This window comes from Micromonospora sp. R311 (genome assembly GCF_056780015.1).
On the sequence record NZ_JBSWCE010000016.1, the window covers coordinates 1 to 57,671 of the forward strand.

Annotated in this window: 44 protein-coding genes and 1 pseudogene (1 of these 45 running past the window's edge); 26 read left to right on the forward strand and 19 right to left on the reverse strand. The window is 73.6% G+C overall.

All coding sequences use genetic code 11. The annotated features are described in order from the left end of the window. Nucleotides 1-260: 260 nt before the first annotated feature. Nucleotides 261-878, reverse strand: coding sequence for a DUF4126 domain-containing protein (locus AC1WTP_RS15290; protein ID WP_481649920.1), 618 nt, complete (start codon nucleotides 876-878; stop codon nucleotides 261-263). 71 nt (nucleotides 879-949) lie between these two features. On the opposite strand from AC1WTP_RS15290, the gene nucS reads away from it, so the two are divergent. Beyond that, entirely contained in the window at nucleotides 950-1,609 is a 660-nt protein-coding gene (nucS, locus tag AC1WTP_RS15295; RefSeq protein ID WP_447139883.1) for an endonuclease NucS, read from the forward strand. A 59-nt stretch (nucleotides 1,610-1,668) separates the two neighbouring features. Here nucS and AC1WTP_RS15300 read toward each other — a convergent pair whose 3' ends face one another. Continuing rightward, complete coding sequence (locus AC1WTP_RS15300) at nucleotides 1,669-3,165, reverse strand: aldehyde dehydrogenase family protein (protein ID WP_481649921.1); 1,497 nt, start codon at nucleotides 3,163-3,165, stop codon at nucleotides 1,669-1,671. Between the two features lie 276 nt (nucleotides 3,166-3,441). Between AC1WTP_RS15300 and AC1WTP_RS15305 the strand changes: the two genes are divergently transcribed. The 5 genes from AC1WTP_RS15305 (at nucleotide 3,442) to AC1WTP_RS15325 (ending at nucleotide 8,505) form a co-directional block, all read left to right on the forward strand. Further along, nucleotides 3,442-3,975 carry an FHA domain-containing protein gene (locus AC1WTP_RS15305; RefSeq protein WP_481649922.1) on the forward strand — a complete coding sequence of 178 codons (534 nt, stop codon included), beginning with the start codon at nucleotides 3,442-3,444 and terminating at the stop codon, nucleotides 3,973-3,975. Nucleotides 3,976-4,179: 204 nt separating this feature from the next. Next, nucleotides 4,180-5,241, forward strand: a complete 1,062-nt coding sequence (locus AC1WTP_RS15310) for an alpha/beta hydrolase (RefSeq protein WP_481649923.1) — start codon at nucleotides 4,180-4,182, stop codon at nucleotides 5,239-5,241. A 173-nt stretch (nucleotides 5,242-5,414) separates the two neighbouring features. Continuing rightward, nucleotides 5,415-7,205: a 3-hydroxyacyl-CoA dehydrogenase family protein gene (locus tag AC1WTP_RS15315; protein ID WP_481649924.1), complete on the forward strand. Its 1,791-nt coding sequence runs from the start codon at nucleotides 5,415-5,417 to the stop codon at nucleotides 7,203-7,205. 97 nt (nucleotides 7,206-7,302) lie between these two features. Further along, on the forward strand, nucleotides 7,303-7,629 hold the full coding sequence (locus AC1WTP_RS15320; RefSeq protein WP_481649925.1) for a hypothetical protein: 327 nt from the start codon (nucleotides 7,303-7,305) through the stop codon (nucleotides 7,627-7,629). A gap of 66 nt (nucleotides 7,630-7,695) precedes the next feature. Further along, complete coding sequence (locus AC1WTP_RS15325) at nucleotides 7,696-8,505, forward strand: alpha/beta hydrolase (protein ID WP_481649926.1); 810 nt, start codon at nucleotides 7,696-7,698, stop codon at nucleotides 8,503-8,505. Nucleotides 8,506-8,512: 7 nt separating this feature from the next. On the opposite strand, the gene AC1WTP_RS15330 is transcribed toward AC1WTP_RS15325, so the two are convergent. From AC1WTP_RS15330 to mce, 5 genes are all read right to left on the reverse strand, one after another. Further along, on the reverse strand, nucleotides 8,513-9,565 hold the full coding sequence (locus tag AC1WTP_RS15330; protein WP_481650041.1) for an AI-2E family transporter: 1,053 nt from the start codon (nucleotides 9,563-9,565) through the stop codon (nucleotides 8,513-8,515). A gap of 381 nt (nucleotides 9,566-9,946) precedes the next feature. Further along, the gene (locus AC1WTP_RS15335) at nucleotides 9,947-12,142 is read right to left on the reverse strand and encodes a coiled-coil domain-containing protein (protein ID WP_481649927.1); all 2,196 of its coding nucleotides are present in this window, start codon (nucleotides 12,140-12,142) and stop codon (nucleotides 9,947-9,949) included. A 173-nt stretch (nucleotides 12,143-12,315) separates the two neighbouring features. Continuing rightward, entirely contained in the window at nucleotides 12,316-13,578 is a 1,263-nt protein-coding gene (locus tag AC1WTP_RS15340) for a DivIVA domain-containing protein (protein ID WP_481649928.1), read from the reverse strand. Between the two features lie 285 nt (nucleotides 13,579-13,863). Further along, a complete protein-coding gene (ccrA, locus tag AC1WTP_RS15345; RefSeq protein ID WP_481650042.1) occupies nucleotides 13,864-15,219 on the reverse strand; it encodes a crotonyl-CoA carboxylase/reductase in 1,356 nt (451 codons plus the stop codon). A gap of 364 nt (nucleotides 15,220-15,583) precedes the next feature. After that, a complete protein-coding gene (gene mce / locus AC1WTP_RS15350; RefSeq protein ID WP_481649929.1) occupies nucleotides 15,584-16,054 on the reverse strand; it encodes a methylmalonyl-CoA epimerase in 471 nt (156 codons plus the stop codon). Nucleotides 16,055-16,116: 62 nt separating this feature from the next. Here mce and AC1WTP_RS15355 point away from each other — a divergent pair, with 62 nt between their 5' ends. Both AC1WTP_RS15355 and meaB read left to right on the forward strand, forming a co-directional pair. Then, nucleotides 16,117-17,316 (forward strand): acetyl-CoA C-acetyltransferase, encoded by a 1,200-nt coding sequence (locus AC1WTP_RS15355; protein WP_481649930.1) that lies wholly within the window; start codon nucleotides 16,117-16,119, stop codon nucleotides 17,314-17,316. A gap of 80 nt (nucleotides 17,317-17,396) precedes the next feature. Further along, nucleotides 17,397-18,332: a methylmalonyl Co-A mutase-associated GTPase MeaB gene (meaB, locus tag AC1WTP_RS15360; RefSeq protein ID WP_481650043.1), complete on the forward strand. Its 936-nt coding sequence runs from the start codon at nucleotides 17,397-17,399 to the stop codon at nucleotides 18,330-18,332. A 141-nt stretch (nucleotides 18,333-18,473) separates the two neighbouring features. On the opposite strand, the gene AC1WTP_RS15365 is transcribed toward meaB, so the two are convergent. The 3 genes from AC1WTP_RS15365 to AC1WTP_RS15375 all read right to left on the reverse strand — a co-directional run bounded on the left by AC1WTP_RS15365 (nucleotide 18,474) and on the right by AC1WTP_RS15375 (nucleotide 20,083). After that, a complete protein-coding gene (locus AC1WTP_RS15365) occupies nucleotides 18,474-19,259 on the reverse strand; it encodes a DUF899 domain-containing protein (protein WP_481649931.1) in 786 nt (261 codons plus the stop codon). A 73-nt stretch (nucleotides 19,260-19,332) separates the two neighbouring features. Further along, nucleotides 19,333-19,662 (reverse strand): ArsR/SmtB family transcription factor, encoded by a 330-nt coding sequence (locus tag AC1WTP_RS15370; protein WP_481649932.1) that lies wholly within the window; start codon nucleotides 19,660-19,662, stop codon nucleotides 19,333-19,335. Further along, complete coding sequence (locus AC1WTP_RS15375) at nucleotides 19,649-20,083, reverse strand: SRPBCC domain-containing protein (RefSeq protein WP_481649933.1); 435 nt, start codon at nucleotides 20,081-20,083, stop codon at nucleotides 19,649-19,651. The genes AC1WTP_RS15370 and AC1WTP_RS15375 overlap by 14 nt, the downstream gene beginning before the upstream one ends. 262 nt (nucleotides 20,084-20,345) lie before the next feature. Here AC1WTP_RS15375 and AC1WTP_RS15380 point away from each other — a divergent pair, with 262 nt between their 5' ends. The 4 genes and pseudogenes from AC1WTP_RS15380 to AC1WTP_RS15395 all read left to right on the forward strand — a co-directional run. Next, nucleotides 20,346-20,759 (forward strand): Asp23/Gls24 family envelope stress response protein, encoded by a 414-nt coding sequence (locus AC1WTP_RS15380; RefSeq protein ID WP_481649934.1) that lies wholly within the window; start codon nucleotides 20,346-20,348, stop codon nucleotides 20,757-20,759. Nucleotides 20,760-20,868: 109 nt separating this feature from the next. Then, nucleotides 20,869-22,557, forward strand: coding sequence for a coenzyme B12-dependent isobutyryl-CoA mutase large subunit (gene icmA, locus AC1WTP_RS15385; protein WP_481649935.1), 1,689 nt, complete (start codon nucleotides 20,869-20,871; stop codon nucleotides 22,555-22,557). 190 nt (nucleotides 22,558-22,747) lie between these two features. Next, nucleotides 22,748-23,656 carry a tetratricopeptide repeat protein gene (locus tag AC1WTP_RS15390; protein ID WP_481649936.1) on the forward strand — a complete coding sequence of 303 codons (909 nt, stop codon included), beginning with the start codon at nucleotides 22,748-22,750 and terminating at the stop codon, nucleotides 23,654-23,656. Between the two features lie 66 nt (nucleotides 23,657-23,722). Beyond that, a pseudogene (locus tag AC1WTP_RS15395) lies at nucleotides 23,723-24,859 on the forward strand (arginase family protein); the annotation flags it as partial. A gap of 480 nt (nucleotides 24,860-25,339) precedes the next feature. Here AC1WTP_RS15395 and AC1WTP_RS15400 read toward each other — a convergent pair. Continuing rightward, nucleotides 25,340-27,286 carry a penicillin-binding transpeptidase domain-containing protein gene (locus AC1WTP_RS15400; protein ID WP_481649937.1) on the reverse strand — a complete coding sequence of 649 codons (1,947 nt, stop codon included), beginning with the start codon at nucleotides 27,284-27,286 and terminating at the stop codon, nucleotides 25,340-25,342. Between the two features lie 289 nt (nucleotides 27,287-27,575). Here AC1WTP_RS15400 and AC1WTP_RS15405 point away from each other — a divergent pair, with 289 nt between their 5' ends. Further along, nucleotides 27,576-32,633: an NAD-glutamate dehydrogenase gene (locus tag AC1WTP_RS15405; protein WP_481649938.1), complete on the forward strand. Its 5,058-nt coding sequence runs from the start codon at nucleotides 27,576-27,578 to the stop codon at nucleotides 32,631-32,633. A 59-nt stretch (nucleotides 32,634-32,692) separates the two neighbouring features. Here the strand turns inward: AC1WTP_RS15405 and AC1WTP_RS15410 are convergent, their stop codons facing one another. Further along, nucleotides 32,693-33,379: a class F sortase gene (locus AC1WTP_RS15410; RefSeq protein WP_481649939.1), complete on the reverse strand. Its 687-nt coding sequence runs from the start codon at nucleotides 33,377-33,379 to the stop codon at nucleotides 32,693-32,695. Between the two features lies 1 nt (nucleotide 33,380). Beyond that, nucleotides 33,381-34,427 (reverse strand): hypothetical protein, encoded by a 1,047-nt coding sequence (locus AC1WTP_RS15415; protein WP_481649940.1) that lies wholly within the window; start codon nucleotides 34,425-34,427, stop codon nucleotides 33,381-33,383. Between the two features lie 593 nt (nucleotides 34,428-35,020). Between AC1WTP_RS15415 and AC1WTP_RS15420 the strand changes: the two genes are divergently transcribed. Then, nucleotides 35,021-36,799 (forward strand): glycoside hydrolase family 6 protein, encoded by a 1,779-nt coding sequence (locus AC1WTP_RS15420; protein WP_481649941.1) that lies wholly within the window; start codon nucleotides 35,021-35,023, stop codon nucleotides 36,797-36,799. A gap of 123 nt (nucleotides 36,800-36,922) precedes the next feature. Here the strand turns inward: AC1WTP_RS15420 and AC1WTP_RS15425 are convergent, their stop codons facing one another. From AC1WTP_RS15425 to AC1WTP_RS15435, 3 genes are all read right to left on the reverse strand, one after another. After that, nucleotides 36,923-37,303, reverse strand: a complete 381-nt coding sequence (locus tag AC1WTP_RS15425) for a hypothetical protein (RefSeq protein ID WP_481649942.1) — start codon at nucleotides 37,301-37,303, stop codon at nucleotides 36,923-36,925. A gap of 172 nt (nucleotides 37,304-37,475) precedes the next feature. Continuing rightward, complete coding sequence (locus AC1WTP_RS15430; protein WP_481649943.1) at nucleotides 37,476-38,417, reverse strand: hypothetical protein; 942 nt, start codon at nucleotides 38,415-38,417, stop codon at nucleotides 37,476-37,478. 10 nt (nucleotides 38,418-38,427) lie between these two features. After that, nucleotides 38,428-39,021, reverse strand: coding sequence for a hypothetical protein (locus AC1WTP_RS15435; RefSeq protein ID WP_481649944.1), 594 nt, complete (start codon nucleotides 39,019-39,021; stop codon nucleotides 38,428-38,430). A 299-nt stretch (nucleotides 39,022-39,320) separates the two neighbouring features. Here AC1WTP_RS15435 and AC1WTP_RS15440 point away from each other — a divergent pair, with 299 nt between their 5' ends. The 8 genes from AC1WTP_RS15440 to AC1WTP_RS15475 all read left to right on the forward strand — a co-directional run bounded on the left by AC1WTP_RS15440 (nucleotide 39,321) and on the right by AC1WTP_RS15475 (nucleotide 49,930). Then, nucleotides 39,321-40,811, forward strand: coding sequence for a catalase (locus AC1WTP_RS15440; protein WP_481649945.1), 1,491 nt, complete (start codon nucleotides 39,321-39,323; stop codon nucleotides 40,809-40,811). Between the two features lie 217 nt (nucleotides 40,812-41,028). Continuing rightward, on the forward strand, nucleotides 41,029-43,785 hold the full coding sequence (locus tag AC1WTP_RS15445) for a sensor histidine kinase (protein WP_481649946.1): 2,757 nt from the start codon (nucleotides 41,029-41,031) through the stop codon (nucleotides 43,783-43,785). After that, nucleotides 43,782-44,207, forward strand: a complete 426-nt coding sequence (locus AC1WTP_RS15450) for a roadblock/LC7 domain-containing protein (protein ID WP_481650044.1) — start codon at nucleotides 43,782-43,784, stop codon at nucleotides 44,205-44,207. The genes AC1WTP_RS15445 and AC1WTP_RS15450 overlap by 4 nt, the downstream gene beginning before the upstream one ends. Next, nucleotides 44,197-44,589: a DUF742 domain-containing protein gene (locus tag AC1WTP_RS15455; RefSeq protein WP_481649947.1), complete on the forward strand. Its 393-nt coding sequence runs from the start codon at nucleotides 44,197-44,199 to the stop codon at nucleotides 44,587-44,589. Before AC1WTP_RS15450 ends, AC1WTP_RS15455 begins: the two co-directional genes overlap by 11 nt. After that, the gene (locus AC1WTP_RS15460; protein WP_447137867.1) at nucleotides 44,570-45,166 is read left to right on the forward strand and encodes a GTP-binding protein; all 597 of its coding nucleotides are present in this window, start codon (nucleotides 44,570-44,572) and stop codon (nucleotides 45,164-45,166) included. The genes AC1WTP_RS15455 and AC1WTP_RS15460 overlap by 20 nt, the downstream gene beginning before the upstream one ends. Nucleotides 45,167-45,291: 125 nt before the next feature. Continuing rightward, nucleotides 45,292-46,326: a lactonase family protein gene (locus AC1WTP_RS15465; RefSeq protein ID WP_481649948.1), complete on the forward strand. Its 1,035-nt coding sequence runs from the start codon at nucleotides 45,292-45,294 to the stop codon at nucleotides 46,324-46,326. Between the two features lie 142 nt (nucleotides 46,327-46,468). Beyond that, nucleotides 46,469-48,226, forward strand: a complete 1,758-nt coding sequence (locus AC1WTP_RS15470; protein ID WP_481649949.1) for a VWA domain-containing protein — start codon at nucleotides 46,469-46,471, stop codon at nucleotides 48,224-48,226. Nucleotides 48,227-48,445: 219 nt separating this feature from the next. Then, nucleotides 48,446-49,930: a sugar transferase gene (locus tag AC1WTP_RS15475; protein WP_481649950.1), complete on the forward strand. Its 1,485-nt coding sequence runs from the start codon at nucleotides 48,446-48,448 to the stop codon at nucleotides 49,928-49,930. Nucleotides 49,931-49,946: 16 nt separating this feature from the next. On the opposite strand, the gene AC1WTP_RS15480 is transcribed toward AC1WTP_RS15475, so the two are convergent. Next, complete coding sequence (locus tag AC1WTP_RS15480; RefSeq protein ID WP_481649951.1) at nucleotides 49,947-51,077, reverse strand: PP2C family protein-serine/threonine phosphatase; 1,131 nt, start codon at nucleotides 51,075-51,077, stop codon at nucleotides 49,947-49,949. Nucleotides 51,078-51,173: 96 nt separating this feature from the next. Here AC1WTP_RS15480 and AC1WTP_RS15485 point away from each other — a divergent pair, with 96 nt between their 5' ends. Continuing rightward, the gene (locus AC1WTP_RS15485) at nucleotides 51,174-51,710 is read left to right on the forward strand and encodes a MarR family winged helix-turn-helix transcriptional regulator (protein WP_481649952.1); all 537 of its coding nucleotides are present in this window, start codon (nucleotides 51,174-51,176) and stop codon (nucleotides 51,708-51,710) included. A gap of 121 nt (nucleotides 51,711-51,831) precedes the next feature. Here AC1WTP_RS15485 and AC1WTP_RS15490 read toward each other — a convergent pair whose 3' ends face one another. Then, complete coding sequence (locus AC1WTP_RS15490; protein WP_481649953.1) at nucleotides 51,832-53,097, reverse strand: ROK family protein; 1,266 nt, start codon at nucleotides 53,095-53,097, stop codon at nucleotides 51,832-51,834. 48 nt (nucleotides 53,098-53,145) lie between these two features. Here AC1WTP_RS15490 and xylA point away from each other — a divergent pair, with 48 nt between their 5' ends. The 3 genes from xylA to AC1WTP_RS15505 are packed head-to-tail and all read left to right on the forward strand — an operon-like array spanning nucleotide 53,146 to nucleotide 57,332. Next, nucleotides 53,146-54,333: a xylose isomerase gene (gene xylA, locus AC1WTP_RS15495; protein ID WP_481649954.1), complete on the forward strand. Its 1,188-nt coding sequence runs from the start codon at nucleotides 53,146-53,148 to the stop codon at nucleotides 54,331-54,333. A gap of 11 nt (nucleotides 54,334-54,344) precedes the next feature. Further along, nucleotides 54,345-55,850: a xylulokinase gene (locus tag AC1WTP_RS15500; RefSeq protein WP_481649955.1), complete on the forward strand. Its 1,506-nt coding sequence runs from the start codon at nucleotides 54,345-54,347 to the stop codon at nucleotides 55,848-55,850. 57 nt (nucleotides 55,851-55,907) lie between these two features. Beyond that, on the forward strand, nucleotides 55,908-57,332 hold the full coding sequence (locus AC1WTP_RS15505) for an MFS transporter (RefSeq protein ID WP_481649956.1): 1,425 nt from the start codon (nucleotides 55,908-55,910) through the stop codon (nucleotides 57,330-57,332). A gap of 78 nt (nucleotides 57,333-57,410) precedes the next feature. On the opposite strand, the gene AC1WTP_RS15510 is transcribed toward AC1WTP_RS15505, so the two are convergent. Beyond that, a protein-coding gene (locus AC1WTP_RS15510) for a glycoside hydrolase family 13 protein (protein WP_481650045.1) crosses the window boundary here: on the reverse strand, nucleotides 57,411-57,671 show its 3' portion. Its footprint extends 1,404 nt past the window's final position; the window shows 261 of its 1,665 coding nt (coding positions 1,405-1,665); the start codon falls outside the window, past its right edge — the gene reads right to left on this strand; it ends in the stop codon at nucleotides 57,411-57,413.

Below are 57,671 nucleotides of genomic sequence, written 5' to 3' on the forward strand. Positions count from 1 at the left end.
GAGTACTCGACCACGGCGTTCCTGAAGGGTCTGAAGCAGGTCGACGGGTGGCAGGACATGCCGCTGACCAAGGCCGCGCAGACCGTGCAGGTGTCGGCCTACCCGTTCCACTACGCCCAGTGGGAGCAGCAGGCCGCCGACCTGGTCGCCACGTACTGGAACAGCTGACCAGCACTGGAACAGTTGACCGACAGACATTCCTGACAGGGGGACTGCTGGCCGGCACCCGACACGGGTGCCGGCCAGCAGCACATCCACCGTCAGACGCGGTAGCCGGCGGCGCGGGCGGCCCGGCGTTGCCGGCGGCGGTCGGACCTGCGGCGGAGGAACCAGAAGAGGAAGAGCACCAGGCCGGCCAGGAACACCAGCACCAGCACCGGCAGGACGATCGCCACCACGGACATCACCACGCTGGTCGCGTCCTCGGCGGTGCTCGCCACGGGCGCGCCCACGCCGGCGGTGGTCGCGTTGATGACCGGCCGGGCGGCGGACTTGAGCAGGTGCACGCCGAGCGCGATCAGCACCCCGGTCACCACCGGAACCCACTCGCTGGAGGTGAAGAAGCTGCCCGGGTCGCTCACCGTGACCGTCTCCGAGCTTGCTCCGGCGCCGAACGCCAGGCCGCCGGCGGTCGGGCGGACCACGGTCTGCACCACGTCGTTGACGTGGTCGACCACCGGCACCTTGTCGGCGACCACCTCGACGGCGAGCAGCACCGCGAGGATCAGGATCACCCAGTCGTTGCCGAGCCACTGCCAGCCGCTGGGCAGGTCGATGAGGTCGGTGTAGCGGGCCAGCAGCCCCATGGTGAGCAGGGGGATGTAGGCGTTCAGGCCCGCCGAGGCGGCGAGGCCGGTGCCGGTGAGGACTTCGAACACCGTCTCAGCATCGCACCGGCACGCCAGTGGCGCTCGGTGGCGACGGCCGGGGTCTCCGCTACCCTCGTCGGGTGCGGTTGGTGATTGCGAAGTGCTCGGTGGACTACGTCGGACGGCTCTCGGCTCACCTGCCGCCGGCCACCCGGTTGCTCATGGTGAAGGCGGACGGGTCGGTGTCCATCCACGCCGACGACCGGGCGTACAAGCCGCTCAACTGGATGAGCCCGCCGTGCCGGCTGGAGGAGGCCCCGGGCGTCTGGCGGGTGGTCAACAAGGCCGGCGAGGAACTGCGGATCACCCTGGAGGAGATCTTCCAGGACACCTCGTACGAGCTGGGCGTCGATCCCGGCCTGCGCAAGGACGGGGTGGAGGCGCACCTGCAGGAACTGCTGGCGGCCAACCCGACGGCCCTGGGCGAGGGGTTCACGCTGATCCGGCGGGAGTACATGACCGCGATCGGCCCGGTCGACCTGCTCTGCCGGGACGGGCAGGCCGCCACGGTCGCCGTCGAGGTGAAGCGCCGGGGCGAGATCGACGGCGTCGAGCAGCTCACCCGCTACCTCGAACTGCTCAACCGCGACCCGCTGCTCGCCCCGGTGACCGGGGTCTTCGCGGCGCAGGAGATCAAGCCGCAGGCCCGGGTGCTCGCCACCGACCGGGGGATCCGCTGCGTGGTGGTGGACTACGACAAGCTGCGCGGCATCGAGCGGGACGAGCTGACCCTCTTCTGACCGCCGGCGGGGCGACCGGCGGCGGTCGCCCGCACCGCGATCCGGCGCACCGGCGCCGGTCAGCGGCCGTACATCACCTTGATGGCCTTGACCAGCCGGGCCACGTCGGCGGGCGTCCGCTCGAAGGTGGTCGACGGCAGCAGCGAGCGGGCCCGGCGGCGGGTGATCGCCTTGGCCCGGCCGAACTCGCGCAACCCGTCCTCGCCGTGGATCCGGCCGAAGCCCGAGTCGCCGACGCCGCCGAACGGCAGGGTGGACATCCCGGCGAAGGTCAGGGTGGAGTTGACCGAGGCCATGCCCGAGCGCAGCCGGCGGGCGATCGCCACCGCGCGCCGCCGCCCGAAGACCGAACCGCCCAGGCCGTACGGCAGGGCGTTGGCCCGGGTGACCGCCTCCTCGGCGTCGCGGACCCGGTTGATGGTCAGGGTCGGGCCGAAGGTCTCCTCGCGGACCGCGGCCGAGTCCTCGGGCACGTCGACCAGCACGGTCGGCCGCACGTACGGCGGCTGCACCGCGTCCGCGCCGCCGAGCACCGCGCGGCCGCCCCGGGCGAGCGCGTCGTCGATGTGCCGCCGGATCACGTCGAGCTGGCTCGGCATGGTGATCGGCCCGATGTCGGCGCCGTCCACGCCGACGGTCAGCCGGCCGGCCCGCTCGACCACCTTGCCGACGAAGGCGTCGAAGACCGGCTCGACGGCGTACACCCGCTCGATGCCGATGCAGGTCTGGCCGGCGTTGGTGAGCGCGCCCCAGACGCACGCCTCGGCGGCGGCGTCCAGGTCGGCGTCCGCATCGACGATCATCGCGTCCTTGCCGCCGGCCTCCAGCAGCACCGGGGTCAGCGACTCGGCGCAGGCCGCCATCACCTTCTTCGCGGTCGCTGTCGAGCCGGTGAACGCGAGCTTGCCGACCCCGGACCGGCAGAGCGCGGCGCCGACGTCGCCGAACCCGTGCACCGCGGTGAGCACCGGGTGCTCCGGCACCACCTCGGCGAAGCTGTCGACCAGCCACTGCCCGACCGCGGGCGTGTACTCGCTGGGCTTGAAGACCACGGCGTTCCCGGCGGCCAGCGCGTACGCGGTGGAGCCGATCGGGGTGAAGACCGGGTAGTTCCACGGGCCGATCACGCCGACCACCCCGTACGGCTGGTATTCGAGGTGGGCGGAGAACTCGGCGAGCACGAGCCGTGAGCGCACCCGGCGCGGGCCGAGCACCCGGCGTGCGTTGCGGGCCGCCCAGTCGATGTGCTCGACGGCGGTGACGAGTTCGACGACGGCGTCGGCGACCGGCTTGCCGCCCTCGGTGTGGATCAGCTCGGCGAGCTGCTCGATCCGCTGGGCGAGCAGGGCGCGCCAGCGCAGCAGCCGTTGCCGGCGCCCGGTGAAACCGAGCCCGGCCCACCAGTCGGCGGCGGCACGGGCCCGCTCGACCGCCCGGGTCACGTCGTCCGCGGTGGCGACCGGATAGCGCCCGACCTCGGCGCCGGTCGCGGGGCTGGTCGAGACCAGCCGGCCATCCTCGATGCGGGGGGCGCCCGGGACCTGCACTGCCGTCATGGCGGAAGTCTAGACCCGAGGATTACTCGCCGGTAGGGGTAGTGGTCGGGGCTGCCACCCGGTTGCCGGCCGCCGCGCGCCCGGTGAACCGGTCGGGTCGCCAGCTTCGTTGAACGGGCGGAGGGGCCGTCCGGCACACGGGCCGCGCGTGCCGTTCCGGCGAACAGAAGGTGGCCGGCCGGAAAGCGGAGATGACCGCGCGGGCGGTGAAGGCAACTACTGTCTGATGGCAGGCTGACGCGCGGGGTGACCGTGCGGGTGGAGGGCTGACTGTCCATGGAGGAACATCCGGAGCTGTTACCGGTCCTGACGGTGGCCGGCGGGCCGATGCGCGGGGCGAGTTTCCGCGTCCGCCCGGCCCCGCTGGTGATCGGCCGCGCCCCGACCGCGGACGTGATGGTGCACGACCTGCATCTGAGTCGACGACACGCCCAGGTGTGGCTCACCCCCGAGGGAGTGTCGCTGGCGGACCTCGGTTCGACCAACGGCACCTGGTTGAACGACCGGCGGATCACCGGCGTGGAGCGGCTCAGCGACGGGGACGTGATCCGGATCGGCCGTACCGAACTGCGGTTCTTCGATCCGGGGGTGGCCCGCACCGACCCGGTGGGTCTGCTGTTCGGCACCCCGCGGCGGGACCACCGGCCGACCCTGCCGCTGCCGGTCGCCGCGTCGACCGCCGCCGCGCTGCCGGCCGAGCCCACCGTGCCGGCCGCACCCGTCGCGCCGGCCGGCGCGGAGCCACCCGCGCCGGAGCGGGAGGCGGAGCCGGTGGCGCCGGCCGAGGCCGCCGTCCCGAGCGCCCCCTAGCCCGCGAGCACACCCGTCCCGAGCGCCTTTGGAGGCCGCGAGCACACCCGTCCCGAGCGCCCCGGAGGCCGCGAGCGCACCCGGTGCCGAGCCCGCCGTCGGGCGATCGGCCGGAAGGCGTGGTCGCCGGTCCCATCCGCGGGCGGCGGGGGATGGCGATCGGGCACATGGACGCACCGGCGGCCGCGTGGCAGCATCCCGCGGATGGAGACCGTGCAGCATGTCGTGACGGCGAACGGGATCACCCAGGCGGTACGGGTGGCCGGGCCGCCGGAGGGCGTACCGCTGCTGCTGATCCACGGCAACTGTTCGTCGGCCCTGTTCTGGGAGCCGCTGGTGCGGCGGCTGCCGGCCACGCTCCGGGTGGTCGCGCCCGACCTGCGTGGCTACGGCGAGACGGACACGGCGCCGGTCGACGGCACCCGCGGGCTGCGCGACTTCGCCGACGACGTGGCCGCCCTGCTGGACGACGGGTCGCTGTTCCCGGCCGGCGCCCGGCCGGTGGTGGCCGGTCACTCGCTGGGCGGGGGAGTGGCCATGCAGGTGCTGGTCGACCACCCCGACCGGGTGGCCGCCCTGCTGCTCTCCGCGCCCGTCTCGCCCTACGGCTACGGCGGCACCCGTGACCTGGCCGGGACGCCGACCACCCCCGACTTCGCCGGCACCGGCGGCGGCACCGCCAACCAGGACTTCGTCAAGCGGCTGGCCGCCGGCGACCGTGGCGCGGACGCCCCGACCAGCCCGCGCAACGTGCTGCGGGCCACCTACGTGGCCGACCCGGCCTCCCTCGGCGAGGACGAGGAACTGCTGCTGGACAGCGTCCTGTCCACCGCCACCGGCGAGGACAACTACCCGGGCACGGCGGTGGCCTCGGCGAACTGGCCGGGCACCGCGCCCGGCCGGCGGGGCGTGCTCAACGCCCTCTCCCCGGCGCACTTCCGGATCGCCGACGACCTGGTCGTGGTCGCCACCAAGCCGCCGGTCACCTGGATCCACGGGGACGCCGACGCGATCGTCTCGGACACCGCGCTGATGGACCTGGCGTACCTGGGTTCGCTGGGCGCGGTGCCGGGATGGCCCGGCGAGGTGGACTGCCCGCCGCAGCCGATGGTCGGCCAGACCCGGGCCGTGCTCGACCGGTACGCGGCCGCCGGCGGCAGTTACCGCGAGGTGCTGCTCCCCGGCTGCGGGCACAGCCCGCACCTGGAGCGGCCGGTCGAGTTCGTCGCCGAGCTGCTCGCCCTCACCGCCGCCGCGACGGCCTGAGCGGCCCCATCCTTCGCCACCCGGCCCGTGCCGGGCGGACATCGATCGACGGCAGCGCCGGCGGTGGTGAAATATCCCACGGCGTCTCGACAACCGACGGTCACGTGGCAGACTCGCGCGCATAACCTTAGTGGCCGTTCATGCGGCCGTGCGGAGCGTTGGGGAGGCCGGTCGTGGCGCGCGAGTTCAACAGCGTGGGCGTGGTGGGACTGGGCACCATGGGTGCCGGCATCGTCGAGGTCTTCGCCCGCAACGGCATCGACGTGGTGGCCGTGGAGATCTCCGCCGCCGCGCTGGACCGCGGCCGGGCCACCCTGACCGGCTCCACCGACCGGGCGGTGGCCAAGGGCAAGCTCGCCGAGGCCGACCGGGACGCCCTGCTGTCCCGGGTCGACTGGCAGGTCGGCCTGGACGCGCTGCACTCGGTCGACCTGGTCATCGAGGCGGTGCCCGAGCACCTCGACCTGAAGCAGCGGATCTTCGCCGAGCTGGACCGGGTCTGCAGGCCCGAGGCGATCCTGGCCACCAACACCTCGTCGCTGAGCGTCACCGAGATCTCGGTCGCCACCACCCGGCCCAACCAGGTCATCGGCATCCACTTCTTCAACCCGGCCCCGGTGATGAAGCTGGTCGAGGTGGTCCGGACGGTGGTCACCTCGGCCGACGTGGTCGCCGACGTGGAGGCGCTCTGCGCCCGGCTGGGCAAGGTCGACGTCACCATCAACGACCGGGCCGGCTTCATCGCCAACGCGCTGCTCTTCGGCTACCTCAACCACGCCGTCGGCATGTTCGAGTCGCACTACGCCAGCCGCGAGGACATCGACGCGGCGATGAAGCTCGGCTGCGGCCTGCCGATGGGCCCGCTCGCCCTGATGGACCTGATCGGCCTGGACACCGCGTACGAGATCCTGGACACGATGTACCGGCGGGGCGGCCGGGACCGCCGGCACGCCCCGGTGCCGCTGATCAAGCAGATGGTCACCGCCGGGCTGCTCGGCCGGAAGTCCGGCCGCGGCTTCTACACCTACGAGCGGCCGGGCTCCCCGGTGGTCGTACCGGACGAGCGGACGCCGGTGGCGACGGAGTCGGCGCTCGCCGACGGCGCCCGGGCCATCGCCAAGGTCGGCGTGGTCGGCTCCGGGACGATGGCGACCGGGATCATCGAGGTCTTCGCCAAGGCCGGCTACGAGGTCGTCTCGGTGACCCGGGGCGCGGAGAAGTCGGCCAAGGTCTGCGAGGCGGTCAAGACCTCGCTGAACAAGGGTGTGGTGCGGGGCAAGCTCAGCGAGGCCGACCGGGACGCGGCGCTGGGCCGGATCACCTGGTCCGCCACCCTGGACCACCTCGCCGACGTCGATCTGGTGGTCGAGGCGGTGGTCGAGGAGCTCAGCGTCAAGAAGGCCCTCTTCGCCAGCCTCGACGAGATCTGCAAGCCGGGCGTGGTGCTCGCCACCACCACCTCGTCGCTGCCGGTGATCGACGTCGCGATGGCCACCCAGCGGCCGGCCGACGTGGTCGGGCTGCACTTCTTCAACCCGGCCCCGATCATGCCGCTGGTGGAGATCGTGCAGACCATTCGCACCTCGGCGGAGACCACCGCCACCGCCCGCGCGGTCTGCGCGGCGCTCGGCAAGACCGGCGTGGTCTGCGGCGACCGGTCCGGGTTCATCGTCAACGCGCTGCTCTTCCCGTACCTGAACGACGCGGTGAAGATGCTGGAGGCGAGCTACTCCACCGCCGACGACATCGACTACGCCATGAAGCTCGGCTGCGGCTACCCGATGGGTCCGTTCGAGCTGCTCGACGTGGTCGGCCTGGACGTCTCGCTGGCCATCCAGCGCGAGCTCTACCTGGAGCTGCGCGAGCCGGGCTTCGCGCCCGCGCCGCTGCTGGAGCACCTGGTCACCGCCGGCTACCTGGGCCGCAAGAGCGGCCGCGGGTTCCGCGACCACACCCGTCGCTGACTCCGGTCAACGCCGGGCGCCGGTGACGGCGTCTTGAGGGCGTGACCGGACCCGGCCGGCGGGGCGTTCCGCCGGCCGGACCGTACGCTTGGGAAGCGTGAGCCCTCGTCGCAACCGACCCCGCCGGGACGACACCGCGCACCTGGACACCGACCGGGCGCGGCAGGGCGTCGCGTCGGTGCAGCAGTGGCGCGACGGCGACTGGCAGGTACGCGGGATCACCGGCGGGGCGTCGGTGAAGACGTACCGCTGCCCGGGGTGCGACCAGGAGATCCGCCCCGGGGTGGCGCACGTGGTGGCCTGGCCGGCGGACGGCCGGGGCGACCTGAGCGACCGCCGGCACTGGCACAGCGGGTGCTGGCGGGCGCGGGACCGGCGCGGGCCGGCGGTGCAGCGCGGCCGCGGCGCCCCCCGCTACGGCTGAGCGATCTGGATCACCCCGTTTCCGCCCCGCCCGGCGGCCTGTGCCGCGGCGCGGGAGACTGGACGGGTGAGCACACCGATCCGCGCGTCCTCCATCCTGCCCGGGCGCCGTGAGGACATCGAGCTGCACACCGCGGACGGTCTGCGGCTGGTCGGCGAGCTGGCCCGCCCGCTGGGCCGGGAGCCGGTGGCCACCCTGGTCTGCCTGCACCCGCTGCCCACGCACGGCGGGATGATGGACAGCCACGTGTTCCGCAAGGCGGCCTGGCGGCTGCCGGCCCTGGCCGACCTGGCCGTGCTCCGGTTCAACACCCGGGGCACCAGCAGCCTCCGCGGCACCAGCGAGGGCGCGTTCGACGCCGCCGTCGGCGAGCGGTTCGACGTCGCCGCCGCCATCGAGTACGCCGAGTTCCACGAGCTGCCGAACATCTGGCTGCTCGGCTGGTCGTTCGGCACCGACCTGGCGCTCAAGTACGGCTGCGACCCGGCGGTGACCGGGGCGATCCTGCTCTCCCCGCCGCTGCGCTTCTCCACCCCGGCCGACCTGGCCCAGTGGGCCGACGCCGGCAAGCCGCTGGTCGCGCTGGTGCCGGAGTTCGACGACTACCTGCGCCCGGACGAGGCGCGGGAACGCTTCGCGGCGGTGCCGCAGGCCGAGGTGGTCGGGGTGCCGGGGGCGAAGCACCTCTGGGTCGGTGACGCCGAGACCGTGCTGGACGAGGTTGTCCGCCGGGTCAACCCGGCCGCCTCCGTGCCGCTGCCCACCGCCTGGGACGGGCCGATGGAGAACGGCGACGTGAGCGCGTACGCCGACCGTACGGTGGCCTCGTTCGCCGACCGTCCGGTGCCCGGGCCGCCCGCCGGTCAGGCCGGCTGAGCGCGGATCACCGGGACTCCTGCCGGGGCAGGACCACCTCGCGCAGGATCAGCTGGACGGCGGCGACCAGCGGGATGGCCAGCAGCGCGCCCAGCACACCCAGCAGCGCCACCCCGAGCAGCGCGGCGACCAGCGCGGCCACCTCGTTGATCTCCACCGACCGCCGCATGATCTTGGGGTAGATGAGGTAGTTCTCCACCTGCTGGTAGATCACGAAGAACACCACGCAGGCGATGCCGACCGGCAGGTCGGTGGCGAAGCCGACCAGGCTCACGATGACCGCGCCGAGGGTGGCGCCGATCTGCGGGATCAGGTCGGCCACCGCGACCACCACGGCCAGCGCGAAGGGGTACGGCAGCCCGGCGATCAGCGCGAACACGAAGGTGCTCGCCCCGGCCAGCACCGCGATGCTGATCGCCCCGACCATGTACGCGCCGACCTTGGCGAGGATCTCGTCGCCGATCAACCGCGCCCGCTCCCGACGCGAGGCCGGCACCAGCGCGTAGCCGAGCGTCCGGAGCTTGTCGAAGTAGACCAGGAAGTAGATGGTCAGCACGAGCACGGTCAGGGTCCGGAAGATGGTGCCGAAGATGAACTGGGCGCCGCCGAGCACGCCGCCGAGGGCGCGGCCGACGTTCTGCGCGTTGGCGGCGCTCTGCACCCGCTCCATCACGTCGTACCGCTCGACGAGATCGTTGACGGCCTGGTTGCGGCGCAGCTCCTCGACGTAGCTCGGCAGCTGCTCGATGAACTGGCCGGACTGGGTGACGACCGGCGGCACCAGCGCCACCACGCCGCCGCAGAGCAGCAGCAGCACGGTCAGCGCGACGACCGCCACGGCCAGGCCGCGCGGCAGCCCGAACCTGCGCAGCCGTACCACCGCCGGGTTGAGGCCGACGGCGAGGAAGAGCGCGATCACCACCAGGACCAGGATCCCGGCCGCGTTGCGCAGCCCCAGGTAGACGGTGTACGCGAGGAGCGCGCCGAGCCCGCCGGTGAAGCCGAGCAGGAAGCTGTTGCGGCGCAGCGGCCGGCCGGGCCGGCCGAACCGTCCCGACACGGTGAAGACCGGTGGGTCGTCGTCCGCCCGCTCGGGCGACCCCGCCGGCGGGCTGCGGTCCGCCGCCGGTGCGGCTGCCGACGGCCCGGTCGGTGGCTTCGCCGCCGCCGTGGCCGCGGCGTCCGCGGAGCCGGGCCGGACCGGTTCGCCGGCGGGCCGGGGTGCCTCGGGCCGCTCCGGGTCCGCTCCGTGCGTCGTCGGCTCGCCCTGCGCCACCAGGATCTCCTCCGGTCACGTCCGGCGGATCCGCCGGACACCCGCTGCGACCCGCGCGAGCGGGTCCAGCCAGGAGCGTAGCGGGCGTTCGGGGTCGCCAGCCGGAGCCGACGAGCGCTCGTCGCGCGGGGCTGTTCACCGCCGGCCCGGCGGAGGCTGCGCCGGTCAGTCCTTCTCGGCGCTGACCGTGCTGGGCTTGGCGCTGCGCTCGTCGACGGTCGGCTTGCTGGGCCGCTTGCCGTTCTCGCCGGTGCTGGTGATCTTCGTCGGGGTGGCGCCCCGGCCGCCCTCACCCGGCACCGCGGCCACCGTCGCCTCGCCGTCCACGCCGGGCGCGGCGCCGCCGTCCACCGTGGTCACCGGCTCGGCTACCGGGCGCGCCTCGGCCTGCCCGGCATCGGCCGGCTCGGCGGCGGACTTCCCGGCCGGATTGGCGCCGGCCGGCTTTCCGCCCGGCTTAGCTCCGGCGCCGGCCGGGGCGGCGCCCACCGTCGGCTTCGTGTCGGCACCCGGCCCGGTGGCCGGCTTCGCGCTCGCCTCCGCCTCGGTGGCCGGTCGGGCCGCCGCGCCCGCCGGAATCCCGGACGCCGGCTTCCCGTCGGCCCCCGGCCGGCCGTCCACGCCGGCCGGCCGGACCGCGTCCTTCCGCTTCCCGTTCGGGCCGGTGGTCGGGGCGGCCACGGTGGCGCCGTCGCTGCCGGCGGGGCCGGTCGTACCGGTGGCCAGCTGCAACCGCAGCTCGGCCAGCTGCCGCTGGAGCTCGTCGGACTCCTGCCGGGACTGCCAGGTCTCCTGGCGCAGGTCGGCGAGCTGCTGCTGGGCCTGGGCGATCTCCAGCATCACCTGGGCGAGCTGCTGCCGGCCGGCGGCCGCCTCCTGCTGCGTCGCGGCGAGGTGCTGCTGGGTGGTCGCCAGGTGCTGCTGGGTGGTGGCGGCGTACTCCTCGAACTGCCGACGGGAGGTCGCGACGTACTCGTCGGCCGTGCGCCGCTTCTCGGTCGCCTCCGACTCGGCCCGGCTGAGCAGCGCGGCGGCCTCCTCCTCGGCCTGCTGGCGCATGGTGAGCGCGTCCCGCTCGGCGGCCTCGCGGACCGCCGCGGCGCCCTGCTCGATCTCGTTCTTGCGGGTGGAGTACTCCGACTCCAGCTGGACGCGCCGCTTCGTGTACGTCGACTCCAGCTCGTCCTGCCGGGTCTTGTGCTGCTTCTCCACCTCGGCGTGCCGGGTCTTGTACTGCTTCTCCAGCTCGGCCCGGCGGGTGGTGAACTCCTGCTCGGCGGCGGCCCGCCGCTGGGTCAGCTCCCGGTCGGCCGCCTCGCGCCGGCTGTTCACCTCCTTCTCCACGCCGGCCCGCCAGGCGCCCAGCTCCTGCTGCGTCTGCGCCCGCGCGTGCTGCACGTACGCCTCGGTCTCGCTGCGCATCCGCTGCACGTACGCCTCGGTCTCGGCCCGGCTGCGCCGGGCGGACTCGGCCGCCTGCGTGGTCAGCCGCTCCGCCTCCTGGCGGGCCTTCTCGCGGGTGGCCCGGCCGGCGGTGCTGGCGTCGTCGATGATCTGCTTGGCCTCGCGCTGGGCCTTGGCGTGGGTGGCCCGGCCCGCCTCGGTGGCCTGGTCGACCAGGCGCTTGGCCTCCTGCTGCGCCTTGGCGTGCACCTCCTTGGCCGCCTCGCGCAGCTCGGTGGCCTCCTGCTGGGCCTTGGCGTGCGCCTCCTTGGCGGCCTCGCGGAGCTTGGTCGCCTCCTGCTGGGCCCGGGTGTGGATCTCCTTCGCCGCGTCCCGCAGCTGGGTGGCCTCCTGCTGCGCCTTGCTCAGCGCCTCCTGGGCGGCCTTGCGGAGCCGCGCGGCCTCCTCCTTGGCGGCCTTGACCGCGGCGTCCGCCTCGGCCTTGCGGGCGGCGGTGTGCCGCTCCTCCTCGGCCCGGCGGGCGGCCAGCGCGATCTCGAAGTCCTTGAGCGCCTTGGCGGCCTCCGCGCGGGCCTCCTCGATGATGTGCTCGGCGGCCGCGCGGCGGGCCTCGATCTCCTCGTTGGCCTCGCGCAGGATGGCCTCGGCCTGTTCCTCGGCGAGGGTGAGGATCTGTTCGACCCGGGGGCCGAGGTGCCGGAACGAGGCGCGGTCGACCACCCCGACCTGTTTGCGCACCTGGGCGAGATCCCGCTGGAGCACCTCGACCTGGCCGGCCAGCTTGTGGATCTGTGTGTAGGCCTGCTCCCGCTCAGCCGCGAGGGTCGCGATCTCGTGCTCCGCACGCGCGACGTACCGGTCGACCTGTCGTTTCTCGTACCCCCGCAGAGCGGACTCGAAGCTGGGCTCCGTGGTCACATCCCCGCCGAGAGCGAACAGTTCCTCGCCGTGCGACATGCCCCCATCCTCACACGCATCGGCCCCTCCTGGGGCGATACGGACGCCCCTGTTGGGACCTGATTCACTGCGTTTCCGGTGCCCGGTCCCACCGGCCGGGAAACGCACACGGCGCGGGGAGGCACCGGTCACCCGGTGTCACCCCGCGCCGTCTCATGCCCCGGCCGCGCCGGTCAGCTGGCGGTCTCCGCGGCCACCTTGTCGCCGGCGTCGCCGGCGGGCTTCTTCGCCTCGCCCGTGGCCGGCGCGGCCTGCGCCGGCACGCCCGGGACGATGCCCGCGAGACCGGAGAGCATCTGGCCCAGCTGCGCGGTGACGGCGTCCTTCTGGCGGGTGAGGTCCTCGACCTCGCGGCGGGCCGCCTGGGTGGTCAGCTCGGCCTCGGTGCGCGCCTCGTTCAGCAGGCGCTGCGACTCGGCCCGCGCCTCGCTCAGCGTCTTCTCGGCCAGCGCCTTGGCCTTCTCGACCGTCTCGGTCGCGGTGCGCTCCGACTCGACCCGACGGGCCTCGGCCCGCTGCTCGATCTCCTTGGCCCGCTCCTGGGCCGCCCGGGCGCGCTGCTCGGCCTCGCTGACCAGCTTCTGGGTCTGCGCCACCTGGGCGGCGTGCCGCTCGGACTCCTCGCGCTCGGCCTTCTCGCGGCGCTCGGCGAGCTGGAGCTCCAGGGCCTGGAGGTCCTTGTCGCGCTTGTCGCGGGCGTCGGTGAGCAGCTTGGTCGCCTCCGCGCGCTTCTCCTCGGCCTCGCGGGCGGCCTTGGCCCGCTGCTGGGTGATCTCCCGCTCGGCGGTGGCGCGCAGCGTGGCGACCTCCCGCTCGACGGTGGACTTCAGCTCGGCGACCTCGTGCGCGGTGACCGTGCGCAGCTGCTTGGTCTCCCGCTCGGCGTCGGCGCGCAGCGTGTCGGCCTCGCGGCGGGCCTGCACCCGGACCTCGGCGGCCTCCCGCTCGGCGGCGGTACGGACGTTGCCCGCCTCCCGCTCGGCGGTGGCCTTCATCGCCGCCGCCTCGGCCCGGGCCTTGTCGGTGATCTCACGCGCCTCGAGGCGGGCGGCGGAGAGGATGCCCTCCGACTCGCGCTTGGCCTCGTTGCGGTGGTCGTTGGCCTGCTCCTCGGCGAGGCGGAGGATCTGCTCGACGCGGGTGCCGAGGCCGGAGAGGGTCGGCCGGCTGTTCTCCTCGAGCTGCTTGTTGGTGTCCGTGAGCTTCTGCTCCAGCGCGGACATGCGCTGCTCGGCCTGGCGGAGCCGACGCTGGGCGTCGTTCATCCGCTGCTCGGCCTCGGCGCGGGCCTGCTCGGACTGGGTCAGCGCGGCGGTCATCCGGCCGAGGAAGTCATCGACCTGGTGGGTGTTGTATCCGCGCAGGCCGACGGTGAAATCTGGCTGCGAGTTCGCGTTATCGAAGAACGCGAGAGGGGAGGACTGCTGCTGGGGCATTGGGACATACTCGCAGACGCCCCAGGGTCCTTCGCAAGAGCGGTGGCGAGCTTTGCTGTCCTGTTTACATGGTCAACTTCGGCGACTCCCGGGGACCGGACCAATCGGCGATCTTGGCAGGTCCCGGGCGGGTCGGACGGCCTGGGCGGAGACCCGGAAAAGGGCCGCGGGGCAAGCCCCGCGGCCCTTTGTCGCCGCCCGGGCACGGGCACTCGAATGAGTGCCCGACGCCGTGCGGAATGGCGATCGACGTTGCGGCAATCGTCGCCGGCGGCCGCTGTCGGGTCAGTGGCCGCGGAACCGGTTGATCGCGTCCTCGTGCCGGGCGCGCAGCTCGCGGTCGCGTACGCCGAGCCCGTCGGTCGGGGCGAGGCAGCGGACGCCGACCTTGCCCTGGTGGGCGTTGCGGTGCACCTCGTACGCGGCCTGGCCGGTCTGCTCCAGCGGGTAGGTCCTCGACACCGTCGGGTGGATCTTCCCCAGCGCCACCAGCCGGTTGGCCTCCCACGCCTCGCGGTAGTTGGCGAAGTGGCTGCCGACGATCCGCTTGAGGTGCATCCAGAGGTAGCGGTTGTCGTACTGGTGCTGGTAGCCGCTGGTGGAGGCGCAGGTGACGACGGTGCCGCCCTTCTTGGCCACGAAGACGCTGGCGCCGAAGGTCTCCCGGCCGGGGTGCTCGAAGACGATGTCCGGGTCATCGCCGCCGGTCAGCTCGCGGATCCGCTCGCCGAAGCGCCGCCACTCGTCCTGGTCCTGGGTCTGCTCGTCCTTCCAGAACCGGAAGCCCTCGGCCGCCCGGTCGATGACCAGCTCGGCTCCCATCCGGCGGCACAGCTCGGCCTTGTCCGGACTGGACACCACGCAGACCGGGATGGCGCCGCCGTTGAGCGCCATCTGGGTGGCGTAGCCGCCCAGCCCGCCGGAGGCGCCCCAGATCAGCACCACGTCGCCCTGCTTCATGTTCGCGCCGTGGTGCGAGACGAGCTGTCGGTACGCGGTCGAGTTGACCAGGCCCGGGCTGGCCGCCTCCTCCCAGCTCAGGTGCCGCGGCTTGGGCATCAGCTGATTGGCCTTCACCACCGCCAGCTCGGCCAGGCCGCCGAAGTTGGTCTCGAAGCCCCAGATCCGCTGCTGCGGGTCGAGCATGGTGTCGTCGTGCCCGGCCGCGTCCTCCAGCTCCACGGAGAGGCAGTGCGCGACGACCTCGTCGCCGGCCTTCCACTTCGTCACCCCGGGCCCGGTGCGCAGCACCACGCCGGCGGCGTCGGAGCCCACCACGTGGTACGGCAGGTCGTGCCGGCGGGTCAGCTCGGAGAGCCGGCCGTAGCGCTGGAGGAACTTGAAGGTGGGCAGCGGCTCGAAGATGCTGGTCCAGACGGTGTTGTAGTTGATCGCGCTGGCCATCACCGCGACCAGCGCCTCGCCCGGGCCGAGCTCGGGCGTCGGCACCTCCTGCACGTGCAGCGCCTTGCGCGGGTCCTTGTCCCGGGTGGCCATGCCCTCGAACATCCGGGTCTCGTCCGCGCGTACCACCACACCGCGGTAGGACTCGGGCACGGGCAGCCCGGCGAGAGCGGCGAGTTCCCGCTCCGGCTGCGCGGAGCCTTCCGCCGACATGATCGCTTCGAGGATGTCCTGCACGGTGACCTCCGGTTCGTCCGCACCCGCGCGCACGGGCCTGGGTGCTGCCATCGTCGGCGCCGGTGCGGCCGTTGGCCATGTCGGCGTCCGACACATCCGGCACCGGCCGCGCTCCGGTGGGGCGGACGTTACTGAACGGTAGCTAGGGCCGGAAGCCCTCTGTGAAAAACCGCATCGACCGATGCGTGAAGGTGTCCGGGTGAACGTTGAACCGCGCAGTGCCGTGCTCGGCGCCGGCTCGCGGGCATCCGCCCGGTGGCGGCGGGTGGCTCCGGCGCCGGTCGCGCCGGGACCCGGCCGCGCCGGCCCGCCCGCGGTGCCGCCGCGCCGCGCCCCGCCGCCACAGCGGGGCGCGGCGTCGACGTCAGTGCTCGGCCGGCTCGACCAGCTCGACGAGGACGCCCCCGGCGTCCTTCGGGTGCACGAAGTTGATCCGGGAGTTGGCGGTGCCGCGCTTCGGGGTCTCGTAGAGCAGCCGGACGCCGCGCTCGCGCAGCGCCGCGCAGGCCGCGTCGATGTCCGTCACGGTGTACGCCACCTGCTGCACCCCCGGGCCGTTGCGGTCCAGGAACTTCGCGATGGTCGACTCCGGCGTCAGCGGGGCGAGCAGTTGCACGCAGCCGCCCTCGGTGGTCGGCCCGACGGCCAGCATCGCCTCGCGGACGCCCTGTTCGGTGTTGGTCTCGGTGTGCACGCAGCGCATCCCGAACGTCCGCTGGTAGAAGTCGATCGCGGCGTCCAGGTCGGCGACGGCCACCCCGACGTGGTCGATCCGCCGCAGCCCGATGTCTGTGACATAGTCGGCAGCGGTCTCGACGGGGGAGTTCTCAGCCATGGCGCTAGTCTGGCCGAACAATCGTTAAGGCGTACAGGTCGGCACCCCCCTCGGAGGCAGGTATGGCTTCGGTGATCGTCAGCGGCGCGCGGACCCCGATGGGGCGCCTGCTGGGCAACCTCAAGGACCTCCCGGCGACCAGGCTCGGCGGCGTGGCGATCAAGGCGGCGCTGGAGCGCGCCGGCGTCGCCCCCGACCAGGTGCAGTACGTGATCATGGGCCAGGTGCTCCAGGCCGGCGCCGGGCAGATCCCGGCCCGGCAGGCGGCGGTCGAAGCGGGCATCCCGATGTCCGTACCGGCCCTGACCATCAACAAGGTCTGCCTCTCCGGCCTGGACGCGATCGCCCTGGCCGACCAGCTGATCCGGGCCGGCGAGTTCGACATCGTGGTGGCCGGCGGCATGGAGTCGATGACCAACGCCCCGCACCTGCTGCTCGGCCAGCGCGGCGGCTACAAGTACGGCGACGTGGTGGTCAAGGACCACATGGCGCTGGACGGCCTCACCGACGCCTGGGACTGCTGCTCGATGGGCGAGTCGACCGAGCGGCTCGGCGCCAAGCACGGCATCAGCCGCGCGGAGCAGGACGCCTTCGCGGCGGCCAGCCACCAGCGGGCCGCCGCCGCCCAGAAGAACGGCCACTTCGCCGAGGAGATCGCCCCGGTGGTCATCCCGCAGCGCAAGGGCGACCCGCTGGTGATCAGCGAGGACGAGGGGGTCCGGCCGGACACCACGGCGGAGTCGCTGGCGAAGCTGCGTCCCGCCTTCACGAAGGACGGCACCATCACCGCCGGCAGTTCCTCGCCGATCTCCGACGGCGCGGCCGCGGTGGTCGTGATGAGCAAGGCCAAGGCCAAGGAGCTGGGGCTGACCTGGCTGGCCGAGATCGGCGCGCACGGCAACGTCGCCGGCCCGGACAACTCCCTGCACTCGCAGCCGTCCAACGCCATCCAGCACGCGCTGCGCAAGGGCGGGCTGAGCGTCTCCGACCTGGACCTGATCGAGATCAACGAGGCGTTCGCCCAGGTCGGCATCCAGTCCATGCGTGACCTCGGGGTCGGCCCGGAGAAGGTCAACGTCAACGGCGGGGCGATCGCGCTGGGCCACCCGATCGGCATGTCCGGCGCCCGGCTGGTGCTCACCCTCGCGCTGGAGCTCAAGCGCCGGGGCGGCGGCACCGGCGCCGCGGCCCTCTGCGGCGGCGGCGGCCAGGGCGACGCCCTGATCATCCACGTCCCGGCCGCCGGCGAGAGCGGTCAGTGAGCGACGAAACCGTGAGCGGAACGGTCGACAGCGTCCCGGCGGCGGCCACCGGACCGGTGCGCCGCAGCCGGGACGTGCCGATGCTGGTCGAACGGGCCCGCGCGGGTGACCCCCGCGCGGTGGCCCGGCTGATCACCCTGGTCGAGTCCGGTGACGAGACGCTGCCGCGGATCGCCGCGGCGCTGGCGCCGTACGCCGGGCAGGCCCAGGTGGTCGGGCTGACCGGTTCGCCCGGCGTGGGCAAGTCCACCACCACCAACGAGCTGGTCCGGGCGCTGCGCACCCGCGGCCACCGGGTGGGGGTGCTGGCCATCGACCCGTCCAGCCCGTTCACCGGTGGGGCGATCCTCGGCGACCGGGTCCGGATGCAGGACCACGCCACCGATCCGGGGGTCTACATCCGGTCGATGTCCAGCCGGGGCCACCTCGGCGGGCTCTCCGCGGCCACCCCGCAGGCCGTCCGGGTGCTCGAGGGCGCCGGCTGTGACGTGGTGCTGGTCGAGACCGTCGGCGTCGGGCAGGCGGAGGTGGAGGTCGCCTCGCTGGCCGACACCACGCTGGTGCTGCTCGCCCCCGGCATGGGCGACGCGATCCAGGCGGTCAAGGCCGGCATCCTGGAGATCGCCGACGTGTTCGTGGTCAACAAGGCCGACCGGGACGGCGCCGACGCCACTGTCCGCGACATCCAGGGCATGATCGCGCTGGGCGAGCGCGGGCCGGGCCAGTGGCGCCCGCAGGTGGTCCGCGCGATCGCCGCCCGCGGCGAGGGCATCGACGACATCGCCGCCGCCATCGACAAGCACCGCGGCTGGCTGGTCGAGCACGGCGAGCTGCGCCGCCGGCAGGAGGCGCGGGCCGCCGCCGAGGTCGAGGCGATCGCGCTCGGCACGCTGCGCGACCGGATCGGCTCGCTGCGCGACGGTACGGAGCTGCCGGCGCTCGCCGCGAAGGTGGCCGATGGGGCGCTGGATCCGTACGCGGCGGCGGACGAGCTGCTCGGCCAGCTCGGCACCTGAACGTCCCACGGGTGCCGGCCGGTCCGGGCCGTGTCCACCCCGGCGGTCGCCCGGGGCCGGGCCGGGTCCCGACGTCGGACCGGCGCCCGGGCCCCACCGCCGCAACCGGCCGAATGGCGGCGTCGGCCGGTGCGTACACGGTCAGCTGTCGTACTCGTCGGGCACACGCATCGCGGGACCGCCGACCTGCAGGCCGAGCGGGACCGCGCGTCCCTTCGGCTCCTCCCACGGCTCCTGCCGGCCCAGCACGGTGAGGTCGAGGTACGGGTAGCCGTTGTGGAATTCCTCGATGCCGCGGCCGTACGTGGAGTAGGTGTGGAACACCTCCTCGCCGACCCGCAGGAACGCGCTGATGCCCGGCAGTTCCGAGCCGCGCATGCTCGGCGTCCACGGACCACCCGTCCACGGTGTGCCGGCCTCGGCGAGTTCGGCCTCGGTGCGGAAGTGCAGCAGCACCGGCGCGACCCGGTCGTCGAGGGTGGCGTGGAAGTTGTAGTTGAAATCGGTGCCGTACGAGGAGTACCAGGGGAACGTCCAGCCCATCCGTTCGCGATACGCGGCGATCTTCGCGTACGGCGCCCGCGACACGGCCACCAGCGTGGTGTTGCGCACGTGCAGCTGCCGCAACCCGCTGATCCCGTCGGCGGCGGAGGAGCAGCTCTGACAGGCGTGGTCCCATTCCGGGTCGAACATGAAGTGGTGCATCACCAGCTGCGGCCGGCCGTCGAACAGGTCGAGCAGGCTGACCGTCCCGTCCGGGCCGTCGAAGGTGTACGGCTTGTCGATGCGGACCATCGGCAACCGGCGGCGGTCGGCGTTGAGCCGGTCCCGGGCCCGGGTCAGCTCCTTCTCCTTCGCCAGCAGCTGCTTGCGCGCGGCGAGCCACTCCTCGCGTGACACCACCGCGGGCAGGCTGTCCATCCTCATCTCGCTCTCCCAACTGGTCTCGATCGTGAGCGGCGCCGCGCCGGCGTTGCCGGGGGCGCGGCCGTGGCCGTCCTCACCCCAACCGGTCCCGCAGGGTGGCCAGCGGGCCGTCCCAGTCGCGCGCGAGCGCGGCGAGGAACTGCTGGGCCACCTTCATCGGCGCGGAATCGAGCCGGTAGCGCACCCGGCGCCGCTCGCCCGGCTCGGCCACCACCAGCCCGGCCTCGGCCAGCAGGGCGAGGTGCTTGGCGATGGCCTGCCGGGTGATCGGCAACCGGCCGGCCAGGTCGGTGGCCGTGGCCGGCCCGCCGGCCGCGAGGGCGGCGAGGATCCCGCGCCGGCTCGGATCGGCCAGGGCGGTGAAGACCTCCTGCGCGACCGCCTCCAGGTCAGGCTCGACCATCGAGGTACGCCACCAGTTCGCCCAGCTCGTGGGTCCACCCGTCGGTGTTGCCCGAGAAGGCCGTCTTGTGGTCGGCCTCCGGCAGCTGCCCGAAGCCGCTCTCCACCATGGTCAGGGTCGTGCCGGAGCCGGCCGGCTCCAGCGTGAACTCCACGTAGGTGCGGCGCGGGTCGTCTGCGGGCAGGCCGTGGATGGGCCAGGTGTACGCGAACACCCGTGGGGGCTCGACGCGCTCGATGGTGAGCGTGGCGGTGTCACCGCTGTCCCAGGTCAGCGTCGCTGTGCCGCCGACCCGCAGGTCGATCTCGGCCCTGTGGCCGAACCAGGTGCCCAGCCCCTGGGCGGTGGTCAATGCCTGCCACACCCGCTCCGGCGGGTGGGCCAGCGTGATGGTGCGCTCGATGCGATCGGGGAAACCCATGTCCGCTCCCTTGTAGCAACCATTCGGTTGCTATTCAAGCTATAGCAATCAACTGGTTGCGTCAACCGGCCGGGGAACGCACCGCACTCGGTCGGCGGCCGCCGACGGGGGTACCGACGTGCGGTACCAGGACTCCGGGACATCGATGTCGCCGCCTCGACGCTGGCCACGAACACTCGGACAAGACGTGGAGGCGCGGCCTAGTACGCTCGCACCGCCCCGCGGTCGGCGTGGGGCACGGTGTACGGCCGGGTGGGAGAGCATGAGCGACGAGGCGACGCGGGAACTGTCGGTGACGCCGGACGCGGTGGCGGGCGGGACGACGCAGGTCTCCGACGAGGTGGTGGAGAAGATCGCGGTGGCCGCCGCGCGGGCGGTGCCCGGGGTGGCCGAGCTGGGCGGCGACGTCGCCCGGTTCTTCAACGCGGTGCTCGACCGGGTCGGGCTGGACCAGGTCGGCGACGCCCGGCGGGGCTGCTCGGCGCACGTCACCAACGGCGCGGCCGTGGTCAACCTGGTCATCGTGATCGAGGGGGGCCGGCCGGTGCCGCAGGTGACCGACGAGGTGCGGGTGAAGGTGACCGAGGCGGTCGAGGCGTACGGGCTGCGGGTCGACGAGATCAACATCCGGGTCGACGACGTGGCCCTGGGGGAGCCCGCCGCGCCGACCGCCTGAGCGTTCCGCGCAGCTCAGGTTACCGGCCGGTACGACTTTCCTTAGCGATCGTTCAGGCCAGGGCTCTACACTCGACGTGCAGTCGAGAGCTCGAGGAGGAGCCCTGCGGATGAACGCCGACGAGATCGCAGCCGGACGGGCACGCTGGCAGGCCCGGTACGACGCCGCGCGCAAGCGGGACGCCGACTTCACCACGCTCTCCGGGATGACCGTCGACCCGGTGTACGGGCCGCCGGAGGGTGTCGCCTACCCGGGCTTCGAGCGCATCGGCTGGCCGGGCGAGTACCCGTACACCCGGGGCCTGTACCCGACCGGCTACCGCGGGCGGACCTGGACCATCCGGCAGTTCGCCGGCTTCGGCAACGCCCGGCAGACCAACGAGCGCTACAAGATGATCCTGGGCGCCGGCGGCGGCGGGCTCTCCGTCGCCTTCGACATGCCCACCCTGATGGGGCGGGACTCGGACGACCCGCAGGCGCTCGGCGAGGTGGGGCACTGCGGGGTCGCGGTGGACACCGCCGCCGACATGGAGGTGCTCTTCGACGGCATCGACCTGGCCGGGGTGACCACCTCGATGACCATCTCCGGCCCGGCCGTGCCGGTGTTCTGCATGTACCTGGTGGCCGCCGAGCGGCAGGGCGCCGACCTGTCCGCCCTGGACGGCACCCTGCAGACGGACATCTTCAAGGAGTACATCGCGCAGAAGGAGTGGCTCTTCGACCCGGAGCCGCACCTGCGCCTGATCGGCGACCTGATGGAGTACTGCGCCCGGGAGATCCCGCGGTACAAGCCGCTGTCGGTCTCCGGCTACCACATCCGGGAGGCCGGCTCGACCGCCGCGCAGGAGCTGGCGTACACGCTCGCCGACGGGTTCGGCTACGTCGAGCTGGGCCTGAGCCGCGGGCTGGACGTCAACGTCTTCGCTCCCGGCCTGAGCTTCTTCTTCGACTCGCACGTCGACTTCTTCGAGGAGATCGCCAAGTTCCGGGCCGCCCGCCGGATCTGGGCCCGGTGGCTGCGCGACGTCTACGGCGCGACCAGCGAGAAGGCCCTCTGGCTGCGGTTCCACACGCAGACCGCCGGGGTCTCGCTGACCGCCCAGCAGCCGGTGAACAACGTGGTGCGGACCGCCGTCGAGGCGCTCGCCGCGGTGCTCGGCGGCACCAACTCGCTGCACACCAACGCCCTGGACGAGACCCTCGCGCTGCCCACCGACGAGTCCGCCGAGATCGCCCTGCGGACGCAGCAGGTGCTGATGGAGGAGACCGGGGTGACCAACGTGGCCGACCCGCTGGGTGGGTCGTGGTACGTCGAGGCGCTCACCGACAAGATCGAGGCCGAGGCGGAGGATATCTTCGCCCGGATCCGCCAGCTCGGCGGCGAGGGCCCGCACCAGATCGGCCCGATGACCTCCGGTATCCTGCGCGGCATCGAGGACGGCTGGTTCACCGGCCACATCGCCGAGTCGGCCTTCGTCTACCAGCAGGCGCTGGAGAAGGGCGAGAAGAAGATCGTCGGGGTCAACTGCCACACCAACACCGTGGCCAAGGACCTGGAGATCCTGCGTATCTCGCACGAGGTCGAGCTGGAGCAGCGCCGGGTGCTGGCCGAGCGCAAGTCGGCCCGGGACGACGCGGCGGTCACGGCGGCCGTGGCGCGGATGGTCGAGGTCAGCCGGACCGGCGAGAACATGATCCCGGCCATGCTCGACGCCGTCCGGGCCGAGGCCACCCTCGGCGAGATCTGCGACGCCCTCCGCACCGAGTGGGGCACCTACCGCGAACCCGCCCGCTTCTGACCCCCGCCGACCTCCCCGCGATCTTGCACCTTCCGCCCCGGCAAATGCCGCGTACCGCGGGCCGAAAGTGCAAGATCGCGGGCAGGGGGTGCGGCGGCGACGGGCAGGGGCGGTGAGCAGGGTGAGAACTGCAACTGTCGCCGTCGCGGTTGATCGGAGTTGGGCGGCGTACGTGCGAGACTAGATAACCATGAGCGACCCACGGATCACCTCGTCGATCTTCACCCGCGGCGCGGTCGACCTCAGCGCGCTGCGCACCCCTGCCCCGAGCCAGACCCCGGTCCAGTCCGGTCCCCCCGCCGGTGCGCCCGGCGGCGCCGTCGGCGGTGGAGTCACCGTCATCGACGTGACCGAGGCGACCTTCCAGTCCGAGGTTCTCGAACGCTCGCTGAGCACCCCGGTCGTGGTGGACTTCTGGGCCGAGTGGTGCGAGCCGTGCAAGCAGCTCTCCCCGGTGCTGGAGCGGCTGGCGGTCGAGGGCGGCGGCGCCTGGGTGCTTGCCAAGATCGACGTGGACGCCAACCCACGCATCGCCCAGATGTTCCGGGTGCAGGGCATTCCGATGGTCTACGCGGTGGTCGGCGGGCAGCCGATCGACGCCTTCTCCGGGGTGGTGCCGGAGGCGCAGCTGCGGCAGTGGATCCAGGCGGTGCTCAAGGCCGGTGGCGTGAGCGTCACGGAGCCGACCGACCCCCGCCTCGACGAGGCCGACGACGCGCTGATGAGCGGCGACCTGGACGCCGCCGAGCGGGCGTACCGGAAGATCCTGGCCGAGTCGCCGGCGGACGCCGCGGCCGAGGCCGGCCTGGCCCAGGTCGGCCTGGCCCGCCGGGTGGCCGGCGCCGACCCGCAGGCGGCGCTGGCCGCCGCGGAGGCCAACCCCGACGACGTCGACGCGCACCTGCTGGCCGCCGACATCGAGGTGCTCAGCGGCCTGGCCGAGCAGGCCTACCGGCGCCTGGTCACCCTGGTCCGCCGCACCGCCGGCGACGACCGGGAGAAGGTACGCCAGCACCTGGTCGGCCTGTTCACCATCGCCGGTCCGGACGACCCCGCGGTGGCCTCGGCCCGGCGGGCCCTGGCCAGCGCCCTGTTCTGAGCACGTAGCACGCCAGCGCGGGCCGGCGTCCCGGCCGGCCCGCCCGACCACCGAGGACGGGAGCCCATGATGCGCCGGATCGCCGTCCTCGACGCGCCGTCCAACCTCGGCCTGCGCCCGCCCACGCCCACCGCGGTGCCGGGCTGCGCCAAGGCGCCCGGCGCGCTGCGCGACCACGAGCTGCTCGCCCGGCTGCGGGCCCGCGACGCCGGCTGCCTGACCCCGCCGCGCTACGACCCGGGTGACTGGCGGCCCGGCGACGGGGTCTGCCACGCCCGGGAGATCGCCGACTACTCGGTGGCGCTCGCCGACCGGATCGGCTCGATCATCGACCGCGGGGAGTTCCCGCTGGTCCTGGGCGGGGACTGCTCGATCCTGCTCGGTTCGGCGCTGGCCATGCACCGGCTCGGCGAGGCGGTCGGCGGCCGGATCGGGCTCGTCTTCGTCGACGGCCACTCCGACTTCCGGCACCCCGGCAACGCCTCGTACGTGGGCGCCGCCGCGGGTGAGGACCTGGCCCTGGTCACCGGTCGGGGGCAGGCCGACCTGGCCGCCATCGAGGGCCGCCGCCCCTACTTCCGGGACATCGACGTGGTGGTGCTCGGCATCCGGGCCCAGGACGAGTACCGGCTCGACCTCCAGGCCGCCGGGATCATCACCCGGCCGGTGCCGGCACTGCGGGCCGAGGGCGCGGCACGCACCGCGCAGTGGGCCCACGAGCAGCTCGCCGACTGCGCCGGCTACTGGGTGCACATCGACGTGGACGTGCTGGACCCGGCCGTGATGCCGGCGGTGGACGCGCCGGACCCGGGCGGCATCGCCTTCGCCGAGCTGGAGATCCTGCTCGCCGGCCTGGTCGACACCCCGCACTGCCTCGGCGTCGAGCTGACCGTCTTCGACCCCGACTACGACCCCGACGGCGCGTACGCCGCCGAGATCGTCAACACCGTGGTGGCCGGGCTCGCCCCGGTCTCCGCCCCGGAGGCGGTGCCGCCGAGGCTGCTGCCGGGCCCGTCGGCCGCCCCGGCTCCCCGTCGGGGCAACGGGCGGTCCGGCGCGCGGACGTCCGCGCCGCGCCGCGGCGCGGAGGCCGACCGGCCGGCCGCCGCTCCGGGCCCGGAGGGCGTTGCTCCCGCCGGGCCTGGGTCCCCGGGTAGGTCCACGTCGGCCGGGCTGGAACCGGTCGGCCCGCCCGCCCCGGCCGGGCCGGGGCCCGTCATTCCGCCTGCCCCGGCCGGGCCGGGGCGCGTCATTCCGGCTGCCCCGGACGGTCTGGATCCCGCCGGTCCGCCGGTGCCGAACGGGTTGGCGCCCGAGGGGCCGCCTGTCCCGGCCGGGTTGAGGGCCGAGGGTCCGCCTGTCCCGGCCGGGTTGGAGCCCGTCGGCCCGCCCGCGGGGGCCGGCCCGGGCCTGCTGCGTCGGGCCCCGCTGCCCGGGCCCGACCCGCAGCCTCGCCCGGCGTCGGAGGACGCGCTACCCACACCCGACGACAACACCCCCCACTCCAGCGCCGACATCGCCTGACCAAGCACCCCGTCGGCCCCGCCGCCCACCCTCCAGCTCTCCCTCGCCCGGGCCCGTACCCTCCCCGGTGATCATGGAGTTTGCGTCAGGATCCGGCCCCGGAACGACGCAACTCCATGATCACCAGGGGCGGGCCGGGGGGTGGGGGTGGGGTGGGGGTCAGCGGGGGAGGGCGCGGAGGAAGCGCTCGGCGATCGGGACCGCGGTGGCGGTGCTGGCACCGCCCTGCTCGACGAAGACCGCGAAGGCGACGTCGCCCTGCCAGCCGACGAACCAGGCGTGGGTGTGCGCCGGGTTGTTGTCGTACTCGGCGGTGCCGGTCTTGCCGTACACCGGGTCGCCCGGCACGTCCTTCAGGGCCGTGCCGGTGCCCGCGGTGACCACCTCACGCATCATCGTCTTCACCGCCTCGACCGACTCCGGCTTCAGCGGCTGGCCGGCGGCGGCCGGCTGCGCCGGCGCCGGTTCCAGCACCAGCTTCGGCTGCTCGAAACGGCCCCGGGCCACCGCGGCGGTGGCCGAGGCCATCGCCAGCGGGCTGACCAGGGTGGTGCCCTGACCGATCGCGGCGGCGGCCTGCTCGGTCAGGCCGCCGTTGGCGGAGACCTTGCCCGTGAAGGCGTCCAGGCCGACGTCCCACTGCCCCTCCAGGCCCAGCGACCGGCCGGCTACCGCGAGCCCGTCGGGGCCCAGCTTGGGCGCCAGCGCGGTGAACGCGGTGTTGCAGGACTTCGCGAAGTCGGTGCGGAACGGCACCGACCCGAGCGCGAAGTTGTCGGAGTTCTTGAACGAACGGCCGTCGACGGTGAACGTCTTCGGGCAGTCGACCGGCGCGTCCAGGGTGACCGCTTCCCGGTCCAGCAGCCCGAGCGCACTGACCATCTTGAAGGTCGACCCGGGCGGGACCTGGGCGGTGAAGGCGAGGTTCTCCCCGGCCGCGCCCGGTCCGTTCGCGGCGGCGAGCACCGCGCCGTCGCTGATCCGCAGCGCCACCAGCGCCGAGCGCCGGCGCTCGCCGCGCAGCGCCGTGTCGGCCGCGTTCTGGGTCGCCACGTCGAGGGTGGTCTTCAGCGGCTGCCCGGGCTGCGGGTCCCGGCGGAACACCTCGGTGTCGGTCGGCACCAGCGTGCCGTCCGGCCCGGGGCGCTCGATGATCACGCTCAGCCCCGGCGCGCCGCGCAGCCGCTCGTCGTAGCGCCCCTGCAGACCACCGTGGCCGACCAGGTCGCCGGCCGCGTACCGGTCGGGGTGCTTGGCCAGGTCGTCGGCCTGCGCCGGGTCGACCGAGCCGAGCACGGCCCGGGCGAACTCACGGGTCGGGGCGAGGTCCAGCCTGTCGGAGCGGAACTTGGTGCCCGGCAGGTCGTAGATCCGCGACTTGATCTGCCGGTACGCGTCCTCGCGCAGGGTCACCACCTCGACGAACGCGCCCGGGTCGGCATCGGCGATCCGTTTGGGCAGGCCGGAGAGGTCGACCGGCGGCGTGATCGCCGGCCGGATCGCCCGGAAGGCGGTGTCCAGCTTCCGGCTCAGGCCCGCCACGTCGGTCACCTCGCTCGGCTGCACCCCTACCCGGACCACCGGTCGGGGCGCCACGATCGGCTGGCCGGCGTCGTCGAGCACCCCGGCCCGGGCTCCGGTCCGGCGGTGCAGCCCGAGCCGGTCACCCCGGGTGAGTTGCTCCTGCACCACCTGCGGCTCCCAGATCACCTGCCACTGGTCGTCGTCGCCGCGGGTCAGCCGGACCGGCCGGTCGTACGCCCAGCGGGTGTCGCCCGGCAGGGTCCACTCGACCTTGACGGTCGCGGTGGCGGTGTCGGCGGTGATCTTGGGCTCGCCGCGGCGGGTGAGCGCCGGCGGGGTCGCGGCCAGCTCGCCGGAGAGCTCCTTGATCTCCCGCGCCACGTCGGCCGCCGGCAGCTTCGCGCCGGTCGGGTCGACGAACGCGACCGCCTGCAGGTCGCCCGAGCGCCAGCCGGCCAGGAAGGCGTCGACGCTGCGTTCCGGGCCGCCGCTGTCGGAGCATCCGGTGAGCGCGGCGGCCGCGAGCAGGATCGCGGCCAGCGCCGCGAGCGGGCGGTGGCGGCGGGGGTACGACAGACGCATGGAGCAGCTCCTCTGATCTTCCACTGCCCTGCACGGTAGTACGCACGCGGTGTCCGCATCGTCCCCGGTTGGGGGCGGACGTGCGGGAAGACGGACCCGTGACGGTGTGATGAACATCGCGGGGCGGGGTACTCCTGAGCCGGCCAACCTCGTACCCGCAACGGGTGAAAGGACAGAGTCCGGATCCGGACGTCCGGCCGGTGGTCCGCCTCGGAAGGACCGGAGTGGGAGGGCCTAGGCTGGGCGGCAGAGTGACCCACAACGCGGTGGGTCGAGGGGAGTGGCACCGATGGACCGGCGTCCGGCGATCAAACCGGGACCCGACCTCCGGCAGGATGACACCAGCCGGGACGACAGCTTCGATTCGGCGACCGACGGGGACGGTTTCGGCCGACTCGACACAGGAGTGACCGGGATGACCGGTTCGAGCGTCGACACCATCTACGACCTGGGCCTGCCGGCCGACTCGCTGGCCGAGGACGTGGAGGACACCGAACTCGACGAACCGGTACCGAACGCGGAGCGCCTGGTGGCCCAGGCGGTCGCGCTCGCCGGGGACGACCACGACGCGGCGACCCTGGTCAGCCGCTTCTGGCGGTTCGCCCCGGACGAGGAGCTGATCGGCTTCACCGCCGAGGAGATGCTCGCCGCGGCCCGCGCGCACCGCGACCTGGCCCAGCAGCGCGTCCCGGGTGAGCTGAAGCTGCGCATCCACGAACCCGACGCCGACCAGCACCACACCGTCATCGAGATCGTCACCGACGACATGCCCTTCCTGGTCGACTCGGTGACCGCCCTGCTCAACTCGCACCACCTCGACGTGCACCTGCTGGTCCACCCGCTGGTGGTGGTGCGGCGGGAGCCGCTCGGCCGGCTCACCGAGGTCTCCGCGGACGTCGAGCCCGACGACGCCATCGCCGGCGACCTGGTCGAGAGCTGGATGCGGATCGAGATCGACCCGGTCCGCGACGCCGCCGAGCGGGACACGCTGCGCCGGGAGCTGCAGCGGGTGCTCACCGACGTGCGGGAGGCCGTCGAGGACTGGCCGAAGATGCGCCAGCGGGCGCTCTCCCTCGCCGACGAGCTGGCCGCCGCCCGGACCAGCGACAACCGGCCGCCGGTGCCGGAGAAGGACATCACCGACTCGGTCGAGCTGCTGCGCTGGCTGGCGCACGACCACTTCACGTTCCTCGGCTACCGGGAGTACCGCCTGGTGGCGACCGGGGACGGCGGCCAGGCGCTGGAGGCGGTGCTCGGCACCGGGCTGGGCATCCTGCGGCAGGACTCGCCGGAGGCCCGGTCGCTGTCCTCGATGACCCCCGAGGCGCACGAGAAGGTCACCGAGAAGCGCCTGCTCATCATCACCAAGGCCAACTCGCGGGCCACCGTCCACCGGTCGGCCTACCTGGACTACATCGGCTTCAAGGTGTTCAACGAGGCCGGCGAGGTGGTCGGGGAGCGTCGCTTCCTGGGCCTGTTCTCCACCGCCGCGTACCGCACCAGCGTGCGGGAGCTGCCGGTGGTCCGGCGTAAGGTGGCCGAGGTGCTCGACCGCTCGGGCCTGAGCCAGCGCAGCCACTCCGGCAAGGACCTGCTGCAGATCCTGGAGACCTACCCGCGCGACGAGCTGTTCCAGATCAAGACCGACGACCTCTACCACGCGGTGATCGGCGTGCTGCGCATGGCCGGCCGCCGGCAACTGCGGGTCTTCCTCCGCCGGGACGCGTACGGGCGGTTCATCTCCTGCCTGATCTACCTGCCCCGGGACCGGTTCACCACGCAGAACCGGCTGCGCATGCAGGACATCCTGCTGCGCGAGCTGAACGGCGTGGGGGTCGACTACACCACCCGGGTCACCGAGTCGATGCTGGCCCGGGTGCACTTCATCGTCCGCACCGACCCGAACAACCCGCCCGGTGACATCGACGCCGACCTGCTCGCCGAGGAGCTGGCCGACGCCACCCGGCTCTGGGACGACGACTACCGGCTGGTGCTGGAGCGCAAGCTCGGCGACGAGCAGGCCAAGCACCTGTTCGCCCGGTACGCCGACGCGTTCCCGGAGGGCTACAAGGACGGGCACACGCCGTACGAGGCGATGAAGGACCTGGCCAAGCTGGAGCTGCTGGAGGAGCCCGGCCAGCTGGAGATGCACCTGTTCCGCAAGCAGCTGGCCCCCCGGCCCGGGACCCGCGCCCCGGAGGCCGAGCAGGCCGAGCCGATGGACGTGCGGTTCAAGGTCTACCGGTACGGCGAGCCGATGATGCTCTCCGCCGTGCTGCCGGTGCTGCACTCGCTCGGCGTCCGGGTGGTCGACGAGCACCCGTACGAGGTGGAGCGGATCGACGGCCGGATCTGGCTGTACGACTTCGGGCTGCAGCTGCCGGAGGGGCACCAGGAGCTGTCCGAGGTGCGCCCGCACGTGGAGAACGCCTTCGCGGCGGCGTGGCGGGGCGAGGCCGAGGTGGACGGCTTCAACGAGCTGGTGCTGCGCGCCGGGCTCACCTGGCGGCAGGTGGTGGTGCTGCGCGCGTACGCGAAGTACCTGCGCCAGGCCGGCACGGTCTTCTCCCAGGACTACATGGAGCAGACCTTCATCGCCTATCCGCGGATCGCGCGGCTGCTGGTCGAGCTCTTCGAGCTGCGGTTCGCGCCGGGCACGACGGAGACCGCCCAGCGGCAGCAGCGCAGCGGCGAACTGGTCGCCGAGATCCGGGCCGCGCTGGACGACGTGGCCAGCCTCGACCAGGACCGGATCCTGCGCTCGTACCTGACGCTGATCCAGGCGACCCTGCGCACCAGCTTCTACCAGAAGCGCTCCGACGGGCGGCCGAAGGCGTACGTGGCGTTCAAGCTGGACCCGCAGGCGATCCCGGACCTGCCGGCACCCCGGCCGAAGTTCGAGATCTTCGTCTACTCGCCCCGGTTCGAGGGCGTGCACCTGCGGTTCGGGCCGGTGGCCCGGGGCGGGCTGCGCTGGTCCGACCGGCGGGAGGACTTCCGCACCGAGGTGCTCGGCCTGGTCAAGGCACAGATGGTGAAGAACGCCGTGATCGTGCCGGTGGGCGCCAAGGGCGGCTTCGTGCTGAAGCAGAAGCCGGGCGACCGGGACGAGGCGGTCGCCTGCTACAAGGAGTTCGTCTCGGCGCTGCTGGACGTCACCGACAACATCGTCAGCGGCCAGATCGTGCCGCCCGAGGACGTGGTCCGGCACGACGGCGACGACCCGTACATGGTGGTCGCGGCGGACAAGGGCACGGCGACCTTCTCCGACATCGCCAACGAGATCTCCGCGGCGCACAACTTCTGGCTCGGCGACGCGTTCGCCTCCGGCGGGTCGGCCGGCTACGACCACAAGAAGATGGGCATCACCGCCCGGGGCGCCTGGGAGTCGGTCAAGCGGCACTTCCGCGAGCTGGGCCACGACACCCAGACGCAGGACTTCACCGTGGTCGGCGTCGGCGACATGTCCGGCGACGTGTTCGGCAACGGGATGCTGCTCAGCGAGCACATCCGGCTGGTGGCCGCCTTCGACCACCGGCACATCTTCCTCGACCCGGACCCGGACGCCGCGACCTCGTACGCCGAGCGGAAGCGGCTGTTCGAGCTGCCCCGGTCGTCGTGGGAGGACTACAACGCCGAGCTGATCTCACTCGGCGGGGGCATCTTCCCGCGTACCGCCAAGTCGGTGCCGATCACGCCGCAGGTCCGCGCGGCGCTCGGCCTGGACGACGACGTGGAGCAGCTCTCCCCGCAGGAGCTGATGAAGGCGATCGTGACCGCGCCGGTCGACCTGTTCTGGAACGGTGGCATCGGCACCTACGTCAAGGCGTCCAGCCAGACCAACGCGGAGGTGGGCGACAAGTCCAACGACGCGATCCGGGTGGACGGCAAGAACCTGCGCTGCCGGGTGGCCGGCGAGGGCGGCAACCTGGGCTGGACCCAGCTCGGCCGGATCGAGTACGCCCTGACCGGCGGCCGGATCTACACCGACTTCATCGACAACGCGGCCGGGGTGGACTGCTCCGACCACGAGGTGAACATCAAGATCCTGCTGAACACGGCGGTCGCCGACGGTGAGCTGACCGTCCCGGAGCGGGACGAGCTGCTCGCCGAGATGACCGACGAGGTCGCCGAGCTGGTGCTCCGGGACAACTACGACCAGGCCCGGGCGCTCAACAACGCCCAGGCGCAGGCCGCCTCGCTGCTCCCGGTGCACCGCCGGATGATCACCGACCTGGAGCGCTCCGGCGCGCTGGACCGGGCCCTGGAGGCGCTGCCGCCGGACGAGGAACTGGCGGTGCGCAGCGAGTCGGGCCTCACCGCGCCGGAGTTCGCCGTGCTGCTCGCGTACGTCAAGATCGTCCTGGAGAAGGAGATCCTGAACGAGGGGTTGGCCGACGAGGACTGGACCACCGAGGTCCTGGTCAACTACTTCCCCACCCCGATGCGGGAGCGGTTCGCCGACCGGATGGGCCGGCACCGGCTGCGCCGGGACATCGTCACCACCGTGCTGGTCAACGAGGCGATCAACCGGGGCGGCATCTCGTTCGTCTTCCGGGTGGTCGAGGAGACCGCGGCCAGCGCGGCGGACGTGATCCGGGCGTACGTGGTGGTCCGCGAGGTGTTCGGCCTGCGCGAGCTCTGGGACGCGGTGGAGGCGCTGGACAACCGGATCGCCCCGGAGTTGCAGACCAGCGTCTACCTGGACACCCGGCGGCTGCTCGACCGGGCGGTGCGGTGGCTGGTGACCAACCGCCGCTCGCCGATCGACGTGCCGGCGGAGATCGCCCGGCTGCGCGACGGGGTGGCCCGGCTGCTGCCGGGGCTGGAGAACCTCTTCTACGGCAGCGAGCGGGACGCCATCGCGGCGCACATCGACTCGATGTCCGAGCGGGGGCTGCCGCGGGACCTGGCCGAGCAGGCGACCCGGCTGATGTACAGCTTCGGCCTGCTCGACGTGGTGGAGACCGCGGCGAGCAGCGGGCGGGACGTCGGCGAGGTCGCCTCGGTCTACTTCGTGCTCTCCGACCGGTTCCGGGTGGACTCACTGCTGTCGAAGATCTCCCTGCTGCCGCGGGAGGACCGTTGGCAGACGCTGGCCCGGATGGCGCTGCGCTACGACCTGTATGCCGCGCTGGCCGCGCTGACCGCGGAGGTGCTCGACTCCACCCCGGAGACCCTGCCCCCGCACGAGCGGGTGCTGCAGTGGGAGCAGTCGAACGCGACCTCGATCCACCGGGCCGAGCGGGCGATGGGGGAGTTCGACGAGTCGCGGGCGGACCTGGCCGCCCTGTCGGTGCTGCTGCGCCAGATCCGCACCCTGGTGCGGACCTCCGCCGCCGCCTGAGGAGTCCACGCGAACGGGTCCGGCCGGTCGGTTCCCCGACCGGCCGGACCGCGCCGGGATCACTCCGCCAGGGTGGCGAAGACGATCACGTTGTCCTGGTAGCTGCCGGCGGCCTCGTCGAAGACCCCGCCGCAGGTCACCACCCGTAGGCCCGGCTGGTCGCTGGGGCCGTACACCAGCTCGCTCGGGAACGAGTCCTTCGGGTGCGACTGCACCGACTCGACGGTGAAGGTCGCCGACCGGCCGTCCTCGCGGCCGACGGTGATGGTGTCGCCGGGTTGCAGCGCACCGAGCGAGAAGAAGACCGCCGGGCCGATCTTGCTCGAGTCGACGTGCCCGACGATCACCGCGTTGCCGACCTCGCCGGGGCTCGGCCCCGGCTCGTACCAGCCGGCCAGCTCGGCCCGCTCCAGCGGGGGGACCTGGACGGTGCCGTCGGGGTTGGTGCCGAGCTTCATGATGCTCGCGTCGACCCCGATCCGGGGGATGGTGATCGTGGTGGGGGTGGATCGGGGCAGGCCGACGGCGGCCGGCGCCTCGTCGAACGAATCGAACGAATCGAACGACGGCGAGGCGGTCGGCGCGGGCGCCGTCTGGGCCAGGGGCTGGGGCGGGCGGGGCGTCGGCGTGCTCTTGAGCGACGCACCGACCAGGCCGGCGCCCACCATGGCGAGCAGGACGACGACGGCCGCGCCGGCGGCGCGCCACGGTCTCCCGTGACGGCCGCCGGCCCGTGTCGCCGTCACGTCAGGCGAAGGACTCATCGGTCCGACGACGACGCAGCAGCACGATGCCGCCCAGGGCGGAGGCGCCGATCAGGCTCGCCCCCGCGGCGGCCAGCTCGCGGTCGGCACCGCCGGCGCCACCGTCACCGCCGTCGACCCCACCGCGCGGCAGGACGACCAGCTCGCCCTTGCCGCAGGAGCCCTCGAGCTTGTAGCGGCCCGGCTTGGCGTCCTTGTCGACCTTGGCCTCGCCGTAGTAGACGAAGTCCCGCTTGTGCTCCCAGCGGTCCTTGTCCTTGTCCTTGTCGTGGTCACGGCCCTTGTCGTGGTCACGGCCCTTGTCGTGGTCACGGTCCTTCTCGTCCGACCAGCCGTTCTCGTGGCCGTTGCGGTCGTCCTTCTTCGAGCCGTACTCGTCCGAGCCGTACCCGTTGTGGTCCTTCTTGTCGTCGTGGCGCTCGTCCTCGCGGCCCTCACGGTCCTTCCAGTCGTGGTTGCCGTCCTGGCCGTGCTCGTCGCCCTTCCAGTCCTTGTGGTCCCCGTCGCGGCCGGAGTCCGCGGCGCCGCCGCCCTGGCCGTACCCGCCGTGCTCGTCCTTGCCGTTGTGGTCCTTGCCCTTGTCCTCGTGGTCCTTGCCCTTGTCGTGCTCGTCCTTGCCGTTGTGGTCCTTGCCCTTGTCGTGCTCGTCCTTGCCGTTGTGGTCCTTGCCCTTGTCGTGCTCGTCCTTGCCGTTGTGGTCCTTGCCCTTGTCGTGGTCCCCGCGGCCGTCGTGGTCCTTGCCGTCGTGGTCCTTGCGCTTGTCCTCGTGGTCCTTGCCCCGGTCGTCGACCTCCTTGAGCTTGACCTTGCCGGTCACCTTGGACCAGACGAAGGCGTGCTTCTGCGGCTCTTCGCAGACCTGGAGGAGCTTGACCTCTTCGCCGGCCTTCACGACGTGGGGCTTGGCGAAGACCTTGCCCTCCTCGTCGTGCCGGTCGTCGGCGAACGCGGCCCCGGGTGCGAACACCAGCAGGGACGCGCCACCGAGGGCGGCACCCGCAACGACCTTCCCGAGCATCTTGTTAGCCATGACCTGCGTCACTCCATCCCCTGTTGTCCTCAGCTCGGCCACATCCGAGCTACGACCGACGTTAGACCGTTTCACGACCTATGAAGGGAAAGATTCGTGTTTAAGAGTTTCAGCAGGCTACGGCCACTAGGAGTGGTACGCGGCTTTACGACCGTCGGGTGCCGGCTGGTGGACCGTCGAGGGGTTGCCGACCGGTGGTGCCGCAGTGGCCGGCCCGCACCGACCTGGGTCACTCGGCGGGATCGTCCGGGTAGCGGACGTCCTGCGAGCGTTGGGCCACGACGCGTGCGCCGCCGGAACGGGGGCGGCGGGGCGGATATCGAGGCATTGCCATGGAAGCGCTCCCATGCAAGAATCGGCGCACGCGGTTCGGGGAGCCACACCGCGCAGGCAGGAGTCGAGGGCACCGGTCCGCCGGACGACCTCCCGCCCCGGCCGGCCGTCGCCGGCCGTCGCACCACCACCACCGCCCGTCCGGGTCGGGCACCCCCGAAGAATCCCGTTGGCGCCGGCGGCCGTCCGCGCAGGACGCCCATCGGGCCACCGTTGCCGGGCCGTTCGCGGGTCCGGTCTCGCCCAAGGAGATCAGTGGCATGAACGTGTGGAGAAGGATGTCCGGTCCACGCCGGGCCCTCGCGCTCGCCGGCGCGGGCACCCTGGTCGCGGGCGGGCTGGTGACGCTTCCGGTCACCGTCGCCCACGCCGCGACCCAGTGCGCGGTGACGTACACGACCAACGACTGGCCGGGCGGATTCACCGCCACCGTCAACATCAGGAACATCGGTGACGCGCTCAACGGGTGGACGCTGGGCTTCACCTTCCCGGACAGCGGCCAGCGCGTGCAGCAGGGCTGGTCGGCCCGGTGGACCCAGTCCGGCCAGAACGTGACCGCGCAGAACGAGTCGTACAACGGCTCCCTGGCCAGCGGAGCCACCGTCAGCATCGGCTTCAACGGGGCCTGGAGCGGCAGCAACCCGAAGCCCACCTCGTTCACCCTGAACGGGGTGACCTGCAACGGCGGCACCAACCCGACCACGCCGCCACCGACCACCACGCCACCGCCCACCACGCCACCACCCACCACGCCGCCGCCGACCACCCCGCCGCCCGGCACGAAGGTGGACAACCCGTACCTGAACGCCCGGGGCTACGTGAACCCGGAATGGAAGGCCAAGGCCGAGTCCGTGGCCGGCGGCAGCCGGGTCTCCAACAACCCGACCGCGGTCTGGCTGGACCGGATCGCCGCCATCAACGGCACCCCGGACAGCAGCTCCAACGGTGCCATGGGGGTGCGGAACCACCTGGACGAGGCGCTGCGCCAGGGCGCCAACTACATCCAGTTCGTGATCTACAACCTGCCCGGCCGGGACTGCGCGGCGCTCGCCTCCAACGGTGAGCTGGGCCCCGACGAGCTGCCCAGGTACAAGGCCGAGTACATCGACCCGATCGCGGCGATCCAGGGCGACCCGAAGTACGCCAGCCTGCGGATCATCAACATCATCGAGATCGACTCACTGCCTAACCTGGTGACCAACACCTCCGGCCAGCCCGGCGGCACCACGATGTGCGACACGGTCAAGGCCAACGGCGCGTACGTCAACGGTGTCGGCTACGCGCTGGCCAAGCTCGGGGCGGTCCGCAACGTCTACAACTACATCGACGCCGCGCACCACGGTTGGATCGGCTGGGACAGCAACTTCGGCCCGACCGCCGACATCCTGAAGAGCGCCGCGGTCGCCTCCGGCAGCACGGTGGCGAACGTGCACGGCTTCATCGTGAACACGGCCAACTACTCGGCGCTGCGCGAGCCGTACGTCAAGGTCACCGACACGGTGAACGGGCAGACGGTGCGGCAGTCCACGTGGATCGACTGGAACCAGTACGTCGACGAGCTGTCCTTCGCCCAGGCCTTCCGCAACAAGCTGGTCCAGGTCGGCTTCGACAGCAACATCGGCATGTTGATCGACACCTCCCGCAACGGCTGGGGCGGCTCCGCCCGACCCACCGGTCCGGGCCCGATGACCAGCGTCAACGACTACGTCAACGGCGGCCGGGTCGACCGCCGGATCCACGCCGGCAACTGGTGCAACCAGGCCGGGGCCGGTCTGGGCGAGCGCCCGAAGGCCGCGCCGGAGCCCGGCATCGACGCGTACGTCTGGGTGAAGCCGCCGGGTGAGTCGGACGGCTCCAGCCGGGAGATCCCGAACAACGAGGGCAAGGGCTTCGACCGGATGTGCGACCCGACCTACACCGGCAACCCCCGCAACGGCAACAACCCCACCGGGGCCCTGCCGGACGCGCCGATCTCCGGCGCCTGGTTCCCCGCGCAGTTCACGCAGCTCATGCAGAACGCGTACCCGCCGCTCTCCTGAGCCGACGCCCACCCGCCGCTGGCAGTAGGTGAGGCACTCCAGCGGCAGGTTCCCCGGGCCCCCGGCCCGACCGCGCACCGGTCGGGCCGGGGGCCCCTCGCGCGGGCCGGCGGGCGCGCCCGGTCAGGGCACCGTCCTCTCGATCGCGGCCTGGCCCAGCTCCGCCAGGTCGCGCCGGGCCCGTTCGAGGTTCTCCGGGGTCAGGTCCTGGCCCCGGGCCATCACCAGGTCCTCCGGATCCCACGGCTGCTCGCCACCGGTGCGGATGTTGTCCGGGGCGGCACCGGTGCCGGTCCCGGTGGCGCCGGTGCCGGCCGCGTACGGGTCACCGATCAGGTTCTCGCCCGCGCTCCGCTCCCCGCGTTCGCCGGGGCTGGCGAAGGCCGGATTGTCCCGGTCTGCGCCGCCGCCGGTCATCAGCTGCGGGACGCCGGTGTCGTCCTCCACCGCCGCGGCCACCTCGGGGCTCTCCTCCAGCGGTCGGTCACGGTCACGGTCCGTCATGTCGCTGCCCTCCTGTCCCCAGGCGCGTTCCCTGATCCCCCTGGCCTACCCCGGGACGCGGGCGGCATGCCCGCCGTCGGGCGGTCGTCCGGCCCGGGCGGGCGGTATGTCCGGCGCTGGGCGTTCGCCAGACCCCAGGGCGCGGCGAACCCGGGGGCGCCCGTCGCGACGGTCAGCGGCCCAGGACCCGGTCCAGGAAGTCGCGGTACTGGCGCACCGCCACCCGCAACTGCTCGGTGTCCACCGATCCGGCGTCCTGCCAGGCGCCGAGCCGGCTCTTCTGCGCCGACAGCGCCGAGGCGAGGGCCTGGATGGCCTCGTCGACCAGCGCCTGCGCCTCGCCGGTGGCCGCCCGCGGGTCGTCCACGAAGCGCAGTTGGACATCGCGCCAGCGGTCCCGGAACCGCTGCGCGACGTCCGGCTCGAAGAGGGTGGCCGGCTCGGCCGGCACGGTGGTGGCCGGCCGGACGCCGGTCGCGGGTCCGGCCTCCGGGTGCGCGGTGTCCGGGTCGACCATGGCCGGGGTCGCGCTGCCGTACCCGGCCGCCCCGGCCGCGTCCGGTTTCCCGGCCCAGTCCGTCAGGTCCGCCCGGCGCTCCGGGCCGCCCTCGGTGGCGTCCGGCGGCAGCACCGTCCGGCCGCCGGACGGCGGCTCGGGATCGCCGCCGGGCCGCTGCTCCGCGGCGCCGCGCGGCACGTGGAACTCGGCCGTCGGATCGGCCCGTCGCCCCTCGCGCGGACCGTCGGCGGCCCCGTCGCCGGGTCGGGCGGTCCACTCCGTCCGGGGGTCCGGCTCGTCCTCGGGACGGGGGCTGGCCAGCGCGGACGCGGCGACCGCGCCGCCGACGCTGGTGGCGCCGAACGCGGTGGGCACCGGGCCCGGCTCGTGGAACTCGGTCCGCTCGTCGTCCGCCGCGCCGGCCCGCCGGTCGGCGGCGCCGCCGCCGTCGCGCTCGCCGGCGACCCTCGGGTCGTCGAAGGTGCCCCGGTCCTCGAGCACGTCCTCCGGCACGTCGGCCCGGTCGGCCCGGTCCTCCGGCGGCGGAACCGGCACCGGCGCCGACCGGACGGCCTCCGGCTGCTCCTTGCTCACCTGCTGCTCTTCGTGGCGCATGGTGATCTCCTCAGCGGTTCGTGACGTCGTGCGGGGTGTCCGGGTGTCGCTGCTGCGGTGGCCGGGGCGCGACGGGTTCCTCGCCGAGCAGGTCGGCGAAGAGGGCCCGGTAGTGCACCACCGCCTGGCGCAGCTCCTCGGTGCTGGCCTCGCCCCGGGTGTTGCGCAGGTGGATCTCGTGCGCGTCCCGGTACTGGGTGAGCGTCCGGGCGTGCTCGACGGAGAGGTGGGCGATCTGGTCGGAGAAGTCCCCGGTGGGGTAGCCGCGCTCGGCGATGAGCCGGGTGAGAAGTTCGTCCGCGTCACCCACCGTCTCGCCGGGCGAGTCGACGAACCGGACCTGGAGCTCCTCCCAGGCGGCCGCGTACCGGGCCCGGGACTCGGGGGAGAGCGGGGTGAGCGTGAGCTCGGCGTGCCGGCGCTCCCGGTCCCGCAGCTCCCGCTCGGCGGCGCTGCGGTTGTCCCGCTCGGCGACCACCCGGTCGTACTCCGGCCCGAAGCGTTGCCGCAGCGACCGGCGCCGTGCGGCCACCAGGGTGACCGCGACCAGCACCACGATCACCAGGACGACGAGGACTGTGACGATTACCTGCGTGGGCGACATGGCCTCCTCCTTCGCCCGGTGGTATTCCCTCGGCTCGCTGATCGCCAATCCCGTTGCGCGGCACTTTCCTGACCGATCCGGCGAACGGTCCCCGAACTGCCGGCATGACGCGTCACACAGAGTCACCGCGAGCCAAAACTTGACTCATTCCAGAAAACGCGATTGGGTGGGTGATGCCGGTCGACCCCGGGCCGCCGCCTTCGCGGTGGCGTCCACCGAGGTGACGTACCGGGGCCGCTGCCCGACTGCCAGCCGTAACGCCCCGCGAGGCATGCCGCAACACGATCAGGAGGAGAGCGATGAGCGACCCCCAGGCCAGCAAGCCGACCCTCACCACCCGGCAGGGTCACCCCGTGCACAACAACCAGCAGCAGCGCACGGTCGGTTCGCGCGGCCCGGCGACGCTGGAGAACTACCACTTCCTGGAGAAGATCAGCCACTTCGACCGGGAGCGCGTCCCGGAGCGGGTCGTGCACGCCCGCGGCTTCGTCGCGCACGGCGAGTTCGAGGCGTACGGGACCATCGGCGACGAGCCGGCTGCCAGGTACACCCGGGCCAAGCTCTTCCAGACCAGGGGCAAGAAGACCCCGGTCACCATCCGGTTCTCCACCGTCATCGGCGGTCGGGACTCCTCGGAGGCGGCCCGCGACCCGCGCGGGTTCGCGGTGAAGTTCCGCACCGAGGACGGCAACTGGGACATGGTGGGCAACAACCTCCAGGTCTTCTTCATCCGGGACGCGATCAAGTTCCCGGACGTGATCCACGCGCTGAAGCCGGACCCGGTCACCTTCCGCCAGGAGCCGAACCGGATCTTCGACTTCATGTCCAACACGCCCGAGTCGATGCACATGCTGACCTGGCTCTTCTCCCCGTACGGCATCCCCCGGAACTACCGGACGATGCGCGGCTCCGGGGTGAACACCTACCGCTTCGTCAACGCCGAGGGCGAGGGCGTGCTGGTCAAGTTCCACTGGCTCTCCCAGCAGGGCGAGCACAACCTCACCCAGGACGAGGCGAACGCCATCCAGGCCACCGACCTGGGCCACGCCTCCAAGGACCTCTACGAGGCGATCGAGCGCGGCGAGTACCCGCAGTGGGAGCTCAACGTGCAGATCATGAGTGACGACGAGCACCCGGAGCTGGACTTCGACCCGCTCGACGACACCAAGATCTGGCCCGAGGAGGACTTCCCCTACCTGCCGGTCGGCATGATGACGCTCAACCGCAACATCACCGACCACCACAACGAGAACGAGCAGATCGCCTTCGGCACCGGCGTGCTGGTCGACGGGATCGACTTCTCCGACGACAAGATGCTGGTCGGGCGGACCTTCTCCTACTCGGACACCCAGCGCTACCGGGTCGGCCCGAACTACCTCCAGCTGCCGGTCAACCGGCCGCGCGAGGACGTGCCGGTCAGCACCAACCAGGGCGGTGGCCAGATGTCGTACGGGGTGGACAACCGGGGCGCCAACCCGCACATCAACTTCGAGCCGTCCTCGGTCGCCGGCCTCCGGGAGGCCGACGAGTCCTACCGGGAGTACCGCCCGTTCGTCTCCGGCCCGATCATGAAGGCCCCGATCGAGCGGCAGAACAACTACGCCCAGGCCGGTCGCCGCTACCGCGAGATGGCCGACTGGGAGCGGGACGACCTGATCCTCAACCTGGTCACCAACCTGGCGCAGTGCGACAAGCACATCCAGGAGAAGATGGTCTGGCACTTCAGCCAGTGCGACGAGGACTACGGCCGGCGGGTCGCCGAAGGGCTCGGCCTCTCCGGCAACGCCTGATCCCTGCCAGCTCACGAGCGCCCCGCCGGCCGACCGGCGGGGCGCTCGTCGTCCGTCCGGGTCCACGGTGGAGGGCGCGACGGACGGTAGTGCATCGGGCGCAGATTACGTATCCTGCCGAGGGCGCCCTGCCGGCGCCGCGGCCGGGCTCCGGCCGGTCGGGAGCCACCCGGTCGGCGTGGTTGCCGCTGCTGCCATCTTTCCGGGCGAGGTCTGATTGAACACCCGCGACTGGCCGATCCGGTCCAAGCTGACCGCGCTGGTCGTCGTTCCGGTCACCGCCCTGCTGGCGCTCTGGATCTTCGCCACCACGCTCACCTTCGGGCCCGCCCTCGACCTGCTGGCCGCCCGCACCCTCCTCTACGACCTGGGCCGCCCGGGCGAGGCGGTGGTGGCCGAGTTGCAGCGGGAGCGCCGGCTCTCGGTGGTCCAGCTCGCCGGGCCCACGCCGCTGCCGGCGCTGGCCGAGCAGCGGGCGCGCACCGACCGGGCGCTGGCCGAGCTGCGCCGCCGGATCGCCGGCGACGACCTGCGCGACGCCGCCGGCGACCACCTGGACACCCGACTGGACCAGTTGGTCACCGCCCTGGACGCGGTGCCGGTCGGGCGCGGGTTCATCGACCGGCGGGAGGTGGACCGGGTCGGCGCGCTCAACCTCTACAGCGGGATGATCTCGTCGGCCTTCCAGACCTTCGCCGCCATGGCGACCCTGCCCGACCAGGAGCTCAACCGGCAGGCGCTGGCCGTCACCGCGCTCGGTCGCGCCCGGGAGCTGCTCGGCCAGGCCGACGCGCTGCTGGCCGGGGCGCTGGCCGCCGGCCGGTTCGCCGAGGGGGAGCACACCCAGCTGGTGCAGACCATCGGCAACCAGCGGTTCCTGGCCGAGACCGCGGTGGCCGACCTGCCCGACGCCGACCGCGCCGGCTACCAGCGGCTCACCGAGCAGGAGGCGTTCGGCCGGCTGCGCGCCATGCAGGACACCCTGGTGGCGGCGGACCGGTCCGACCGGCCACCGGTCGACGGGCCGGCGTGGCAGGCCAGCTACGAGGCCGTCCAGCAGGCGCTGCGGGACTTCGAGCTGGCCCAGGCCGACGGCCTGGCCGAGCGGTCGGTGCCGCTGGCGGTGCGGGTCCTGGTCCGGCTCGCCGCCGCCGGCCTGCTCGGCCTGACCGCCGTCGTGGTCGCGATCGTGGTGGCGCTGCGGGTCGGCCGGTCCCTCGCGCAACGGCTCACCGGCGTACGCACGGCCGCCCTGGAGATGGCCGAACACCGGCTGCCGGACGTGGTGGCCCGGCTGCGCCGGGGCGAGCAGGTCGACGTGGCCCGGGAGGCGCCCCCGCTGGAGTACGGCGCGGACGAGATCGGCCAGGTCGGGCGGGCCTTCACCGAGGTGCAGCGGACGGCGGTGCGGGCCGCGGTGGACGAGGTCACCCTGCGCCGCGGGCTCAACGAGGTCTTCCTCAACATCGCCCGGCGCAGCCAGGGGCTGGTGCACCGGCAGCTCGCCCTGCTCGACCGGATGGAACGGCACACCGAGGACCCGGACGAGCTGGCCGAGCTGTTCCGGGTCGACCACCTTGCCACCCGGCTGCGCCGGCACGCCGAGGACCTGGTCATCCTGGCCGGCGCGGCGCCCGGCCGGGGCTGGCGCAACCCGGTCGCCATGGTCGACCTGATCCGCGGCGCGATCTCCGAGGTCGAGTCGTACGACCGGGTCGACATCACCACCGTGCAGTCCGCCGGCGCCCTGGGGCGGGCGGTCGGCGACGTGATCCACCTGCTTGCCGAGCTGATCGAGAACGCCACCGCCTTCTCCTCGCCGGACACCCGGGTCGAGGTCGCCGGGGAGCACGTGGCCAACGGCTACGCCATCGAGATCACCGACCGGGGACTGGGCATGTCGGCCGCGGCGATCGAGGAGGCGAACCGGCGGCTGGCCCGCTCGCCCGAGTTCGAGCCCAGCGAGACGGCCCGGCTCGGCCTGTTCGTGGTGGCCCGGCTCGCCGCCCGGCACGGGGTCCGGGTGCGGTTGCGCCCGGCCGACCCCGCCGGGCTGACCGCCGTGGTGCTCCTCCCCGCCGACCTGGTCACCGCCGAGCCGTCCCCGCTGCCGGGGCCGGCCGACGCGGAGCCGGCGCCGGTCGGGGCGACGCCGGGGCGACGCCGGATGGACCGGGCCAACCGGTTGGCCGGCCTGCCCCGTCCGCGTACCGCCCGGACGACCCGACCCCGTCCGCCGGCGGTCGCGCCCGGCGGCGCGCCGGCCGATCCGGCCGACCCCGCCGGACCGCTCGCCGGCCCGGCTCCGGCCGCGCCGGCGGGGGAGATCGACGGGCTGCCCCGGCGGGTACGTCGCCGGCCGGCCCGCCCGGCGGTGCGGGCGGGGGGCGCTGCCCGGCCACCGGCGGGTGCGTCGCCCACCGGCCCGGCGGCTGCGGCGCCGTCCCCGCCGACGGCGTCCGGGGACCACCCGGCGGTGGACGCTCCGGTTCCGCGGCAGCCGGCCCTGGACGGTCCGACCCTGCGGCAGCCGGTGATCGAGACGCCGAGGTCCCGGACTCCGGAGGAAGCGCGCCGGTTCATGTCGGCGTTGCAGGCCGGCACCGCCCGGGGCCGCCGGGCGGCGACCGAGGGCGGCGACCCGGGCCGCGGTACGACCGCACCCTCCGCCGGATCGACCGGCGGTGCGGCCGAGCCCGCCGGTGCTGCGGCCGGTCCGGCCGACCTCGCCGAGCCCGCCCGGCCGGCCGGCGACGCCGCGCCGCCCGCCGCGCCGCCCGCCGGGCCGGCCGGTGGTGCGGCCGAGCCGGTCGGCGCCTCGGCCGCGCCGGCTGACGTCGCCGGGCCCGCCGGTGCTGCCGCCGAGGCCGGCGGCGCTGCGGCCGAGGCCGGCGGCGCTGCGGCCGGTGACGCCGCCCGGCCCGCCGGGTCGGCGGCCACCGAACCCCTGACCGCGACTGAGAGGGACGCCTGATGCTGCAGCCGACGAGGCAGAGTGCCGATCTCGACTGGTTGCTCGACGAGTTGGTGGACCGGGTGCCGCCCGCCCGCGAGGCGGTGGTGCTGTCGGCGGACGGGCTGCTGCTCGGCTCTTCCGCCGGCCTGGACCGGGCGGACGCCGAGCACCTGTGCGCGCTGGCCTCCGGCCTGTCCAGCCTGGCCCGGGGGGCGAGCCGGCACGTGGCGGGCGGGCCGGTCCGGCAGACCGTGGTGGAGATGGAGTCCGCGTACCTGCTCGTCACCGCGGCCGGGCAGGGCGCCTGCCTGGCCGTGGTCAGCGAGGCGGACGCCGACATCGGCCTGGTGGCGTACGAGATGGCGATGCTGGTGACCCGGGTGGGCGAGAACCTGACCGCCCCGGCCCGGTCGGCGGCGGGTGCGGCTGATGCGGACTGAGTCGCCCGGGCCGCAGCACGAGTGGCTGGACGACGACGCCGGCCCCGTCGTACGCCCCTACACCCTCACCGGCGGGCGGGTCCGCTCCGCCGCCGACGGCTTCGACCTGGTCGCGTACGTGCTGGCCGAGCCCGGTGCCGACGTCGACGCCCATCCGGAACTGCAACCGGAGCACCGCCGCCTGGTCGAGCTGGCCGGCCGGCCGGTGCCGGTGGCGGAGCTGGCGGCCGACCTCGACCTCGCGGTCGGCGTGGTCCGGGTGCTGCTCGGCGATCTCCTGGCCCGGGGAATGGTCGCCGTGCACCAGCCGCCGCGCACCACCACGTACCTGCCCGACGACGACATCCTCAAGGCGGTGGTCAGTGGACTCCGTGCGCTATGACGGTGAGCGGGCCCGGATCCCGCTCGCCCTGAAGATCCTCATCGCCGGGGGCTTCGGAGCCGGCAAGACGACGCTGGTCAGCGCGCTGAGCGAGGTACGGCCGCTGCAGACCGAGGAGGTGCTGACCGGCGCCGGGATCGGCACCGACGACATCTCGGGGGTGGAGACCAAGTCGACCACCACCGTGGCGATGGACTTCGGCCGGATCACCATCAACGAGGACCTCCAGGTCTACCTCTTCGGCACGCCGGGCCAGGACCGCTTCTGGTTTCTCTGGGACGAGCTGGCCTTCGGCGCGCTCGGCGCGGTGGTGCTCGCCGACACCCGGCGGCTGGCCGACTGCTTCCCGTCGATCGACTACTTCGAGCAGCGCGGGATCCCGTTCGTGGTCGGGGTGAACTGCTTCGACGGCTCCCGCCGGTTCAGCCTGGAGACCGTACGCCAGGCCCTCGACCTGGACCCCGAGGTGCCGCTGGTGCTCTGCGACGCCCGGGACCGGCAGTCCGCCAAGCTCGTGCTGATCGCGCTGGTCGAGCACGTGGCCCGGCAGCGCGGCGAGCCGGTGCCCGCGGCCTGACCCGGCGGGCCGACCGGACCGCCCGGCCCGGGCCGGAACCGGGCGGGTCGAATCAGGGCTAAGGGTCCGGCATTCCGGGAAGCCTCTGGTTGGATCGACGCAGGAGCGGGCGGAGGGTGGATCCGGTGACAGGTCAGGACACGATCGTCCACATCGGCGGCTACACGGAGCACAGCGGCGGCCGGGCCACGGGCATCGTGGCGGCCCGGCGGGACCCGGACTCCGGCGCGCTCACCCCGCTGGGCACGGTCGCGGTCACCGCGTCGCCGTCCTTCCTGGTCCGGCATCCGGCCCTGCCCGTGCTCTACGCCGTCAACGAGCTGCCCACCGGTGAGGTCAGCGCCTGGCGGGTGGAACCCGACGGCGGGCTGAGCTCGCTCGGCTGCCGGCTCAGCGGCGGCACCGAGCCCTGCCACCTGGCGGTCGCCCCGGACGGCCGGCACCTGTTCGTGGCGAACTACGGCGACGGCAGCGTGTCGGTGCTGCCGCTGGACCCGCAGGGGGTGCCGGGCGAGCGCACCGACCTGGTGCAGCACCAGGGGCACGGCCCGGACCCGGAGCGCCAGGACCGGGCGCACGCCCACATGGTGTCGCCGGATCCGGGGCGGGGGCCGCTGCTCGCGGTCGACCTGGGCACCGACTCGGTCTACCGGTACGACCTGGACGCCGCCACCGGGCGGCTGGTGCCCCGGGCGCCCCGGGTGCGTACCCACGCCGGGGCCGGCCCCCGGCACCTGGCCCGGCATCCGGACGGCCGGCGCTGCTACCTGGTGGGCGAGCTGGACGCCTCGGTCACCAGCTACGAGCTGATCGGCGGCGCGCTGCACCAGCGGGCCCGGACCGAGGCCAGCGAGCGGGCCGGGCACGTGCAGCCGTCGGAGGTCGCGGTCGGGCCGGACGGGCGCTTCCTGTACGTCGCCAACCGGGGGGTGGGCACGGTCGCGGTCTTCTCCCTCGCCGGCGAGGTGCCGGAGCCGGTCGCCGAGGTGGACACCGGCGGGGAGTGGCCGCGGCACTTCGCGCTGGCCGGTGCGCACCTCTACGTGGCCGACGAGCGGGCCGACATGATCCGGGTGTTCCGGGTCGATCCGACCACCGGCGTGCCGAGCCCCGTGGGCGAGCCGGTGCCGGTGCCGAGCCCCACCTGCGTCCTGCCCTGAGCCACCGGAAACCCTGACGCGGCAACGCCTTGAGGCTGACCCATCACTCAGAGTCGCAAAAAGGTGATCAACTGTTTCTCCTCCGTAACTTTCGTCCGAACGGTTATGGCAGTACCCCCTTGAAATACGCAAGATGGTCTGCGTGTCAGCAGGCCGCCATCGCATGCGTTCAAACCTCACCGGAGCCGTCGCCGCAGCAGCGGTCGGCGTCCTCGTCGTCACCGGGGGAGGTTGGTTCGGCTATCGGCAGCTCGCCGGGCCGGACTGCTCGGGCAGGATCGAGCTCTCCGTCGCGGTGGCGTCCGAGCTCGCCCCCGCCGTCGGCGGCGCCGCCGACAAGTGGGTCGCGGACGGGGCGGCGGTCGGTGGCACCTGCATCGCGGTGACGGTGTCGGCGTCCGACCCGGTCGAGGTGGCCGCCACGGTGGCCGCCAAGCACGGCGCGGTGCTGGCCGGCGTCGGCCAGGCCAGCGGCACCGCGGTCAGTCCGGACGTCTGGATCCCGGATTCCTCCACCTGGCTGGCCCGACTGCAGGACGGCGGCGCGGCCGCCTTCGACCCGGCCAACGGCGCGTCCATCGCGCGCAGCCCGGTGGTCGTGGCGATGCCCGAGCCGATCGCCTCCCGACTGGGCTGGCCGGAGAAGAAGCTGTCCTGGAACAACCTGCTCGCCCAGTTGAAGAGTGACCGGCCGCTGAACACCGGGATCGTCGAGCCCACGACCGACGCCGCCGGGCTCTCCGGGCTGCTCTCGCTGACCGCCGCGGCCGCGGCCGCCGGGGGACCGGACGCGCAGCGGGACACCGTCGGCGCGCTGCGCGCGCTGGCCAACAGCCGCTCGAAACTCCGCCAGGACCTGCTCGCCCGGTTCCCGACCTCCGCGGACCCGACGGCGATCGCCAGCGGCCTCGGCGCCGCGCCGCTCTCCGAAGAGGACGTGATCGCCTACAACAGCAGGAAGCCGCCGGTCCCGCTGGCCGCGCTCTACCTGGAGCCGGCGCCGATGCCGCTGGACTACCCGTACGCGGTGCTGCCCGGCATCGAGCCGGCCAAGGCCGCCGCGGCCCGGGTGCTCTTCGAGGTGCTCACCACGCCCGGCTTCCGCGACCGGCTGGCGGCGCAGTCGCTGCGCGGCCCGGACGGCAACTGGGGCCAGGGCTTCGCCGCTCCGGCGGGCGCGCCCAGCCCGGCCGGTGGCGCGTCGGCGCCCCCGGCCACGGGCGGCAGCGCCGCCGGCGGGCTCGACGCGGCCGCGATCGGCAACGCCGTCTCCAGCTGGTCGATCGCCACCCAGTCCGGTCGGATGCTGGCCGTCATCGACGTCTCCGGCTCGATGAAGGCCGAGGTGCCCAGCGCCGGCAACGCCACCCGGCAGCAGGTCACCGTCGAGGCGGCGCGCCGCGGTCTGACCCTCTTCGACGACTCCTGGTCGATCGGGCTCTGGACCTTCTCCACCAACCTGGACGGTGCCCGCGACTACCGGCAACTGGTCCCCATCGGCCGGCTGTCGAACACGCGGGGACAGCTCGAGCAGTCGCTCAGCGGCATCCGGTCCTCGAAGGGCGACACCGGCCTCTACGACACGATGCTCGCGGCTTACAAGGAAGTCCAGGAGCGCTGGGAGCCGGGTCGGGTGAACTCGATCGTGCTCTTCACCGACGGCAAGAACGAGGACGCCAACGGCATCTCCCAGCAGAAGCTGCTCTCCGAGCTCGACAAGGTCAAGGACCCGGAGCGCCCGATCCAGGTCGTGATCATCGGCATCGGCAACGACGTCAGCAAGGCCGAGCTGGAATCCATCACGAAGGTCACCGGCGGCGGCGCGTTCGTCACCGAGGACCCGACCAAGATCGGCGAGATCTTCCTCAAGGCCATCGCGCTGCGCAAGGCGCCCGGCTGACCCGTCCGACAGCCTGAAAAAGGGCCCGTCGTACCGCTGGATCCGGTACGCCGGGCCCTTTTCCGTCCGCGGCCGGTCGGGAAAAGTGACGGCAATACGTCGGAAGCAATCGGCCACCATAGTTGTCGGGGCAGGATGTCGTCGTGCTCCCGGCACCGCCGGTCCCGCGATCCGGGCCGGCCGCGACCGGGGCCGTCGGCGAGCGAAGTGGGAGGGCCGGTGACCTCGGCGACGCTGTTGACCCCCGCCCGGACGCCGTCGCGACCGGACGGCCCGCCGTCCGGCCTGGTGGCCCGCGCCGACGAGCGGGCCTACGCCCGGGTCCTGGTGGTGCTCGACACCACCATCCTGACCGTCGCCGTGCTGGTCGGCTACGTCGCCCGGTTCGGCGAGGAGACCCCGAGCGGGTCCAAGATCCCGTACGTGCTGGTGGCGCCCGGGCTGGTGCTCGCCTGGCTGGTCTCGCTCAAGGCGCTGGGCTGCTACGACGACCGGGTGCTCGGCTACGGCGCGGACGAGTACCGGCGGGTCAGCGCGGCCAGCCTGCGGTTGGCCGGCGGGATCGCGATCGCCGGCTACATCGCCGACGTCGGCGTCTCCCGTGGCTTCCTCGCCATCTCCTTCGGGGTGGGCACGCTCGGGCTCGAGGTGGCCCGGTTCGCCGCCCGCAAGCGACTGCACCGCGCCCGGTCCCGGGGTGCCGGTTGGTCGCGCAAGGTGCTGGTGGTCGGCGACACCGCGCACGTGCTGGAGCTGGTGCACACGCTGCGCCGCGAGCCGTACGCCGGCTACCAGGTGGTCGGCGCCTGCATCCCGGACGCGTTGCTGGCCCCGGTCGCGCAGCGGCTGGGCGACGTGCCGGTGGTCGGCTCGTTGCGGGGCATCCCGGAGGCGGCCACCGCGATCGGCGCGGACACCGTCGCGGTCACCGCCTCCGGCGAGTTGACCGCCACCCGGCTGCGCCGACTGGGGTGGCAGCTGGAGGGCACCGGCGTCGACCTGGTGGTCGCCCCGGCGCTGACCGACGTGGCCGGCCCGCGCATCCACACCCGGCCGGTGGCCGGGCTGCCGCTGATCCACGTCGAGGCGCCCGAGTTCCGGGGCGCCCGGAAGCTGGTCAAGGGTTTCGTCGACCGGGCCGCCGCCTCGCTGGCCGTGGCGCTGCTGCTGCCGCTGCTGGCGGTCATCGCGCTGACCATCCGGCTGGACAGCCGGGGGCCGGTGCTGTTCCGGCAGACCCGGGTCGGCCTGGGCGGCCGGGAGTTCGGCGTGTTCAAGTTCCGCACCATGGTGGTGAACGCGGACGCGCTGCGGGCCGAGCTGGCCGCCCGGAACGAGACCGACGGGCTGATGTTCAAAATCCGCGACGACCCCCGGGTCACCCGGATCGGCCGGCTGCTGCGCAAGTGGTCCCTGGACGAGCTGCCGCAGCTGGTCAACGTCCTGCTGGGGCAGATGAGCCTGGTCGGCCCCCGCCCGCCGCTGCCCTCCGAGGTGGCCCGCTACGACGGCGACGTGGCCCGGCGGCTGCTGGTCAAGCCCGGCATGACCGGGCTCTGGCAGGTCAGCGGCCGGTCCGACCTGAGCTGGGAGGACGGCATCCGGCTGGACCTCTACTACGTGGAGAACTGGTCGCTCGCGGCGGACCTGACGATCCTGTGGAAGACCTTCGGCGCGGTGCTGCGCGGGCGCGGCGCATACTGAACGCCCCGGCGGCGGGTCACGGCTGCGGGCCGGTCCAGTCCAGGCAGACCACCACGGCGTCGTCCACCAGGTCGCCGGCCACGAACGCCCGCAGGTCGCCGATGAGCGAGCGGACCGCGTCCAGCGGCTCCATCGGGCCGGTCCGGCGCAGGAACCGGTCCAGCGCGGTCTCGCCGTACCGGAGGTCCTGCCCGGTCGCGTCGATCACCCCGTCGCTGACCACGAAGAGCCGGTCCCCGCGGCGCAGCTGCAGGTACTGCTCCCGGTAGTCGGTCGCCTCGAACATGCCGAGCGGGAACTGCTCCTCCAGCGGCTGCTCGGTCACCTCGCCGTCGCGGACCAGCACCAGCCGGGGCGAGCCGGCGTCGACCACCGTGACCACCCCGGTCCGCAGGTCCAGCTGCATCAGCAGGACGGCCAGGTACTGGTTGCCCCGGTGCAGGTCGTAGATGGCCTGGTCGGCCAGTGCGGCCTGGTCGGCCAGGCCCAGCCCGGCCCGCCGGGCGTTGCGCAGCGCGTGGGTGGCGAGGGTGGTGAGCATCGCCGCGTCGACGCCCTCACCGGAGCCGTTGATGGTCGCCAGCCAGACCCGGTCGCCGTCGTCGGACCAGTCGAAGCTGTCGCCGCGCACCGCGTACGCCGGCTCCAGCTGCCCGGCCAGGCTGAACGCGGGGCGGGTGCGGCTGCGGCCGGGCAGCATGTCCCACTGCATCTCGGCGGCGAGGGTGAGCCGCCGGCTGCGCCGGGCGGTCCGGTACACGTCCGTGCCCGCCGAGACGGCGGCCAGCTCGTGGGCCAGCGCGGTGGCGATCTCGGTCAGCTCGTCGAGCGCCGCCGGGTCGTCCGGCACCGGGGTGACCCGCAGCACCCCGCGCCGTTCCCCGCGCATCGACACCGGCAGGTAGCCGACCTGGTCGACGACGACCGGCGTCTGGTGGTCGAAGCAGCGCCACGCCGGATGCCCCGGCCCGGTGACCGGTTCCCCGTCGTGCAGCGGCAGCAGCGTGGCGAGCCGGTAGTCGACCTGGAGCAGCTCGGTGCCGGTGACGCCGTACGACCCGGCGAGCACGGCGGCGACCCGGTCCACCAGCAGGTCGGCGGGCGACTCGACGAGGGTGCGCCGTGCCTGGTTGACCGGTTCGCTCATCGTCGCTCCTATCACAAGCCCAAAGACCAGCCGAGGCGGAGTAGTCTCGGGCCCACCATGGCGGAACTGCACGGTCCACCGGGACCCGACACGAGTATGGCTGCCGAGCTGGACGCGGCGGCCGGTGCCCTGCTGACCGTGTGGGAGGCTTCGCGCGAACGGACGACGAGCCGGATCTCCGGGGCGCAGCTGCGTGCCGTGATGGTGGTCGAGCAGCAGGACGGGATCAATCTGCGCCGGCTCGCCACCGGCCTCGACATGCTGCTCTCCTCGGCCAGCCGGCTCTGCGACCGGCTGGTCGCCGCCGGCCTGCTGGAGCGCGAGCCCGGCCGGTTCGACCGCCGGGAGATCTCGCTGCACCTCACCCCGGAGGCCCGCCGGCTCCTCGCCGAGCTGCGGGACGACCGCCGGCAGCAGCTCGCCGCGATCCTCGCGGACATGACGCCGGCCGGCCGGCAGGCGCTGCTGGCCGGGATGCGGGAGTTCGACGAGGCGGCCCGCCGGCGGGACGCCTCGGTCCGCTCCGTCGAGCCGGTCGGGCCCTGGCCGCCCGGGGCCGGCACGGCCGAGCAGGCGCTCGGGGCGCCGCCGGAGTGGCCGGCGGACGAGCAGTCGGTGGCCCGGACGGCCTGACCGCCGGCCCCCGACCCGGGCGCGCCGGCCCCGCCGCTCACCGAACAGCTCGCCGCCCGCCGGCGCCCGTCGAAACCGGCCGGCCGTACCAGGACCACGGCGCCGGCAGCGGGTCGCGCGATCAGCTCGCCCGGGCCAGCCAGCCGCCGGGGCGCTCGACGATCCGGCGTACCACCGAGCCGGCCGCGCCGACCGCCGCGGCGGCCGCGCCGAGCGTCGCCGGGCGGACGGTGACCGGCGACCAGGCGGCGGTCAGCACCCGCCCGGAGATCTCGGCGAGCACCGGCGGGCACAGCCAGCGGGCCAGCGGGGCGTATCCGCCACCGAGCACCACCGTGTCCAGGTCCAGCAGGTTCACCACGGCCGCGACCGCCACGCCGAGGGCGGTGCCGGCCTCGTGCAGGGCGCGCAGGGCGGCCGGCTCGCCGGCCCCGGCCAGCTCCGCCAGCCGGGCTGCCGCGGTGTCCGCCGGCAGGTCGGCCCCGGCCAGTCCGGCCGCGGCGAGGACGGCCTCCTGGCCGGCGTACCGCTCCAGGCAGCCGCGGCCGCCGCACCGGCACGGCCGGCCCTCGGGGCGGACCGGGATGTGACCGATCTCGCCGCTCCAGCCGCGCGCGCCCCGGAAGAGGTCGCCGTCCAGCACGATGCCGGCGCCGATGCCGACCTCGCCGGAGATGTGCAGGAAACTGGCCGGCCCGGGCGGCCCGGCGTGCAGCTCGCCGAGCGCGGCCAGGTTGGCCTCGTTGTCGACGACCAGCGCCGGCACGCCCTCGATCCGCTCGGTGAGCGGCGGGTGGCCGGCGAGCAGCGCGGGAACCGGCACGTCCCGCCAGCCGAGGTTCGGCGCGAGGCGGACCAGCCCGGCGTCGTCCACCAGGCCGGGCACGGCGAGCGCCGCGCCGGCCAGGGTGAGTCCCTGGTCGGCGGCGTCGGCCCGGGCCCGGGCGGCCAGCTCGACCAGCCGGGCGAGAGTCTCGGCGGGGGAGACCGGCCGCAGGTCGGCCCGGCGCACGGTGTGGTGCCGCACCCGGCCGCCGAGGTCGACCACGCAGGCGGCCAGGTAGTCGACGTTGACCTCGAGGCCGAGCCCGGCCGGGCCGTCGTCGGCGAGCACCAGGCCGCGGGCCGGCCGGCCCGCGCCGGTACGCGGTGTCGGCTCCGCCTCGGCGACCAACCGCCCGTTGACCAGGTCCTCCACCACGGCGGAGACGGTGGCCCGGGTGAGCCCGGTCTCAGCGGCCAGCTCGGCCCGGGACGGCGGGCGCTCGGCGGCGGCGATCCGGCCCAGCACCACGGCGAGGTTCAGCTCGCGCAGGCTGCCCTGCCGGACCGCCGCGGCGGGAGTGTCGGGTCGGCGCACCCCTTGACACTGCCACAGGTGCGGCATTTAATTCAACCACTGAACAAATAGCGGACGATACCCCGGAGGTCTGCCATGGCACCCCGTCCCACCCCTGCCGACAAGTTCTCCTTCGGCCTCTGGACGGTGGGCTGGCAGGCCCGCGACCCGTTCGGCGACGCCACCCGGCCGGAGCTCGACCCGGTCGAGGCGGTGCACCGGCTCGCCGAGCTCGGCGCGTACGGGATCACCTTCCACGACGACGACCTGGTGCCGTTCGGGGCCGACCCGGCCAGCCGCGACCAGCACATCGCCCGGTTCCGCAAGGCCCTCGACGAGACCGGCCTGGTGGTGCCGATGGTGACCACCAACCTCTTCACCCACCCGGTGTTCAAGGACGGCGGCTTCACCAGCAACGACCGCGACGTCCGGCGCTACGCGCTGCGCAAGGTGCTGCGCAACGTCGACCTCGCCGCCGAGCTGGGCGCCCGCACGTTCGTCATGTGGGGCGGCCGGGAGGGCGCCGAGTACGACGTGGCCAAGGACGTCCGGGCCGCGCTGGACCGCTACCGCGAGGCCGTCGACCTGCTCACCCAGTACGTCCTCGATCGCGGCTACGACCTGCGCTTCGCGCTCGAGCCCAAGCCGAACGAGCCGCGTGGCGACATCCTGCTGCCCACCGTCGGGCACGCGCTCGCCTTCATCTCCACCCTCGCCCACCCGGAGCTGGTCGGCCTCAACCCCGAGGTGGGGCACGAGCAGATGGCCGGCCTGAACTTCGCCCACGGCATCGCCCAGGCGCTCTGGCAGGGCAAGCTGTTCCACATCGACCTCAACGGCCAGCGCGGCGTGAAGTACGACCAGGACCTGGTCTTCGGCCACGGTGACCTGCTCAACGCGTTCGCCCTGGTCGACCTGCTGGAGAACGGCGGCCCGGGCGGCGCGCCCGCCTACGAGGGCCCCCGGCACTTCGACTACAAGCCGTCGCGCACCGAGGACTTCGCCGGGGTCTGGGCCTCGGCCGAGGCGAACATGCGGACGTACCTGCTGCTCAGGGAGCGGGCCGCGGCGTTCCGCGCCGACCCGGAGGTGGCCGAGGCGCTGGCCGCGGCGAAGGTCGCCGAGCTGAGCACCCCGACGCTCGCCCCCGGCGAGACGTACGCCGACCTGCTCGCCGACCGGTCCGCCTTCGAGGAGCTGGACGTCGACGCGGTGGCCGCCCGGGGCTTCGGCTTCGTCCGGCTCAACCAGCTCGCCGTCGAGCACCTGCTCGGCGCCCGCTGAGGCGGCCGGCCGTGACCCTCGTCGCCGGAGTGGACTCCTCCACCCAGTCCTGCAAGGTGGTCGTCCGGGACGCGGAGACCGGCGTCCTGCTCCGGCAGGGTCGGGCGCCGCACCCGGACGGCACCGAGGTCGACCCGGAGGCCTGGTGGCGTGCCCTGGGCACGGCCGTCGAGGCGGCCGGCGGGCTGTCCGACGTCGCGGCGGTCTCCGTCGCCGGCCAGCAGCACGGCATGGTCTGCCTCGACGACGAGGGGCGGGTCACCCGGCCGGCCCTGCTGTGGAACGACACCCGGTCGGCCGGCGCCGCCGCCGACCTGGTGGCGGAGGCCGGCGGCGGGGAGGCGGGCCGGCGGTTCTGGGCCGAGGCGGTGGGCAGCGTGCCGGTGGCCAGCTTCACCGTCACCAAGCTCCGGTGGCTCGCCACCCACGAGCCCACCGAGCGGGTGGCCGCGGTCTGCCTGCCGCACGACTGGCTGACCTGGCGGCTGGCCGGCGCGCCCGGGCTGGCCGCGCTGCGCACCGACCGCGGTGACGCCAGCGGCACCGGCTACTGGTCCCCGGCCACCGGGGAATACCGGCTCGACCTGCTGGAGCGGGCCTTCGGCCGGCGGCTGCACGTGCCGACCGTGCTCGGGCCGGCGGAGCGGGCGGGCGTCCTGCACCCCGCGGCGTTCCGGGAACCGCTCGCCAACCTGGCCGAGGCGCCGTCCGGCCTGCCCTGGCCGCCCGGCCCCGGCCGGCCGTGGACCGGTGACGGCCCGCTGCTCGGCCCCGGAACCGGGGACAACGCCGCCGCCGCCCTCGGCGTCGGGGCCGGCCCGGGTGACGTCGTGGTCTCGATCGGCACCTCCGGGACGGTGTTCAGCGTCGCCGACGCCCCGGCCGCCGACAGCACCGGGATCGTCGCCGGCTTCGCCGACGCCACCGGCCGCTACCTGCCGCTGGTCTGCACGCTCAACGCGGCCCGGGTGCTCGACGCCGCCGCCGCGATGCTCCGGGTCGGCCTGGACGAGCTGGCCGACCTGGCGCTCTCCGCCCCGGCCGGCGCCGACGGGTTGGTCATGGTCCCCTACCTGGAGGGCGAGCGGACCCCGAACCGGCCGCTGGCCACCGGTGCGGTGCACGGGCTGACCCTGCGCACCTCGACTCCGGCCCACCTGGCCCGGGCGGCCGTCGAGGGGATGCTCTGCGCGCTCGCCGACGGGCTGGACGCGCTGACCGCGCAGGGCGCCACCGTCCGCCGGGTGATCCTGGTCGGCGGCGGGGCGCGCTCGGCGGCCGTGTGCCGGATCGCCCCGCAGGTGCTCGGCGTCCCGGTGGTCGTCCCGCCGGCGGGGGAGTACGTCGCCGACGGCGCGGCCCGCCAGGCCGCCTGGGTCGCCCTGGGCGGCGCGACGCCGCCCGCCTGGTCGCTGGGCGGCACCGAGGAGTACGCCGCCGACCCGGTCCCCGCCATCCGCGAGCGGTACGCCGCCGCCCGCGACCACTTCCTCGACCGGCCCGACGTCGAGGGGTGAGTGAGCGGCACGCGCGCCTTCACCCGCTCGTGACCTGATCCTGGTTGGCTGCCGCACATGACCTTGACCAGCGGTGGGCCGACGCGGGCCTGGGGCGGTACGGCCGCGCACCGGTTCTACAGCGTGCTGGTCTTCGTGCTGCTCGCCTCGCTGGACAACGTGGCGATCGGCCTGGTGCCCCCGCTGTACGGGTCGATCGCCGACGCGTTCGACGTGCCCGAGCGGCTGCTCGGCCTGGTCACCGCGGTGAGCTTCCTGGCCAGCGCGGTGGCCGCGGTGGCCTGGGCGTACGTCGGCGACCGCGCCAACCGGAAGTCGCTGCTCATGGTCGGCACGCTGATCTGGGCGCTCGGCACCGGCGGCAGCGCGGTCGCCGGGAACTACCCCGCCTTCCTGGCCGCGCAACTGCTCGCCGCGGTCGGCCTCGGCGCGGTCGGTTCGGTCGGCTTCTCGGTGGTCACCGACCTGATCTCACCCCGTCGCCGAGGGCTGGTGATGAGCTTCTGGGGGCTCTCCCAGGGCGTCGGCACGCTGGCCGGCACGCTGGTCGGTGGGCTGCTCGGGGCCACCGACTGGCGGCGGCCGTTCCTGGTGCTGACCGTGGTCGGGCTGGCCGCCACCGCGGCCTACCTGTTCACCTACGACATCCGGCGCGGCCAGAGCCAGCCGGAGCTGGCCGACGCGCTGGCCTCCGGCGCCGAGTACGACTACCGGATCAGCCGCGCCGACCTGCCCCGGATCCTCGGCCGGCGGACCAACCGCTGGCTGATCCTGCAGGGCCTCACCGCGCAGGCGGCCTTCGGCTCGCTGGTCTGGCTGCCGGTGCTGTTCACCGAACGGGCCGAGGCGCAGGGTTACACCGCCGGGACGGCGGTGGTGGTGGGCAGCGTCTTCGCCACCCTGTTCCAGCTCGGCGGGGTGTTCTCCATCGTCGGCGGGCTGGCCGGCGACGCGCTGCACCGGCGTACGCCCCGGGGCCGGGCCCTGGTCGCGGCGGTCGGCATCCTCGCGGCGCTGCCGTTCTACCTGGTGCTCTTCTTCGTGCCGATCCGCATCGACGTGCCCGACGGCGCCGCCAACGGCGCGGTGGTGCGGGCGGTGCTGGCGAGCGTGGTCACCGAGCCGACCGTCGGGCTGAGCCTGCTCACCGCGGTGCTGGCGCTGGCGCTGACCTCGGCCAACTCGCCGAACTGGTTCGCGCTGATCGCCGACGTCAACCCGCCCGAGCACCGGGGCACCGTCTACAGCCTCGGCAACCTGGTCAACGGGGTGGGCCGGGCCGGTGGTAACTACCTGGTCGGGGTGGCCTTCCACGGGCTGCGGGCGGCGTTCCCGCCGCCCCTGAACTACGCCGTCGGGCTGGCCGCGTTCCAGCTCTTCTTCATCCCGACCGGGATCATGTACTGGCTGGCGTCGCGGACCTCGCCGAAGGACATCGCCGACGTGCACGAGCTGCTGACCACCCGCGCCGAACGGTTGTAGAGCCGGCCGGCCGGTGAGGTCGCGACGAGCGTGACGGCTCTGCGGCACAGATGTGCCGCAGAGCCGTCACAGTCAGCCTCAGGCGCGGACCCAGACCGTCACGTCGGTGGGTACCGCGCCGTCCTCGGTCAGCGGGGCGCTGGACAGCACCAGCTCGCCGCCGGCCGGCACCGGCACCGGGGCGGCGCCGAAGTTGGTCAGCACGGTCAGCCCGGCGTTGCGGAACGAGAGCACCTCGTCGCCGGAGGCGAGCCAGGCCAGCGTGCCCCGGCCCAGGCCGTGCTCGTGGCGCAGCTTGAGCGCGGACCGGTACAGCTCGTAGGTGGAGCCGGCGACGCC

What these genes read in the sequence shown, in the direction of transcription:
- AC1WTP_RS15485 (WP_481649952.1), top strand. Translation starts at nt 51,174, where the DNA reads ATGGCTGCCGAGCTGGACGCGGCGGCCGGTGCCCTGCTGACCGTGTGG.
- AC1WTP_RS15375 (WP_481649933.1), bottom strand. Translation starts at nt 20,083, where the DNA reads ATGGGTTTCCCCGATCGCATCGAGCGCACCATCACGCTGGCCCACCCG.
- xylA (WP_481649954.1), top strand. Translation starts at nt 53,146, where the DNA reads ATGGCACCCCGTCCCACCCCTGCCGACAAGTTCTCCTTCGGCCTCTGG.
- AC1WTP_RS15370 (WP_481649932.1), bottom strand. Translation starts at nt 19,662, where the DNA reads ATGGTCGAGCCTGACCTGGAGGCGGTCGCGCAGGAGGTCTTCACCGCC.
- AC1WTP_RS15390 (WP_481649936.1), top strand. Translation starts at nt 22,748, where the DNA reads ATGAGCGACCCACGGATCACCTCGTCGATCTTCACCCGCGGCGCGGTC.
- AC1WTP_RS15420 (WP_481649941.1), top strand. Translation starts at nt 35,021, where the DNA reads ATGAACGTGTGGAGAAGGATGTCCGGTCCACGCCGGGCCCTCGCGCTC.
- AC1WTP_RS15310 (WP_481649923.1), top strand. Translation starts at nt 4,180, where the DNA reads ATGGAGACCGTGCAGCATGTCGTGACGGCGAACGGGATCACCCAGGCG.
- AC1WTP_RS15425 (WP_481649942.1), bottom strand. Translation starts at nt 37,303, where the DNA reads ATGACGGACCGTGACCGTGACCGACCGCTGGAGGAGAGCCCCGAGGTG.
- AC1WTP_RS15335 (WP_481649927.1), bottom strand. Translation starts at nt 12,142, where the DNA reads ATGTCGCACGGCGAGGAACTGTTCGCTCTCGGCGGGGATGTGACCACG.
- AC1WTP_RS15380 (WP_481649934.1), top strand. Translation starts at nt 20,346, where the DNA reads ATGAGCGACGAGGCGACGCGGGAACTGTCGGTGACGCCGGACGCGGTG.
- AC1WTP_RS15365 (WP_481649931.1), bottom strand. Translation starts at nt 19,259, where the DNA reads ATGAGGATGGACAGCCTGCCCGCGGTGGTGTCACGCGAGGAGTGGCTC.
- AC1WTP_RS15400 (WP_481649937.1), bottom strand. Translation starts at nt 27,286, where the DNA reads ATGCGTCTGTCGTACCCCCGCCGCCACCGCCCGCTCGCGGCGCTGGCC.
- AC1WTP_RS15455 (WP_481649947.1), top strand. Translation starts at nt 44,197, where the DNA reads ATGCGGACTGAGTCGCCCGGGCCGCAGCACGAGTGGCTGGACGACGAC.
- AC1WTP_RS15435 (WP_481649944.1), bottom strand. Translation starts at nt 39,021, where the DNA reads ATGTCGCCCACGCAGGTAATCGTCACAGTCCTCGTCGTCCTGGTGATC.
- AC1WTP_RS15415 (WP_481649940.1), bottom strand. Translation starts at nt 34,427, where the DNA reads ATGGCTAACAAGATGCTCGGGAAGGTCGTTGCGGGTGCCGCCCTCGGT.
- AC1WTP_RS15305 (WP_481649922.1), top strand. Translation starts at nt 3,442, where the DNA reads ATGGAGGAACATCCGGAGCTGTTACCGGTCCTGACGGTGGCCGGCGGG.
- AC1WTP_RS15430 (WP_481649943.1), bottom strand. Translation starts at nt 38,417, where the DNA reads ATGCGCCACGAAGAGCAGCAGGTGAGCAAGGAGCAGCCGGAGGCCGTC.
- meaB (WP_481650043.1), top strand. Translation starts at nt 17,397, where the DNA reads ATGCTGGTCGAACGGGCCCGCGCGGGTGACCCCCGCGCGGTGGCCCGG.
- AC1WTP_RS15405 (WP_481649938.1), top strand. Translation starts at nt 27,576, where the DNA reads ATGGACCGGCGTCCGGCGATCAAACCGGGACCCGACCTCCGGCAGGAT.
- icmA (WP_481649935.1), top strand. Translation starts at nt 20,869, where the DNA reads ATGAACGCCGACGAGATCGCAGCCGGACGGGCACGCTGGCAGGCCCGG.
- AC1WTP_RS15300 (WP_481649921.1), bottom strand. Translation starts at nt 3,165, where the DNA reads ATGACGGCAGTGCAGGTCCCGGGCGCCCCCCGCATCGAGGATGGCCGG.
- AC1WTP_RS15355 (WP_481649930.1), top strand. Translation starts at nt 16,117, where the DNA reads ATGGCTTCGGTGATCGTCAGCGGCGCGCGGACCCCGATGGGGCGCCTG.
- AC1WTP_RS15505 (WP_481649956.1), top strand. Translation starts at nt 55,908, where the DNA reads ATGACCTTGACCAGCGGTGGGCCGACGCGGGCCTGGGGCGGTACGGCC.
- AC1WTP_RS15480 (WP_481649951.1), bottom strand. Translation starts at nt 51,077, where the DNA reads ATGAGCGAACCGGTCAACCAGGCACGGCGCACCCTCGTCGAGTCGCCC.
- AC1WTP_RS15340 (WP_481649928.1), bottom strand. Translation starts at nt 13,578, where the DNA reads ATGCCCCAGCAGCAGTCCTCCCCTCTCGCGTTCTTCGATAACGCGAAC.
- mce (WP_481649929.1), bottom strand. Translation starts at nt 16,054, where the DNA reads ATGGCTGAGAACTCCCCCGTCGAGACCGCTGCCGACTATGTCACAGAC.
- AC1WTP_RS15490 (WP_481649953.1), bottom strand. Translation starts at nt 53,097, where the DNA reads ATGCCGCACCTGTGGCAGTGTCAAGGGGTGCGCCGACCCGACACTCCC.
- AC1WTP_RS15440 (WP_481649945.1), top strand. Translation starts at nt 39,321, where the DNA reads ATGAGCGACCCCCAGGCCAGCAAGCCGACCCTCACCACCCGGCAGGGT.